We start from the raw sequence: 55,045 nt of genomic DNA, 5'->3' as shown, positions 1-55,045 counted from the left end.
ACGCCGCCGGCCTGCATCAGGATCTTGGCGGTGGCGAAGCCCGCCTGCCGGTTCTCGTAATTGATCAGCGGCAGCCAACGCTCATAGGCGGCGAGCGCCGCCTCGCGATTCCCCGCGACATAGGGGTCGATGATCTGCCGGATGCCGTCCGGGAAGCCGCCGCCGGTCATGGCGCCGGTCGCCCCCGCATCGAGATCGGCCATCAGCGTGATCGCCTCCTCGCCGTCCCACGGCCCCTCGATCGCCGCCCCGCCGGCCGCGATCAGCGCGCGGAGCTTGTTCGCCGCCTGCGGCACCTCGATCTTGAAATAGGCGAGGTTCTCGATCTCGCTCGCCATCTTCGCCAGGAACGGCACGGAGAGCGGCGTGCCGGCCACAGGGGCGTCCTGCACCATGATCGGGATCGAAATGGCGTCGGAGACGCCTTTGTAGAACTCGTAGACCTGCGCCTCCGGCACCCGGAAGGTGGCGCCGTGATAGGGCGGCATGATCATGACCATGGCCGCGCCGAGTTCCTGCGCGCGCTTCGAGCGCGCGGCGCAGATGGCGGTGGAGAAATGCGTGGTGGTGACGATCACCGGCACGCGGCCGGCGACATGCTCCAGCACGGTTCGGGCGACGATCTCGCGCTCGTCATCCGCCAGCACGAACTGCTCGGAGAAATTGGCGAGGATGCAGAGGCCGTGCGAGCCGGCGTCGATCATGAAGTCGATCGCCCGCTTCTGGCCGTCGAGGTCCAGCGTGCCGTCGGCATGGAACACCGTCGGCGCCACGGGGAAGACGCCGGAATAGCGGGGAGGGGAGGCCATGGAGGACACCTTGCGAACGGGATGGACGGACAAAGGGAGGGCGCGGCCGGCTCAGGCGGGCGGCCGGCTCAGGCGGCCGGCCGGAAATCCTCGGTGAGATAGGCGTCGAGGATGCCGGCGAAGCCGTCATCGCCGGTGAAGCCGAGCGCCAGGGCGCGCTGCGCCGTCAGGGCCTGCGGCCAGCCGCCGACCACGCGCGCCACCACCGGATCGGGCCGGCGGCGGATCAGCGCCACCGCGGCGTCACCCGCATGGGCGCGCAGCGCCTCGATCTGCTCGCCGATTCTGACGCAGACGCCGGGCATGTTGAGGCTGCGCCGCGCCCCGAGCGGGGCGGTGTCGATGCCGGCGGCGTGGAGGAGATAGCCCACCGCCGCGCGCGGCGAGGCGATCCAGACGCGCAGGCTCTCCTCCACCGGCAGCACCGCCTCGATCCCGTTCAGCGGCTCGCGGATGATGCCGGAGATGAAGCCGGACAGCGCGGCATTGGGCCGGCCGGGCCGCACGCAGATGGTCGGCAGCCGGATCGCCACCCCGTCGAGGAAGCCCTTGCGGGAATAGTCGGCCAGCAGCAGTTCGGCGATCACCTTCTGCGTGCCGTAGGAGGAGGCCGGCGCGGTGAGGAAATCATCGTCCACCACATCGGGGAAGGGCGCGCCGAACACGGCGAGCGAGGAGGTGTAGACGAGGCGCGGCGTGTAGTCCGCCGTCAGCCGGATCGCCTCGAACAGCGCACGGGTGCCGTCGAGATTGATCCGGTAGCCTTCCTCGAAGCGCGCTTCCGCCTCACCCGAGACGATGGAGGCGAGGTGGAAGATCACCGCGGGGCGGGCGGCGATCAGCCGATCGGCGACCCGCGGCGCGGCATAGTCGCCGGTCAGAACCTCGACCGGGAAGGGCAGGCCGGCCGGCGGCACGGTCTCCACCACATCGTGCAGCACGGCGCCGGTGACGGGCACGCCGTTCAGCACCGGCTGCGCGGCGAGGCGCTCCAGCAGCTTGCGGCCGAGCATGCCGGCCGCGCCGAGGATGAGGATCTTCATGAGGAGGAGGCTCCGGGCACTCAGGCGAGGGTGTAGGCGGTCTTCACCACGGTGTAGAATTCGCGAGCATAGCTGCCCTGTTCGCGCGGCCCGTAGGACGAGCCCTTGCGCCCGCCGAACGGCACGTGGAAGTCGACGCCGGCGGTGGGCAGGTTGACCATCACCATGCCGGCCTCGGCGTGGCGCCGGAAATGCGTCGCATGCTTCAGGCTGGTGGTGCAGATGCCGGCGGAAAGGCCGAACTCGGTGCCGTTGGCGACCGCGAGCGCCTCCTCGTAATCCTTCACGCGGATGACCGAGGCGACCGGGCCGAACACTTCCTCGCGGTTGATGCGCATCGCCGGTGTCGTTTCGGTGAACAGCGCCGGCTGGAGGTAGAAGCCGGGCTTGCCGCGGGAAAGCCGCTCGCCGCCGAAGGCACGCCGGCCGCCTTCCCTCTCGGCGATGGCGATATAGTCGAGGTCCTGCGTCAGCTGGCTCTCGTCGACCACCGGGCCGATCTGGGTCGCGGGGTCGAGCGCGTCGTCGACCTTGAGCCCGGCGAGGCGCTCGCTCACCGCCGCGACGAAGCGGTCGTGGATGGCATCGGTGACGATGAGCCGGCTCGAGGCCGTGCAGCGCTGGCCGGTGGAGAAGAAGGCGCCGTTGACGGCGCAGTCGACAGCGACCGCGAGGTCGGCGTCGTCCAGCACCACCAGCGGGTTCTTGCCGCCCATCTCGAGCTGCACCCGGGCGAAGCGCGCCGCGCCGGCCGCGGCGACGCGCCGGCCGGTCGCGACCGAGCCGGTGAAGGAGATGCCGGCGATGTCGGCATGATCGAGCATGGCCTGCCCGACCTTCGAGCCCGAGCCCATCACCAGGTTGAACACGCCGGCCGGCACGCCGGCGCGGGCGATGATATCGGAGAGCGCCCAGGCCGAGCCGGGCACCAGCTCGGCCGGCTTGAAGATGACGCAGTTTCCATAGGCCAGCGCCGGGGCGATCTTCCAGGCGGGGATGGCGATGGGGAAGTTCCACGGCGTGATGAGGCCGATGATGCCGAGCGGCTCGCGCGTCACCTCCACCCCGACGCCGGGGCGCACGGAGGCGAGCGTCTCGCCGGCCAGGCGCAGGCATTCGCCGGCGAAGAAGGAGAAGATCTGCCCGGCGCGGGCGACCTCGCCGATGCCCTCGGCCAGCGTCTTGCCTTCCTCGCGCGCCAGCAGCCGGCCGAGCTCGTCCTTACGGGCGAAGATCTCGTCGGAAATCTTCTTCAGGATCTCGTGCCGCGCATAGGGCACGCTGCGCGACCAGGCCGGGAAGGCGGCCTTCGCCGCCGCCACCGCGTCATTGAGCCCGGCGGCGTCGGTACGGGCATAGTGGCCGATCACGTCGCCGGTATCGGACGGGTTGATGTTGGCGAGGGTCTCGACGCCCTCGACCCATTCGCCGCCGATGAAGTTGCGGAAGACAGTGCTCATGGTCGGACTCTCCGGTTCGGCCTCGTCGTCGGCACGGGCGCGGGGTCAGTAGAGGAAGCGCGCGGGCACCAGCACCAGCGCGGGGAACAAAGTGAGCAGCGCCAGAACGATGAGCTGTGCCACCAGGAAGGGCCAGACCCCCTTGATGGCGAGGCCGAGATCGACCTTGCCCACCGCCGAGACGACGTTCAGCACCGTGCCGACGGGCGGGGTGATGAGGCCGATGGCGTTGTTCATCACGAACAATACGCCGAAATAGACCGGATCGATGCCCGAGGATTTCACCAGCGGCATCAGCACCGGGGTCAGGATCAGGATGGTGGGGATGAAGTCGAGCGCGGTGCCGATGATGACGACGAGCAGCATGATCACGATCATCAGCTCGATCGGGTTGTCGCGGAACGGCTCCAGCAGCGCCGTCACCTCGGCGGGGATGTTGGCGATGGCGATGAGATAGGCCGAGACCGAGGCCGCCGCGACGAGGAACATCACCGCCGCCGTCGTGCGCACCGCCATCAGCATGGCGTGGTAGAGCTTGGCGGGGGTGAGCTCGCGATAGACGAAGGTGCCGACCACCACCGCATAGACCGCCGCCACCACCGCCGCCTCGGTCGGCGTGAAGATGCCGCCCTTGAGGCCGCCGACGATGATCACCGGCAGGCCCAGCGCCAGCAGCGCGTCGAGGAAGGCGCGGCCCGCCTCGCCCCAGCTGCGCCGCGGCAGGATCGCCACCTTGTCGCGCTGGGAGACGATCCACCACGCCACCGCCAGCGACAGGCCGAGCAGCAGCCCCGGCACGATGCCGGTGAGGAACAGCCGGGTGATCGACACGCCGCCGATCACGCCGAACACGATGTAGCCGATCGAGGGCGACAGCACCGGGGCGATGATGCCGCCCGAGGCGATGAGGCCGGAGGAGCGGCCGAGATCATAGCCCGCCTGCCGCATCACCGGCAGCAGCATGGAGGCGAGCGCCGCCGTGTCGGCGATGGCCGAGCCGGACATGGAGGCGAGCAGGATGGCGGTGATGATCGCGACATAGCCGAGGCCGCCGCGCAGATGGCCGACCAGAGCGAGGCCGAGATCGACCAGCCGGCGTGAGAGACCGCCCGCGTTCATCGCCTCGCCGGCCAGCAGGAAGAAGGGGATGGCGAGCAGCGGGAAACTGTCCGCCCCGTTCACCATCTGCAGCGCGATGAGCTGCCAGTCGAAGGCGCCCAGATGCCACATCAGCGCGCCGGCGGTGATGATCAGCGCGAAGGCGATGGGCATGCCGAGGAAGATGGAGCCGAGCAGGACGAGCGAGAAGATCGCGACGGTCACGACACGCCCTCCACCACATTGACGTCGATGGCCGCCCCGCCGGGGCCGCCGCGGACGAGCTCGATCAGGTCGCCGAGGATCAGCACGGTGAGCCCGACCCCGGAGGCGAAGGCGGCGGCGTAGACATAGGCGGTGGAGAGCTCGGACACCGGCAGCAGGTTGCCGAGGTTCAGCAGCGTCTGGTCCCATGCGCCCACCGCCAGCAGCACGGCACAGCCGAGCGAGAGCACGTCGGAGACGATGCGGCACAGCCAGCGCCCCGTGCGCGGCAGCGCCAGCACGAACATGTCGACCCCGAGATGGCCCTTCTGGCGCATCACCGTGATGGCACCGAGGAAGGTGACCCAGACGAACAGCAGGCGCGACATCTCGTCGGCGATGGTGATGCCGCTGTCGAAGACGTAGCGCATGACCACATTGCCGAAGACCAGCACGACCATCACGCCGAGCAGGCCGACCAGCAGCACCTCGATGCCGCGGAAACCGAGATCGATCGCGCGCCCGAGCGGGCCCGGCGGGGGAGGGGGCATCTCAGACATCGAGACCCTCGATCGCGTAGATGCGCGCGGGGGCGCCGTCGGCATCGGGAATGAGCAGCGGCGCGGCGCTGAGCAGCACGCGCGGCGCGCGCAGCTCCGCGGTGTTCACGACATATTCGATCAGGGTGACGCCGGCCCGCAGCAGCACGTCGTGGGTGACGTGCTCGGGGGAGGGGACATGCTCGCCCTTCAGCAGCAGGCGGATCGGGTAGTCCTGCGGGAAGTCGAAGGCGACCGCGCTGGGACGGCGGGCGAGCAGCCATTGCGCCGCCTCCCGCGTCAGCCAGGGCGCCTCAGTCCAGAACTCCGGCGTGCGGTAGTCGCGCCTTGCGCTCCAGCGCGCGGCGAGGAGGAGGATCTCGCCCTCCGCCCCGCCGGGATCGGCGCTCGCCAGCGCCTCCGGCCCGATCGGCGCATCGTCCGGGCAGGCCGAGAGGTCCAGCACCCGGCAGGCCCCGACCACGCGATCGAGCGGGGTCGCCTCGATGGTCGGGGCGTGGGCGACGAAATGCGCCGGCGCATCGACATGGGAGAAGCCGTGGCAGGTGGTGGCGAGGCGGGTGACCCGGAACTGGTCGCCCGCCGCGATGTCGCCCTTCACCAGCACTTCCGGCTTCCACCGGAAATGCTCCGCCACGGGCATGCTGAGATCGACGATGCGCATCGGACCGGCCTTCCGTCAGCTCGCCGCGGCGGCGATCTGCTCGGGCAGGGTCGGCCCGAACTTGGCGATGAAGTCCGCCTTCACCTTGTCGGCGACGATCGCGCGGAAGGCGGGGATGTCGACGTTCTCGACCACCTTCATGCCGTGCTCCTTGAGCGCGGCGAGGCTGGTGCCCTCGGCGTCGACGTTCATCTGCCGCTGGATGATCGCCGCCTCGGCGGCGGCGGCGAGGATGGCGGTGCGCTGCGCCTCGGGGAGGGCGTCGAACTTCGCCTTGTTCATCACCAGCGGGGCGGTGGTGAAGGCGTGCTTGGTCAGCGACAGGTTCTTCTGCACCTCGAAGAACTTGGCGTTGAGGATCAGCGTCACCGGGTTCTCCTGCCCGTCGATCGAACCCATCTCCAGCGCGGTGAACAGCTCGGTGAAGGCCATCGGGGTCGGCACCGCGCCGAGTAGCTTGAAGGCCTCGATATGGGCCGGGTTCGGCGTGGTGCGGATCTTCAGGCCCTTCATGTCGGCGGGCACGGTCACCGCGCGGCGGTTGTTGGTGACGTTGCGCCAGCCCACCTCCCAGGTGGAGAGCGCCTTGAGGCCGGAGGTTTCGAGCTGGGCGCGCAGGCCGTCGCCGATCGGCCCGTCCAGCACCCGCGCGACATGGGCGCGGTCATGGAACAGATAGGGCAGGTCGAGCACGTTGAGCTGCGGCGCGAGGCCGGTGAAGAACGGGTTGCCGGTCAGGCACATGTCGAGCGTGCCGCCGCGCGTCGCCGCGATCATGGTCTGGTCGTTGCCGAGCGCGCCGTTGGCGTAGACCTCGACGATGACCGCGCCGCCGGTCTTCTCCTTGACCAGCTCGGCGAAGCGCAGGCCGGCGCGGTGCCAGGCATCGACTTCCGGGTGGGGATGGCCGAAGCGCAGCTTGACGGGCGCATCGGCAAAGGCGCGGGAGGAGGCGCCGGCGGCAAGAGCCGCGGCACCGGCGGCGAGGAAGGAACGGCGGTCGAGACGGAGCATGTGGCGTTTCCCTGGATGATGATTGGGGCGCGCCGTCGCGGGGCGCGCCCATGGGACGGGCGGACAGCCCGTCACTCGATGATGTTGAAGTCCTTGAGGTGGTCGTCGGACAGCTCGATGCCGAGGCCGGGCAGGTTGTCGTCGAGCTGGAGGAAGCCGTTCTCGGGCTGCGGGTCGCCCTTGAAGATGTAGTAGAACAGCTCGTTGCCGACCTCGACGTCGTGGACGGGGAAGAACTCCGCCATGGGCGAGGCGAGCGTCGACATGGTCAGGTGGTAGTTGTGCATCTGGCCGGCATGCGGGATCACCGGGATCGAATAGGCCTCGGCCAGCGCGTTGATCTTCTGCGCCGCGGTGATGCCGCCGACCCGGTTGGTGTCGTACTGGATGACGTCCACCGCGCGCTGGTCGACCAGCTGCTGGAAGCCGGCCAGTGTAAACTCGTGCTCGCCGCCGGAGATCGGCACCACGCCGAGCTTGCGCAGCTCCTTGTAGCCCTCGATGTCGTCGGCGATCACCGGCTCTTCCAGCCAGCGGATGTTGAAGGGCTCCAGCAGCCGCAGCATCCGCTTGGCGTATTCGAAGGTCCAGCCCATGTAGCATTCGCACATCAGGTCCCGGTCGGGGCCGATCACCTCGCGCACGGTGCGCACCAGGTCGAGGTTCTTCTTCATGCCCTCCGGCCCGTCCTTGGGGCCCCAGCCGAAGCGCATCTTCACCGACTGGAAGCCTTGGTCGACATAGGACTGCGCCTCGCGGGCGAGCTCGTCGAGCGGCTGGCCGTAGAGCTTGGAGGCGTAGCAGCGGATCCTGTCCTTGGTGCGCCCGCCGAGCAGCTTGAAGACCGGCTTGCCGACCTCCTTGCCCATCAGGTCCCAGATGGCGATGTCGACCGCGCTCATCGCGGTCATGCCGATGCCCTTGCGGCCCCAGGCATGGGTGCGGCGGTACATCTTCTGCCAGATATATTCGTTGTCGAACGGGTCCTCGCCGATGACGATCGGCGCGTAATACTCGTCGATCGCCGCCTTGGTGACGCGCGGGGCGAGCGCCGCGTTGCCGATGCCGACCGTGCCGTCCTCGGTCTCGATCTCGCAGACCAGCCAGCCGTGGAAGCGGAAGCTGCCCATGGCGTCGCCGCGCTCGAACAGCTGATCGGCGGCGTTGGTGCAGAAATTGCGCGCGGGCGGGACGACCTTGCCCTTCCATTCGAAGACGCGGGTGCGGACGTTCTTGATCTTCATGGGTCACACAGGGGTGTTGGCGGACGGGAGGGGCCGGGTTCAGGCCGCGAGGTCGGAGCCGCGGCGCGAGAGCGCCATGGCACAGAGGATGTCGAAGGCCGCCTGGGTGGCGCCGACATTGGCCTTGCCCTCGCCATAGATGTCGAAGGCGGTGCCGTGGGCCGGGGTGGCGATCGGGATCGGCAGGCCGCCATGGACCGTGACGCCGCGCGAGAAGCCCATCAGCTTCATCGCGATCTGGCCCTGGTCGTGGTACATGGTGACGATGGCGTCGACCTCCTTCGCGCGCAGGAAGATGGTGTCGGCCGGGTACATGCCGACCACCGGATAGCCTTGCGCGCGCGCCGCCTCGACGGCGGGGCCGATCACGTCGATCTCCTCGCGCCCGAAGCTGCCATTGTCGCCATTGTGCGGGTTGAGGCCGCACACCGCGATGCGCGGCTCAGTGATGCCGGCCTTGGCGAGGGTGGTGCTGGCGAGGCGGATGGCGCCGAGGATCCTCTCCTGCGTGATCAGGTCCGACACCTCCTTCAGCGGCACATGGCTGGTGACGCGGCTGGTCCACAGCCCGTCGAGCGCGTTCAGCTCGCCGAACGGGCCGTTGGGCTGCAGCAGCTCGGCGAACCAGTGCGTCTCGTCGGCATGGGCGAGGCCGGCGAGGTGCATGGAATGCTTGTTCAGCGGCGCGAAGCACACCGCCTCGGTGACGCCGGCGACGGTGAGCTCGATCGCCCGCTGCAGCGTGTCGAGCGCGTAGCGTCCGCCATTGGCGGTGGCCACCGCCCGCTCGAAGGGCGGGGTGGCGGCGCCGCGATAATCCCACAGCAGCGGCGTTCCCGAGCGGAAATCGGCGCGGGCGGGGTCCGCCACCTTCGCGTAGTCGAAGCGCGTGCCGGCGATGCGCAGGCCTTCCTCCAGCTCGTCGCGGTCGGCGATGATCAGGAAATCGGCCCGCGCGCGGTTGGCCGGATCGCCGATCAGGCGGGCGACGAGTTCGGGGCCGATGCCGGCGGGATCGCCGAGGACGACGGCAAGGCGAGGCTTCATCGGGGTCTCCATCAGGCAGTGACGCGGCGGGCGGCGAGCCACGCGATCAGGCGCGCGGCGACCGGCCAGAGGACGAGGGCGAAGGCGAGGGTGGTCAGCGTGCCGGCGATCGAGGTGCTCCAGAACACGCCGAGCGAACCGTTCGACAGGATCATCGACTGGCGGAACGCATCCTCCGCCTTGTCGCCGAGCACCATGGCGAGCACCAGCGGCGCCACCGGATAGTCGAGCTTCTTGAAGACGTAGCCGATGACGCCGAAGACCAGCGCCAGCACCACGTCGAACATGCTATTCGAGACGGTGTAGGCGCCGGTGAGGCACACCACCACGATCAGCGGCCCGATGATCGAGAACGGGATGCGCAGCACCGCCGAGAACAGCGGCACCGTCGCCAGCACCAGCACCACCGCGACGATGTTGGCGAGGTACATGGAGGCGATCAGGCCCCAGACGAAATCGTGCTGCTCGGTGAACAGCATCGGCCCGGGCTGGAGGCCCCAGATCATCAGCCCGCCCATCATCACCGCTGCCGTCGCCGAGCCCGGCACGCCGAGCGCCAGCATCGGCAGCAGCGCGGAGACGCCGGCCGAATGGTCGGCCGCCTCCGGCGCGACGATGCCCTCCGGCTCGCCGGTGCCGAAGCGCTCGGGGTGGCGCGAGAAGCGGCGGGCGACGCCGTAGGACATGAAGGACGCCGCCGTCGGCCCGCCCGGGGTGATGCCCATCCAGCAACCGATGACGGTGGAGCGGATCAGCGCCAGCCAGTGCCGCGGCATCGCGGCCATGGTGCGGAACACGGTGGCGAGGTCGACCTTGGCGCGGATGCCCTCGAACTTCAGGCCCTGCTCGACCGTGATCAGGATCTCGCCGATGCCGAACAGGCCGATCACCGCGACGAGGAAGGTGACGCCCTTCACCAGCTGGTCGCTGCCGAAGGTGAGGCGCATCTCGCCCGATACCGTGTCCATGCCGACCGCCGCCAGCGACAGGCCGATCAGCAGCGAGGCGGCGGTCTTCAGCGGATGGCCCCCGCCCATGCCGATGAAGCTGCAGAAGGCGAGCAGGTACACCGCGAAATATTCCGGCGAGGAGAAGCGCAGCGCGATGCCGGCGATGGAGTTGGCCAGCAGCGTCACCAGGATGACGCCGACCAGCGCGCCGAAGCCGGCGGCGCTGAAGGCGGTGGCGAGCGCCTCGGTCGGCTTGCCGGCCCGCGCCATCGGGTAGCCGTCGAAGGTGGTGGCGACGGAGGAGGGCTCGCCGGGGATGTTGAACAGGATCGAGGTGGTGGAGCCGCCGAACAGCGCCCCCCAGTACATGGAGGAGAGCAGGATGATCGCGCTCACCGGGTCCATCGAGAAGGTGAGCGGCAAGAGCAGCGAGACCCCGTTCGGCGCGCCGAGGCCGGGCAGCACGCCGACCAGGATGCCGAGCAGCACGCCCCCGACCATCAGCGCCACGTGGTAGGCGGTCAGCGCGGTCTGGAAGCCGGTGAGGAGCGAGGCGAAATCGGACATGGCGCGCCCTCTCAATAGATGCCGAGGGCGTTCTCGATCGGTCCCTTGGCCAGCGGCACCCGGAACCAGATCTCGAACACGAGGAAGAACACCGTCATCACCGCGCCCGACAGGAGCAGCGCGCGCGGCCAGCCGAACTCGCCGTGGCGGCGCATCATGAAGACGAGATAGGCGAAGGAGGTGACGTAGCAGCCGAGCCAGGGCATGGCGGCGACGAGCACGGCGGTGGGCACGAACACGGCGAGGCTGGAGCGCAGTTCCTCACCGGTGACGAAGCCCTCGCCGCCATCCATGCGCAGCGCCTGCAGGAAGATGCCGAGGCTGAGGACGATCAGCAGCAGCCCGATGCGGAACGGGAAATAGCCTGCGCCCGGCCCGGTATCGGCGCTCCAGCCGATGTCGTGGCCGAGGCTCTCCGTGGCGACGACGGCGCCGAATACGGCGATGGCCACGGCGGTGCCGAGTTCCATGGATCGGCGGGAGGCGAGCATGGGGATCGGGTCCTGGCGCGGTGTCGGGGATCGGCGCGGGCGACCGCGCGCGGCGAGCAAGGGGCGGACAAGAGGGGGTGCGGGCGCGCCGCACCCCCAAGTCACCGGCGCGGGAGGAAGCGCCGTCGATGGCCGGCGGACCGGCCGGCGATGCCGGGGAGCGGCGTCAGTTGACCAGCCAGCCGTCCTCGGCGAACTGCACGCGGTTCTTCGCCTCGTCCTGGGTGATCGACTCGGCGAAGGCGGCGCCGGTCACGAAGGCCTCGCTCTGCGAGGTCCGCTCCAGCCATTCCTTCCACTCGGGGGTCTGGCGCACCTTGTCGAGCACGCCGGCATAGAAGGCGACCTGCTCGTCGGTCGTGCCCTTGGGCAGCCATACCGTGCGCGGCATCTGGTAGCTTTCCAGCGGGATGCCGGCCTCGACGCAGGTGGGGATGTCGGCCCACGACTTGCCGTCCGCGACGACCTCCTTGTAGGCGAGGCGCTTGGGCGAGAACACGCAGAGCGGGCGGACCTTGCCGGCCTTCCACTGGCCGACATTCTCCTGCGGGTTATTGGTGTTGGCCTCGACATGGGCGCCGGCGAGCTGCACCGCCGCCTCGCCGCCCGACTTGAACGGCACATAGGTGAACTTGGTGCCGGTCGCCTTCTCGAGGCGACGGACCAGGATCTGGTCGGTGTCCTTCGACTGGCTGCCGGCGACCTTCATGCCGCCGTTCTGGGCGCGGGCCGCCTCGATGAACTCGCCGGCGGTCTTGTAGGGCGCCTCGGCGCTGGTCCACAGGATGAACTCGTCCACCGCCATCGAGCCGACCGGGCGCAGGTCGCTGCTCTGGTAGCCGACCTTGGTGACGAGCGGCAGCAGCCATTCGTTGTTGGTGCCGAACACCACCTTGGTGGCATCCCCGGCCGCGCCCTTGCCGTAGACGAAGGCCTCCGAGCCCGCGCCGCCGCCCTTGTTGGAGACGATGACCGGCACGCTCATCAGCTCGTGCTTCTGGATGATCGACTGCACGAGGCGCGCGAACTGGTCGGTGCCGCCGCCGGGGCCGGACGCCACGATGAACTCGACGGGGCGGTTGGGCTGCCAGTCGGCCGCCGCCGGGGCGAGCCCCGCAAGACTTGGCCCCGCGAGGCAGAGCGACACGGCGGCAAGCGCCGTCGCGATGGAAAAGCGCATCGCAGATCTCCTTGGGTTGTCGTCGTGGAGCGGTCTTGACGCCGTCTCACCGTCACTCTGGCGCCGGACGATCAGCTTGTCAACTGGACCGGTGACCAGTCCAGTAGACCAACCACGAAAAAAAGCTTAGGGTGCTGACACCGCACCGTGCGGGGCTAGTATCGGAACGGAAGCCGGCATACCGGCACCGCGCCAATGAGGGGGAAACGTCGCCGCATGCTGCAGGATCTGCCCAGCCTCAAGCAGCAACTGACCAAGCGGACCATGCGCGAGCAGATCGCCGAGCGGATCGCCCACATGATCCAGTCGGGGCTGCTGCGGGTCGGCGACGAGCTGCCGAGCGAGCGCGAGCTCGCCCAGATGCTCGACGTCAGCCGCGAGACCGTGCGCGGCGCGGTGCAGATGCTCGCCGCCATCGGCATGGTCGAGATCTCGCAGGGCGCGCGCACCCGCATCGTCGGCACCGAGGGCTTCGGCCGCTCCATGTATCCGGAGGCGACCGAGCTCTCGCGCTATGGCGCGCAGGAGGTCTACCAGGCGCGCCTTCTGGTCGAGGGCTTCGTGGTGCGCGAGGCCGCCCAGCGCATGGACGCCGAGACGCTGCAGCGGCTGCATGGCCTGGTCGAGGCGCAGGCGGGGATGACGGACGACCCGGTGCGCTTCCAGATCTCCGACGTCGAGTTCCACCAGGTGATCTACCGCGCCGGCGGCAACCGGCTGCTCGCGCATTTCCTCGGTGACGCCTATGGCTACGCGCTGGCCTATCGCCGCGTCGCGCTGCTGGTGCCGGGGGCGGTGCAGGGATCGGTGGACGATCACCGCGCCATCCTCGCGGCGCTGGAGGCGCACGACACCGACGCGGCGCAGGCGGCGATGGACCGCCACATCACCCGCGTGCACGAGACCACGCTGCAGGCGATGAACCTCTGACCGGCCGGCTGGCCGCGTGAGCGCCGGCCTCATCGCCGCGGGAAGCGCGCCTCGAGTTCGGCGATCTCAGCCGAATCGAGTTCGCGCACCTTCATGCCGCGGGTGATGAGGACGAGCCGCGCCGTCTCCTCCAGTTCCTCCGCCGCGAACACCGCCGCCTCGAGGCTTGGCCCCGCGACCACCGGGCCGTGATTGCCGAGCAGGATGGCGGCATGGTCGGGCGCTTTGGCGAGGATCAGCGGGCGCACCGCCGCGTCGCCCGGCGGGGTATAGGGCACCACCGGCACGCGCCCGACCCGCATCACCACATAGGGGGTGATCGGGGGAATGGCGTCCTCCGGGTCGGTGTCGGCGAGGCAGGACAGCGCGGTGGCGTAGGTCGAGTGCAGGTGCACCACGGCTCTCGCCTGCGGGCGCGCCTGATAGAAGGCGAGGTGCAGCGGGATCTCCTTGGTCGGCGCGTCGCCGTCCAGATGCCGGCCCGCCGCGTCGAGACGCGACAGCCGCGATTCCTCCAGGAAGCCGAGGCAGGCATTGGTGGGGGTGACGAGGAAGCCCTCGCCGAGCCGCACGCTGAGATTGCCCGAGGAGCCGGGGGTGAGGCCGCGCTCGAACAGCGAACGGCCCCAGCGGCACAGGGCGGCCCGAAGGCCCGCTTCCTCGCTCATGACAGCACGCTCCACGCCTTGAGGAAAAAGTCCGGCGCGCCGAAATTGCCGGATTTGAGCGCCAGCGCCAGCCCCTCGCTCGCGCCCGTGCCGGCCCGCACCCGCGTCCACGGCACGCCGGTGTCGATCTCCGGGCCGATGTCGAGCGCGCGCACGCCGAGCCCGGCCACCACCGCGCCCGAGGTCTCGCCACCGGCGACGAGCAGCCGGCTCACGCCCCGCTCGACCAGCCCGCGCGCCACGGCGGCGAGCGTATCCTCGACCAGCGTCGCCGCGCGCTCGCGCCCGAACTCGGCCTGCACCGCGGCGATCTCCGCCGGGTCGGCACTGGAATAGACGAGGATCGGCCGGTCCGCCGGCTGCGTCGCCGCCCAGCCGAGCACGGTTTCGGCGGTCTGGCGGCCGTCGACGAGTTCGCGCGTCTCCAGCCGCAGCGCCGGGATTCCGGCGGCGAGCGCGGCGGCGACCTGCTCGCGGGTGCGCGCCGAGCAGCTTCCCGCGAGGATCGCCGCGCGACCCGCGTGCGCGGTGAAGCCGCCCTCCTCGCTCCGGTCCGGCAGCAGCCCCTGCCGGCGGAAATTGGCGGGCAGGCCCAGCGCGATGCCGGAGGCGCCGGTGAGCAGGGGCAGGTCGGCGGAGGCGGCGGCGAGCGCTTCGAGATGGGCGTCGGTCAGCGCGTCGACCACCGCGAGCCGTACGCCCGCCTGCGCCAGCGCCTCGAGCCGCGCGCGGATGGCGGCAGCGCCCGCCGCCACCGTCTCGTAGCCGACGAGGTCGATCGCGAGCCCGGTCTGGCGGGCCAGCACGCGCCTGAGGTCCGCGTCGCGCATCGGCGTCAGCGGATGGTCGCGCATCGGGCTGTCCGACAGCAGCCGGTCGCCCACGAACAGGTGGCCGCGATAGACGGTGCGCCCGTTAGCGGGAAAGGCGGGGCACACGGTGGCGATGGCGCCGCCCAGCTCGGCGAGCAGCGCCTCGGCGACCGGGCCGATATTGCCGGCATCGGTCGAATCGAAGGTCGAGCAGTATTTGAAGATGATCTGCCGGGCGCCGGCCGCCCGGAGCGCGCGGGCCGATTGCAGCGACTGCGCCACCGCCTCCGCGGCCGGACTAGTGCGCGACTTCAGCGCCACCACCACCGCGTCGGCGTCGCGCGGCACCGCGTCCGGGTCCGGCACGCCGATCACCTGCACCGTGCGCATGCCGCCGCGGGCGAGCGTCAGCGCGATGTCGGTCGCGCCGGTGGAATCGTCGGCGATGCAGCCGATCAGCGGGCCCATCACGCCGGCTCCCGCACGCTGCCGGCCTCGACGCCGGCGCCGAAGAACAGCGCATCCTGCCGTTCGCGCAGCGCCAGCAGTTCGGAGCCGGCGGGCATGTCGAGATCACCGAACGCGATCGCCTGGCCGCGCGCCACGGGCCGGGCCAGCCGGCAATTGGCGGCGAGGTAGAAGGGCGCCGGCGCATCGGCGGTCAGCCGGCGGCCGGGAACCAGCTCCGCCGTCGTGCCCTCGATGGTGTGGTGATGGCCGCCCATGGCAAGGACCCGGCCCGCCGGAAGGTCGGCGGTGGCGCGGGCGACGAGGTCGAGATGGGGACGGGGATCCAGCCCGCCGCTGGAGGCGCCGAGCAGCGCCGCTTCCAGCACGCTGGTGGCCGCCTCGATGCCGAGCAGGTGGCGGGGGATGTAGACCATGCCGGTGGCGCCGGAGCGGCTGACCGGGTGGCCCTTCTCCGCCAGCATCTGCCAGCTCGCCGGATCGCTGCAGCGCACCAGCACGAACACGCCGCCGGCGAAGCTCGCCTCGTCCGGCCGGCGCAGGGCGTTGAACACGTCGAGCCGCCGCGTGCCGGCCAGCAGCCCGCCATCGGCCCGTTCCGCCAGCACGTCCGGCACTTCGGGAACGCGGGCGATCGGCGCGTGGAAATCGGGCCGGTCGGGCGTGAGGCCGGTGGCGTTGGCCACCACCAGCATCTCGCACAGGTCCGGCACCGCCCGCTGCGGCAGCGCGGCGGCGATCCGAGCCCGGGCCGCGACGATCTCCGCCACCGGCCGCTCGCCCAGCGACCAGACGGCGGCGAAGTCCGGCACGTCGATGGTGCTGCCGTTGCTGGTCAGCCGGCCGGAGGCCGGGTCGAACACGAAGTCGTATTCGCTCGACTTGCCGGCGGCGATGATCTCCAGCCCCAGCATCTCGGCCCAGCTGACGAGACCGATCAGCAGGCTCGGCTGGTCGCCGTCGACCGGCGTCACCACCCGCCCGCGCGCCGCGGCGAGGCGCGCGAGGCCGGGGCCGATCACGCTGTCGACCTCCTTGGAGACGAGCGCGAGATGGCGGTCGGCCTCGATGGCGAGGCGGGCATGGCGGGCGCCCGCTTCCGGGTGGCCGGTCGCCTCCACCACCACCTCGACCGGCAGATCGATGACGGTGGCGAGGTCGCCCGCCGCAATGAAGTCGCCCGCCGCGAACGCCGCCTTCGCCTCGGCAGCGCTGGCGCAGACGCGGATGCGGCGCGGCTCGACGCCCACCGCCTTCAGCGAGGCGGCGGCGATCTCCGCCTCGCGGTCGACGGCGACGCGGGCCCGCATCTTCGGCACCCGCAGGCCCTGCGCGAGGAAGCTGCGCCCGAACCCGCCGGTGCCGACGATGCAGGTCTCGACCGGGGCGCGGTCGGCGGGGAAGTAGCGATGGAAGTTCATGTCGGTTTCCGGTTGTCAGTCGTCGAGCGCGGCGGCGGCGGGCCGGACGCGGGCGGCCTGAAGCCGCGACCAGCCCCAGCGCAGCAGCGGCACCGACCAGACGATGATGGTGAAGGTTCCCAGCACCGCGGCGATGGGCCGGCCGAACAGGCCGAGCACGCTGCCATTGGTGCTGATCAGCGCCTGCATGAAGTTCTGCTCGACGATCTCGCCCAGCACGATGCCGAGCACCATGGGGGCGATCGGAAAGCCGTTCTCCTCCATGAGATAGGCGGTGGCGCCGAGGCCGAGCAGGATCCAGACGCCGAAGATGTCGTTGTCCATGGCGTAGGCGCCGGTCGCCGACAGCACCAGCAGCGCCGGCAGGATCAGGTCGCGCGGGATGCGCAGCACGACCTTGGCGATGCGCATGGCCAGCGAGCCGAGCGGGAACATCACCAGATTGGCGAGGATGAAGATGATGAAGACGGCGTAGAACAGCTCGCCATTGTTGATGAAGACGGTCGGCCCCGGATTGACGCCCTTCAGGTACAGCACGCCGATGCCGATGGCGGTGATGGTGTCGCCGGGGATGGCGAAGACGATGGCCGGGATCCAGGCGCCCGAAAGCGCGGCGTTATTGGCCGAGGAGCCCGCGACGATGCCCTCGATATGGCCCTTGCCCCATTTCTCCGGCTCCTTCGACATCTTCTTGCCGGCGGCGTAGCTGATCCAGGCCGCGGTATCCGCGCCCCCGCCCGGCAGCGCGCCGACGATGGTGCCGAGCACGCTGCCGCCGAGCGCCTGGCCCCAGTAGCGCTTGCCCGCCTCCCAGGTCTTGCGCCAGGCGTCGCGGGCGGTGACCTGCGCCACCGCGCCGACCGCCGCCGGGGAGAGCAGCGATCGCAGGATCTCCGGCAGCGCGAACATGCCGATGAGGCCGGGGATGAAGCTCACCCCCTCCAGCAGGTTCACATTGCCGAAGGTGAAGCGCGGGTGGCCGGTGGTGTAGTCCATGCCGACCGTGGCGATCAGCAGGCCGAGCATCAGCGAGGTCAGGCCCTTCACCAGATTGTCGCCGGCGACGAACACCGCGCAGGACAGCCCCAGCACGCCGAGCCAGAAGAACTCGAAGGCGCTGAAGTCGAGCGCGAAATCGGCCAGCGCCGGCGCCGCCGCGATCAGCACCACCGTGCCGAAGATGCCGCCGATCGCCGAGAAGGCGGCGTTCGAGGCGATGACGAGGCCGGCCTCGCCGCGCTTGGTCATCTCGTAGGAATCGTCGACATAGGCGGCCGAGGCCGGGGTGCCCGGCATGCGCAGCAGCGCGCCGGGAATGTCGCCGGCGAAGATCGCCATGGCCGAGGCGGCGACGATCGAAGTGATCGCCGCCACCGGGCTCATGAAGAAGGTCATCGGCACCAGCAGCGCCACCGCCATGGTGGCGGTGAGGCCGGGCAGGCAGCCGACCGCGAAGCCGAACAGGCTCGAGGCGACGAGGGTGATCAGCGTCTCCGGCTGGATGACGAGATCGAGAGCGGCGATGAACTTGTCCATGGCGCCCTCACCACAGGTTGGTCAGCGGGCCCGAGGGCACCGGGACATGCAGGACGAGGCGGAACAGCAGGTCGAGCGCGAGCGTCACCGCGAAGGCGACGCCGACCGCCATCGGGATCGAGCGCCCGAGCCAGAGATAGAAGGCGATCATCGCCGTGAAGCCGATGATCTGGAACCCGATTTCCTCGCCGAAGAAGATGAAGGCGAGCAGGGTGGCGAGCATCATCAGGCCGCTGACGGCGCCGCGCGGATTGCCGCGCCATGCCGCCGGATCGCACCGGAACGCGCCGGCCGGCGCGCGGCGCACGCCGCCGAGCAGCAGCACCGAGCCGCAGGCCAGCAGGCCGACCGCGATCACCCCGGGAAACAGCCCCGGCCCGTAGAAATGGCCGGGGATGATGGGAAAGCTGCGCACGTGCCAGAGGACGGCGACGCCGAGCGCGAGAATGAAGAGACCGAGCAGGCCGTCGCCGAACTTCATGGCCCGCCCCTATTGCTGCTTGGTCTTGGCGAGCTCGGCGAAGACCCGCTCCATCTCGGCGAGATCGCTCGCCATGTAGGCGCGGAACGCGGCCGGGTCGCGATAGACGAGGCGGAAGCCGCGCTCCTCGAGCGGCTTGCGGAAGGCCTCGCTGGTGGCGACCTTCTCGACCGCCGGGGCGAGCTTGGCCATTACGTCGTCCGGCAGGCCCTTGGGGCCGACCACGCCGTGCCACAGCGCGAAGGTCCAGTCGATGCCGAGCGATTCCTTCAGCGTCGGCACCTCCGGGAACAGCGACAGCCGCTCCTTCGCCATCACCGCGAGCGGGCGCAGCTTCTTCGCCTCGACCAGCGCGCGGGCCTCGGCGAGCGAGGCGGTGGAGAAGGTGGAATTGCCGGCGGCGACGTCGAGATGGCCGGCGGTGCCGCTCTGGGTGGGCACCCAGGTCACGCTTGCCGGATCGAGCCCGAGGCCGAGCATCATGCCCGAAAAGGCGATGTGCCAGCTGATGCCCGGGGCCGCCGCCGTGGCCTTGATGGTGCCGGGCTTGGCCTTGATGTCGGCCACCAGCTCCTGGATCGTCTTGTAGGGCGAGGATTCGATGACGGTGACGCCCGAGGCCAGCTCGTTGGTCTGCCCGATCGGGGTCATGTCCTCATAAGTGAGGTTGGCGAGGCCCTGGGGCTTGTAAACGCTGATGTCGGAGGCGATGACGCCGATGGTGTAGCCGTCCGGCTTGGCGTGGGCCACCGCGGTCTGGCCGGGAATGCCGCCGCCGCCCGCCTTGTTGATGACGTTGATCGGAACGCCGAGTTCCTTCTCCAGCAGCCCGGTGAGGGTGCGCGCCACGATGTCGGTGCCGCCGCCCGCCGGGTAGGGCACGATCACGGTGATCGGGCGGCTGGGATAGGTATCGGCCGCGGCCGGGGCCGCGCCGGGCAGGGCGAGCGTCGCGAACAGGGCGCCGGCCAGCACGACCGGCCCGAGCGTCTTAACGATGGGCATGGGTTTCCTCCCAGTGATGGAGCCGGTACACGGCCCTCGCATTGTCGTGGAACAGCGCGCGGCGATCGGCCGGCGGCAGCTCCGCGGTAATCGCCTTGAAGTCGGCGAAGATGCCCTCGAGCGACCGGAACAGGCCGTCGACGGGGTAGTTGCTGGCGAACATGCAGCGCTGCGCGCCGAACAGGGCGATGGTGTCGCGCACGACGCGGGCATTGGCCTCGATGGTCCAGGCCTGCCCCGGCACGCCGAGGCCGGAGATCTTCACGCTCACGTTCGGGCAGTCGGCGAGCGTCGCCATCGCCGCGTTCCAGCGCGCCAGCGTCTGCGGCCGGCGGTCGCCGGGCACGCCGGCGTGGTTGACGACGATCGGGATGTGCGGGAAGGCGCGGGCGAGGTCGGCGGCGTCCGGCAGATGCCAGAAGACCGTCTGCAGCTCGAAATGCAGGCCGTGATCGGCGAGGCGGGCATAGCCGGCGCGGAAGCGCGGGCACAGCATCGAGCCGGGCAGGCCGTGGCCGGGCCGCCAGTCCGAGGGGTCGGCGAAGTGCTTCGGCTTGTGGCGCACCGCCCGCACCAGCGGGAAGGCGGCCTGCGCCGCCAGCAGCGCGGGCGCATCCTCATGGTCCAGCCAGGCCTGCGCGACCATGGCGTGGGGCGTGCCCTCGCGCTCGGCGATTGCATGCACCCAGCGCGTCTCGCCGAGCGGGTCGGTCGGATCCCATTCGGCCTCGACATAGACATTGCCGACAATCCGCTGCCGCCCCGCCGCCCGCCGATAGTCCGCCGGCAGGAAGGTAGTGCTGATGGCGCTGTAATCGCCATAACGGTGGTTGGGGATGGGCTCGCCCGCGAGCCAGGGATGCTTGCCGAGCGCGAGGTCCCAGTAATGATGATGGGCGTCGACGATGGGCAGATCGTCGTCGGCGCAACCGGCTGTCCTGGTGTGGTTTTCCGTGTCGCGCACGGCGTCCGTCGCGGCGTCGCTCATGGCGCGCCCGCCCGTCCGCCCGGACACGCCGCAGCGCCCGCGCCCCTCATGGCTCAGCCTTTCCTTGACGTTTCCCGCAGCACCCGGCGCCGCGGCTTGGCGGCGCTTCTCGTTCGGTACGGCACTATTGCATGCAACTTGGTACCCGCGTCAAGGCTCTGGACGCAGATTTCCGAATGTGAGAGCATTCTTGCATGCAATTAGTCGAACTCGATCCCGCCGATTCCGAACCGGCACCCTCCCTGTCCGGCCCGCGCGGCCGGCGCGCCAGCTTCGTCGCCGAGCGCATCCGCGACATGATCATCGCCGGCGAGCTGCCGGCCGGCGGGCGCATCTCCGAGCGCATGCTGACCGAGGGGCTCGGCGTCACCCGCACGCCACTGCGCGAGGCGTTCAAGATCCTCGAGGCCGAAGGGCTGGTGCGCATCGTCCCCAACCGCGGGGCGGAGGTGATGACGCTGTCGCTGGCGGAGGTGGACGCCGCCATCGAGGTGCTGATCGGGCTCGAATCGGTCGCCGCCGAATTCGCCTGCGTGCGCGGCACGCCGGCCGAGTTCGCCGCCATCGGCGAGCTGCACCGGCGCATGGTCGAATGCCAGCGCGCCGGCGACCTGATGGGCTATTTCCGCCTCAACCAGGAGATCCACCAGCATATCGTGGACTGCGCCCACAACGCGCCGCTGTCGCGGGTGTACCGCACCGAGAGCGCGCGCATCCGCCGCTACCGTTTCGCCGGCAACCGCTCCCCGCAACGCTGGGCGCGGGCGGTGGCGGAGCACGAGCAGATCCTCGACGCGCTGCAGCAGCGCGAGGGGACGCTGCTGCGCGAGATCCTGCGCGCGCACCATCTCAAGGGCTGGAAGGTGACCCGGCAGGTGCTGGAACGCGACCTCGAGGCGGCGGAAGAGGCCGCCTCCTGACGTCCGTTCACGCGAAGCGGATACCGGTTCGCGTCAGGGCGAGGCGTTGAAACCGAGTACCCCGGGGTGCCGCGCGAAAGCCGCAGCGGGGGCCACGCCACGGCGGGCGGCGATCGCAGCAGCCCCGCCGCCGCGCGAGGCGACCGACGCGGCCGCCCGTCGCCTCAGCCCGCGAAGCCGCGCAGCATCAGCCGCGCCAGCCGCTCGGCGAAGGCCTTGGCATCGGCCGGCCGCTCGCCGTCCAGCACGCGGGCGCTGTCGAGCAGCAGATGCGCGATGTCGGCACGGGTAGCCGCATCGCCGGTGCCGGCAAGCCCCGTAATGGTCGGGTGGGTCGGGTTCACCTCGAGAATGGGCTTGGCGGCACCGCCGATCCGTCCGGCGGCGGCGAGGAAGCGCTCATACTGCCGGTCCGGCCCGCTCTCGCCCGCGACAAGGCACACGGCACTGTCGGTGAGGCGGTCGGAGGCGCGCACATCCGCCACCTCGTCCGCGAGAACCTCCTTCATCGCCGCGATGAGGGCGGCGACCTCGGCGCTCGCCTCGGCCGGGGGCTGCGCCGTATCGTCGAGCGGCGGGATCAGGCCGAGATCGGCGCTGCCCTGCGTGATCGACTTGAAGGGCTTGCCCTCGTAGTCGAGCCCGCTCGCCGTCCAGAACGCATCCACCGGATCGGCCAGCAGCAGCACCTCTATGCCGCGGGCGCGGAAGCCTTCGAGATGCGGCGAGGTGGCGATGCGGGCGGCATCGTCGCCGGCGATGTAGTAGATCGCCGTCTGGTTCTCGCGCAGGCCCGCGACATAGTCCTTGAGGCTGCGCGTGCCCTCGCCCGACGCCGTCGTCCTGAAGCGGGCGAGGTTGAGGAGCTGCTCGCGGCGCTCGAAATCCTCGTAGAGGCCTTCCTTGATCACCACGCCGAAATTGTCCCAGACCTTGCCGAAGGCCTCGGCGTCCGCCTCGGCCAGCTTCGCCAACTCCGAAACGATGCGGTTGGTGACGCCCTTGCGGATCGCGCCCAGCAGCGGGCTGTCCTGGATCATCTCGCGCGAGACGTTGAGCGGCAGGTCGGCGCTGTCCACCACGCCGCGCACGAAGCGCAGGTAGCGCGGCAGCAGCTCGGCGTCGTCGGTGATGAAGACGCGCTTCACATAGAGCTTGATGCGGCCCTTGCGGTCGGGGTCGAACAGGTCGAACGGCCGCGCACCCGGCACGAAGGCGAGCACGGTGTATTCGTGGCGGCCCTCGGCGCGGAAATGCACGGTGAGCGCGGGCTCGTCATACTGGCCGGCGACGCTGCGGTAGAAATCGGCATAGTCCTGCGCGGTGACGTCGGATTTCGCGCGCGTCCACAGCGCCGCGCCGTCGGAGAGCGGCTTCGCCGCCTCGCCGGGCTTTTCGATGAAGCGGATCGGCACCGGCACGTGGCCGGACTGCTCCTTGACGATGCGCTCCAGCGTCCAGCGCTCGGCATAGGTCGCGGCGTCCTCGGTGAGATGGAGCGTCACGCGGGTGCCGCGCGCGGGGGCCTCCTCCGGCGCGACCGGGGAGACGGTGAACGCACCCTTGCCGTCGGACGACCACAGCCAGGCCTCGTCCGCGCCGGCCCGGCGGCTGACGACGTCGACCTTCGAGGCCACCATGAAGGCGGAATAGAAGCCGACGCCGAACTGGCCGATGAGCTGGGCGCCTTCCTTGCCTTCCGCCGCACCGATGCGCTCCAGGAAGCTGCGCGTGCCGGACCGGGCGATGGTGCCGAGCGCCTCGATCATCTCGTCGCGGCTCATGCCGATGCCGTTGTCGGCGATGGTCAGCAGCCGCGCCGCCGGATCGGCGGAAAGGGTGATGGCGAGATCGGGATCCTCGCCCAGCAGGCCCGGCGTGGTGATCGCCTCGTAGCGCAGTTTCTCGCAGGCATCCGCCGCGTTGGAGACCAGTTCGCGCAGGAACACGTCGCGGTCGGAATAGACCGAATGCACCATCATGTGCAGCAGGCGCGAAACATCCGCCTCGAAGGAGCGGCTCTCGGTGGCGCCGGTCGTTGCGCTTTCGGTGGTCGTGTTCTCGGTGGTCATGGCAATCACGTCGCTGGCAATGAAACCCGGCGCGACAGATGGGCGAAACGGCGCGGCGTTTCAAGACGCTCGGTGCCCCGCCCGGACGGCGAGGCGCCGGCTGCGCCGCCCGCCCGGTAGTCGAAGCCGTGGCGCTAGCGGCGGGAAAACACCGCGCGCGGCGTGCTGGTGCGATAGGCGGGAGCGGTGAAGTCCCGGGCCTCACGCGCCGCGCAGTGTCGCCATGTTCGACAGCAATTCGTTGCGGGCGTCGGCGATGTGGCGGCGCATCAGCAACTCGGCGACGGTCGCGTCGCGGTTGATGATCGCCTCGGCGATCCGCCGGTGCTCCAGGTGCACATGCGCCGGCCGGTGGAAGATCGAGTTGTATTTCCGCCGGTAGAACATCAGCAGCTTGTAATAGTCGACGCACAGCAGCTTGAAGAGCATCTCGTTGCGCGACACTTTCGCGATGAAGATGTGAAAATCGGGCGTTCGCGGCTCGCCGCCCTCGGCATAGGCCGATGGGGACGGCTCATCGAGCAGGTGGCGCAACTGCACGGCCTCGTCCGGCTCGATGTGCCGCGCCGCCTCGGCCGCCGCCACGCCTTCCAGCGCCTCGCGCAATGTGAACAGTTCCAGCAGCGCCTTCTCCGAGGGCAGGATCACCCGCGCGCCCTGCTGGGGCGTGCGCACCACGAGGTATTTCTCCTCGAGCCGCCGGACCGCCTCGCGCACGGGGCCGCGGCTGATCGCCAGCAGCCGGGCGATCTTCGGCTCGTTCAGCTTTTCGCCGGGGGCAAACTCGCCCCGGATGATGGCATCGCTGAGCCAGTCGAACACCTTGTCCGACGTATCGCCCGGAACTTTCAGCACGGATCCTCACCCACGGTTGTCCTGTCGCGGTCTGCCCTTGTTTGGGCCGGAACGGGGCCTGTTGGCAAGCACCGGCATTCCGGCCCCCTCGAAACGAAGCCGCGCTCATATGTCGACATTGCCCGTGGTGAACGCCATGACGGGAGGTGTTTCCTGTCAACATGGCAAAAAATGTTGACATTTTATCCGTCGCACCGATCATGCCGGCGATTGACGGTTTGGGGACTGAAGCATGCGAGACCACGAGGTGCGGGCCTATAAGAGCGCCGAGAACCTGCCGCGCGAGGACCAGCTCGCCTGGAAGATCGCCGAGGTCGCCGCCGATCCGGTGGCGGTCGAGCCCGAGGTCGAGGCGATGATCGTCAACCGCATCATCGACAATTCCAGCGTCGCCGTCGCCGGCACCGCCCGCCGCCCGGTCGCCAACGCCCGCGCCCAGGCGATGGCGCATCCGCGCGCCGGCGGGGCCACGGTCTACGGCCTGCTGCGCGGCCAGCGCTTCTCCTGCGAATGGGCGGCGTGGGCGAACGGCACGGCGGTGCGCGAGCTCGACTTCCACGACACCTTCCTCGCCGCCGACGGCAACCACCCCGGCGACATGCTGCCCGCGCTGATCGCGGTCGGCCAGCAGGCGGGGCTCGGTGGCCGGGACCTGATCCGCGGCGCCGCCACCGCCTATGAGGTATGTGTCGGGCTGACCAAGGGAATCTGCCTCAACGAGCATCGCATCGACCACCTCACCCATCTCGGCGCCGGCATGGCGGCGGGGCTCGGCACGATGCTGAAATTGCCGGTGGAAACCATCTTCCAGGCGGTCAACCACGCCGTCCACGTCACCGTGACGACGCGGCAGTCGCGCAAGGGGCAGATCTCCAGCTGGAAGGCGGTCGCGCCCGCCCATGCCGGCAAGCTCGCCGTCGAGGCGGTCGACCGGGCCATGCGCGGGGAGACCTCGCCGGTGCCGATCTATGAGGGCGAGGACAGCATCATCGCCTGGCTGCTGGACGGCCCGGAGGGGCGCTACAGCGTGCCGCTGCCGCAGGCGGGCGAGCCCAAGCGCGGGATTCTCGAAACCTATACAAAGGCTTATTCCGCCGAGATCCAGTCCCAGCCCTGGATCGACCTCGCCTTCCGGCTGCGCGCGCGCATCGGCGATCTCTCGAAGATCCGCGAGATCGTCATGCACACCAGCCGGCACACCCACTGGATCATCGGTTCCGGCTCGGGCGACCCGGAAAAATACCAGCCCAAGGCCAGCCGCGAGACGCTCGACCACAGCGTCATGTACATCTTCGCGGTGGCGCTGGAGGATGGGCGCTGGCACCATGTCGACAGCTATCTGCCTGAAAGGGCTCAACGTTCCTCCACCGTCCGGCTGTGGCAGGCGACCCGCACGGTCGAGGATCCGGAGTGGACCCGGCGCTATCACGAGCGCGATCCGAACAAGCGCGCCTTCGGGGGGCGCGCCGTCATCACCCTCGACGATGGCACGGTGATCGAGGACAGCATCGACGTCGCCGACGCCCATCCGCTCGGGGCAAAGCCCTATGGCCGCGACGATTATGTCGGCAAGTTCAAGACCTTGGCTGCCGGCATCGCCGAGGATGCGGAGATCGCGCGGTTCCTCGATCAGGCGTTGCGCACCGGCGCGCTGGCGCCCGGCCAGCTCACCGAGCTGAGCGTCGAGGTGCCGGCGGCGCGGCGCGATATGCTGGTGCTGCAGCCGGGCATCTTCGAGCGCTCGGCGGCGTGAGACGGCGGCCGGAACCGCCCCGGGGAGGGTGACCGGTCGGTGCAGTCAGGTGGACGATCAGGACGATCGGTGCGGTCAGGACGATCCGTACGATCGGACCGGTGGCAGTGGAGAGTGAGAGCGATGGCGCAGGTCGGGGTGCGGGCGGTGTTCATGCGGGGCGGCACCAGCCGCGCGCTGTTCTTCCATCGGGACGACCTGCCGCCGGCGACGGCGCCGGACTACCGCCCCTGGGAACCCGCCCTGCTCGCCGCCATGGGCAGCCCCGATCCGAACGGGCGCCAGCTCGACGGCATGGGCGGGGGCATCTCCTCGCTGTCGAAGGTCGCGATCATCGCCCGCTCCGCCCGCAACGACGCCGATGTCGACTACACCTTCGGCCAGGTCGCCATCGACGCGCCGCGCATCGGCTGGGGCGGCAATTGCGGCAACATCTCCGCGGCCGTCGGCCCCTTCGCGCTCGACGAGGGGCTGGTCGCCGCCGACGGCGGGGAGGCGCTGGTGCGCATCCACAACACCAACACCGGCAAGCTGATCCATGCCCGCTTCGGCGTCGAGGACGGCAAGGCGCGGGTGGACGGCCCCTTCACCCTCGACGGCGTGGCCGGCACCGGCGCGCCGATCCGCCTCGCCTTCCTCGAGCCGGGCGGCGCCACCACCGGCCGGCTGCTGCCGACCGGCAATGCGCGCGACGTCCTCGCCCTGCCGGGCCATGGCGAGGTGGAGGTCTCGCTGGTCGACGCCTCCAACCCGCTGGTCTTCGTCGCCGCCGCCGCGATCGGCCTCACCGGGGTCGAGCTGCCGGCCGACATCGACGCCGACCCGGGCCAGATCGCCCGCCTCGAGGCGATCCGCGTCGCCGCCGCCGTGGCGATGGGGCTGGTGCCCGATGCCGAGACGGCGCGCACCAAGGTCACCAACCTTCCCTTCGTCGCCATCGTCGCCGCGCCGCGCCGCGCGCCGCTGCTGAGCGGCGCCACGCTGGAGCCGGACGCGATCGACGTGCTGGCCCGCGCCATCTCCTCCGGTCAGCCGCACCGGGCGTTCCCGGCGACCGGGGCGATGTGCCTCGCGGTCGCCGCCCGCATCCCCGGCAGCGTCGTCGCCGAGGCGGTGCGCCCGGACTGGGACGGGGGCGACCTGCGCCTCGGCCATCCCTCCGGCATCCTGCCGGTCGCGGCCTCGGTCAGCCTGCGCGAGGGCCGGCCCCACGCCGAGGAAGCGGTGGTCTACCGCACCGCCCGCCGCCTGATGGAAGGCACCGTGCTGGTGCCGCGGAGGGCCCTGCAACCGGCCTGACGACATAATAAAAAAACGACAATAAATCAAATATATAGGAGGAAACGACGATGTCACGCGCCCTGTGTGCCGCCCTTGTGCTGGCGGCCTCGATCGGCTGCGGCGGAAACCTCGCCGCGCAGGAATTCTCGATCATCGCCCCGGCCGCCCCGGGCGGGGGCTGGGACCAGACCGCCCGCGCCATGCAGGCGGCGCTGCAGGCCAACGGCATCGCCAAGAACGTGCAGGTGATGAACATCCCCGGCGCCGGCGGCACGGTCGGCCTCGCCCAGTTCGTCGCCCAGTCGACCGGCAACCCGAACGCCTTCATCCTCGGCGGCTACGGCATGGTCGCCCCGATCATCGCCAACAAGACCGCCGTGTCGCTCAAGGACGTCACCCCGATCGCCCGGCTGACCGGCGAGAACGAGGTGATCGTGGTGCCGCCCTCCTCGCCCTTCAAGACGCTGGCGGACCTCGTCGCGGCGCTGAAGGAGAACCCCGGCGCGGTGTCGTGGGCGGGCGGTTCGGCCGGCGGCATCGATCATGTCGCGGCGAGCCTCATCGCCAAGGCGGTCGGGGTCGACCCGACCAAGGTCAACTATGTCGCCTTCTCCGGCGGCGGCGAGGCGCTCTCGGCCATTCTCGGCGGGCAGGTCAGCGTCGGCATCTCCGGCACCGGCGAGTTCGAGGCGCTGATCCGCGCCGGCAAGCTGCGCGCGCTCGGCGTCACCGCCGCCACCCGCATCCCGACCGTCGACGCCCCGACGCTGAAGGAGCAGGGCGTCGACGTCGATTTCCAGAACTGGCGCATGGTCGCGGCGGCGCCGGGCCTGACCCCCGCGCAGAAGCTCGCGGTCACCGAGGCGATGACCCGGATGGTGCAGTCCGAGGACTGGAAGAAGACGCTGGCCGCCAAGGGCTGGCAGGATACCTTCCTCGCCGGCGAGGCCTTCGACAGGTTCCTCGCCGCCGAGATCGCGCAGACCGAAACCGTGCTCAAGGACCTGGGTCTGGCCAAGTGAGCGTCGAGGCAGGCCGCCGCGCGGACGGCGGCACGGACGAGCGCGCCGCGCCGGGGCGGGCGCCGCCCCGGCGGCGGGACTGGCCGGCGCTGGCGATCGCCGGCGGCTTCCTGCTGCTCGCCGGCATCGTGCTGGTCGACGCGCGCCACATCGCCGGCATGAGCAGCTATGCCCGCGTCGGCCCCACCGCCTTCCCCTACGCCATCGCCGCCTGCCTCGCGGCCGCCTCGGCCGGGCTCGCCCGAGAGGCGCTGCGCGGCGCCTTCCTGCCGCGCGAGCCGCTGGAATGGCCGCCGGTGCTGTGGATCGTCGGCGGCCTCGCCGCGCAGATGCTGCTGATCGGCCATGTCGGCTTCTCGATCGCCAGCGGCCTCGTCTTCGCCGGCGCGGCGCGCGCCTTCGGGCGCAGCCCGCTCTGGCTGACGCTGCCGGTCGGCATCGCCCTGTCCTTCGCCGTCTACGTGCTGTTCGCCAAGGGCCTGCAGCTCAGCCTGCCGGCCGGCCCGCTCGAACGGCTGATCTGAGGGGCGCCATGGTCGAGACCCTGTCGATGCTGGGCCATGGCCTGCTGGTCGCCCTCGAGCCGATGAACCTGGTCTTCGCGGCGATCGGCGTCATCCTCGGCACGGCGGTCGGCGTGCTGCCCGGCATCAGCCCGGCGCTGACCGTGGCGCTGCTGCTGCCGGTGACGATGAGGCTCGACCCGACCGGCTCGCTGATCATGTTCGCCGGCATCTATTATGGCGGCATGTATGGCGGCTCGACCTCCTCGATCCTGCTCAACACGCCGGGCGAGAGCTCCTCGATGATCACCGCGCTGGAGGGCAACCAGATGGCGCGGGCCGGGCGCGGCGGGCCGGCGCTGGCCACCGCCGCCATCGGCTCCTTCGTCGCCGGCACCATCGCCACGCTCGGCCTCGCGCTGCTGGCGCCGGTGATCGTCGACCTGGCGCTCGCCTTCGGGCCGGCGGAATATTTCGCGCTGATGCTGCTCGCCTTCACCGCTGTTTCCGCGGCCTTCGGCGAATCGGTGCTGCGCGGCCTCTCCAGCCTCGCCTTCGGCCTGCTGCTGGGGCTGGTCGGCATCGACCTGCAGACCGGACAGGCGCGATTGTCCTTCGGCGTGCCGCAGCTGCTCGACGGCATCGAGGTGACCACCGCCGCGGTCGGGCTGTTCGCCCTCGGCGAGACGCTGTACCTCGCCTCGATGGGCGCGCGCCTGCCGGCGAGCATCGAGCCGGTGCGCGGCTCGATCTGGATGACGGTCGAGGACTGGCGGCGCTCGTGGAAGCCGTGGCTGCGCGGCACGCTGCTCGGCTTCCCGATCGGGGCGATGCCGGCGGGCGGGGCGGAGATCCCGACCTTCCTGTCCTATTCGCTGGAGAAGCGGCTGTCCCCCCATCCGGAGGAGTTCGGCCACGGCGCCATCGAGGGCGTCGCCGGGCCGGAGGCGGCCAACAACGCCTCGGCCGCCGGCACGCTGGTGCCGCTGCTGACGCTCGGCCTGCCGACCTCGGCGACGGCGGCGATCATGCTGGCCGGCTTCCAGCAATACGGGCTGCAGCCGGGGCCGCTCCTGTTCCTCACCAATGCCGACCTGGTCTGGGGGCTGATCGCCAGCCTGTTCGTCGCCAACCTCATCCTGCTGGTGCTGAACCTGCCGCTGGTCGGGCTGTGGGTGCGGCTGCTGGCCATCCCGCGGCCCTGGCTCTATGGCGGCATCCTGGTCTTCGCCACGCTCGGCACCATCGGCATCAATCCCTCGCCGGTCGAGCTCGGCGTGCTGCTGGGGCTGGGGCTGACCGGCTTCCTGATGCGGCGCTTCGGCTTCCCGATCGCGCCGGTGGTGGTGGGGCTGATCCTCGGCCCGCTGGCCGAGCAGCAATTGCGCCGGGCGCTGGCGATCAGCCAGGGCGATCCCGCCATCCTGGTGCATTCCTGGATCTCGACGGGGCTGCTCATGGCCTGCCTCGCCATCCTGGCCCTGCCGCTGGTCGCGGCGCTGGCGCGGCGGCGGGCACGCGCCAATATCTAGCGCGCCGCCATCGCGTCCTCCATGCCCTTGCGGGCGGCGGCGACATGCCGGCGCATCAGCGCCTCGGCGAGCTCCGCGTCGCGGTCGGCCAGCGCCTCGACGATGCGGCCGTGCTCGACGAAAGCCCGCCGCGCCCGCCCGGCGACGCTGCGGTGCTGCGACCGGTAGAGCCGGATCAGCTGGTAATACTGGCTGCACAGCAGCGAGATCAGCAGCTCGCTGCGGCTGAAGCGGGCGATCGCGAAGTGGAAGTCCTGGTCGGCGGATCCCTGCGAATAGGACGCGGTGTCCGATGTGGCGAATTGCGGGGCGTGCGAGCGCAGCAGCGCGCGCAGATAGTCCACCTCCTCCGGCTGGATGCGAAGGGCCGCCTCGCGCGCGGCGATGCCTTCCAGCGCCTCGCGGACGGTGAAGATCTCGGCCAGCGTGGCCGGCGACAGCGCCACCACGCGGGCGCCGACATGCGGCACGCGGGTGACCAGCCGGCGCTCCTGCAGCCGCCGGATCGCCTCGCGCAGCGGGCCCCGGCTCACCCCGTAGCGCCGGGCCAGCTCCGGCTCGCTGATCTTCGCCCCCGGCCGCAGCGCGCCGCCGATGATCGCCTCGCTCAGCACCGCGAACATGCGGTCCGCGAGCGTTTCCGCGGCCGGATCGGCGTGGTCCATGGCGGCGAGCGTTTCCATGATATGTCGACATATTTGGATGATGACGCCGCAAACACTTTCATGATCATCCGGCAACTGTCAAATATGTTGACATTATTCCGCCCCCCTCCTACCGTTCGAGCAACTCGAAAAAGACGGCACGGGAAGGAACGGCCATGCAGGAACACCGCGTCAGGGCATACCGCGCGTCGGAGAAGCTCGCCCGTGAGGATCAGCTGGCGTGGAAGCTGGCGGAGGTCGCGGCGGACCCGGCGCCGATCGATCCCGCGACGTCGGAAATGATCGTCAACCGCGTGCTGGACAATGCCGGCGTCGCCATCGCCGGCATCGCCCGGCGCCCCGTCGCCAATGCCCGCGCGCAGGCCCTGTGCTACCCGCGCCCGAACGGGGCGACGATCTTCGGCCTGCCGAACGCCGAGCGCTTCTCCTGCGAGTGGGCGGCCTACGCCAACGCCACCGCGGTGCGCGAGCTCGACTTCCACGACACCTTCCTGTCGGCCGACATGAACCACCCCGGCGACATGATCCCGGCGGTGATCGCCGCCGGCCAGCAATGCGGCGTCTCCGGCGCCGAGCTGATCGCCGGCATCGCCACCGCCTACGAGATCGACGTGATCCTCACCAAGGCGATCTGCCTGCACGAGCACCGCATCGACCACCTCACCCATCTGGCCGCCGGCATGGTGGCCGGCATCGGCGCCATGCTCCGCCTGCCGGTCGAGACCATCTACCAGGCGATCAACCAGGCGGTGCACACCAACGTCATGACCCGCCAGTCGCGCAAGGGCGAGATCTCCACCTGGAAGGCGACCGTGCCCGGCCACACCTGCAAGCTGGCGATCGAGGCGGTGGACCGGGCGATGCGCGGCGAGACCTCGCCCTCGCCGATCTACGAGGGCGACGACAGCATCATCGCCTGGCTGCTCAACGGCTTCGACGTCGAATACCGGCTGCTGCTGCCCGAGCCGGGCGAGGCCAAGCGCGGCATCCTCGAGACCTACACCAAGGCCCATTCCGCCGAAATCCAGGCGCAGGCCATCATCGACCTCGCCTTCCGCCTGCGCGGACGGATCCCGGACCTCGCGCAGATCGACAAGGTGGTGCTGCACACCAGCCACCACACCCACCGCATCATCGGTTCCGGCTCGGGCGATCCCGAGAAGTACGATCCGCAGGCCAGCCGCGAGACGCTCGACCACTCGGTCATGTACATCCTCGCGGTGGCGCTCGAGGATGGGCGCTGGCACCACATCGACAGCTACACCCCCGAGCGGGCGGCGCGGGCCTCGACGGTGAACCTCTGGCGCCGCGTCTCGACGGTGGAGGATGCCGGCTGGACGGCGCGCTACCACCACCCCGATCCCGCGCAGCGCGCCTTCGGCGGCCGCGTCGTCGTCACCCTGCGGGACGGCACGGTGATCGAGGACGAGCTGGGCGTCGCCGACGCCCACACCTCCGGCGCGAAGCCGTTCACCCGGCCGGACTATATCGGCAAGTTCCGCACCCTCGCCGCCGGCCTCGCCGAGCCCGCGGAGATCGACCGCTTCGTCGACCTCGCCCTCGCCTTGCCGGAAGTGCCCGCCGGCGGCCTCGCCGCGCTCAATGTCGAGGTGCCGGCCGCGCGCCGCGCGCCCGCGGACCCGCTGCGGCCCGGCCTGTTCGAGCGCGGCGCCGCCTGACATCCCGGCTCCGCCGGACGACGGGCGCCCTGCCCCAAGCCGCGCAGACGACGCGGCATCCCGAGAAAGAGCCGCGCAACCGACGCGGCGCTCAGGGCCGAAGCCGCGCGGATGACGCGGCGCGGCCGGTGAATTCAGGAGGAAACCATGCTCGTTCGCGCCAAGGGACTAGCTACAAACGGACTGCCCGTGAAGGGATGGATCGCGGCCGGCGCGCTGGCGCTGGCGGCGAGCACGCTGGCCGCACCGGCCGCCGCCCAGGTGCCCGCCTTCTATCCGGCCGACTATGCGAAGATCGTCGACGCCGCCAAGAAGGAAGGCCGGCTCATCATCTATTCGACCACCGACGCGGCGAGCGCGCAGCCGCTGCTGGCCGACTTCAAGGCGCTCTATCCCGAGATCACCGTCGACTATAACGACCTGAGCAGCGCCGAGCTCTACAACCGCATCATCAGCGAGAAGGCGGCCGGCCAGCCGAGCGCCGATTTCGCCTGGACCAGCGGCATGGACACCGGCGTGCGCCTCGCCGCCGACGGCTTCGCCGCCACCTACGCCTCGCCGGAAATCCCCAAGCTGCCGCAATGGGCGGTGTGGAAGAACGCCGCCTACGGCACCACCTTCGAGCCGCTGGTGTTCATGTACAACAAGCGGCTGATCCCCGAGGGTTCGGTGCCGCAGTCGCACGCCGAGCTGGTGAAGGTGGTCCAGGAGAAGCCGGACGTCTTCAAGGGCCGCGTCACCACCTACGACCCCTCGCGCACGCTCGGGCTGATGCTGAACGTGTATGACTCGGTCAACAATCCGAAGTTCTTCGACGATCTGCGCGCCCTCGGCGCCGCCGGCATGCGCATCGACGCCTCGTCCGGCTCGATGATGGAGAAGGTCGGCTCGGGCGAATATGTGCTCGCCTGGAACGTGATCGGCTCCTACGTGCCCCCGCGCATGGCCAAGAACCCGGCCATCGGCATGGTCTACCCGAAGGACTACACGCTGGTGCTCTCGCGCATCGCCTTCGTCTCGGAGACCGCGAAGAACCCGAACGCGGCGCGGCTGTTCCTCGACTACCTGCTGTCGCAGCGCGGCCAGGAGATCATCGCCGGCAAGGCCAACCTCTACTCGCTGCGCGACGACGTGAAGGGCGCCAACACCGCCTCTGCCGTGAAGGAGCAGATCGGCGCCAGCGTGATCCGCCCCATCCCGATCGGCCAGGACATGCTCGACCGGGTGATGGACACCGACAAGCGCGTCGCCTTCCTCAAGGAATTCCAGGAGGCCCTGCGTGCCAAGTGAGCGCGCCACGGGTGAGCGCGGCTCAGGTGGCTATACCGCGATGGGGAGCCTCCTGCTCCCCGTCGTCCGCCATCCGGTGCGGGTGCTCGGGGTGGTGCTGGTCGCCGTCTCGGTGCTCGCGCCGATCGGGCTCATCCTCTACCAGAGCGTTCTGAGCGGGCCGTTCTTCACCCCGGCCTCGAAGCTCAGCCTGTCGGCCTATGCCTATGTGCTGGGCGACCCCGAATTCTACTACGCGCTGCGCACCTCCCTCACCATTGCCATCGGCATGAGCGCGATCGCGCTGCCGCTCGGCGCCGCGCTCGCCTTCCTGATGACGCGCACCGACCTGCCCGGGCGGGCCTGGATCGAGCCGCTGCTGCTCTCCCCGGTGTTCCTGTCGCCGATCGTGCTGGCCTTCGGCTACGTGGTCTCGGTCGGCCCGGTCGGCTTCGTCTCGGTCTGGTTCCGGCAGCTGTTCGGCGTGGTGCCGTGGACCCTCTATTCGATCGAGAGCCTGATCCTGATTTCCGGGCTCACCCACGTCCCGCACGTCTATCTCTACACCTCCTCGGCGCTGCGCAGCCTCAACCCGGAGGTGGAGGAGGCCGCCCGCACCATGGGCGCCGGGGTGTGGCGGGTCGCGCTCACGGTGAGCCTGCCGCTGGTGGTGCCGGCGCTGGTGTTCAGCGGCGTGCTGGTGTTCCTGCTCGGCGTCGAGATGTTCGGCCTCGCGCTGATCCTCGGCGACCAGAGCGGCATCACCGTGCTGACCACCTATCTCTACAAGCTCACCAACCTGCTGGGCACGCCGAGCTACCACCTGATGGCGGTGATCGCGATCATCATCGTCGCCTTCACGCTGCCGCTGGTGTTCCTGCAGCGCTACCTGCTGCGCCATGGCGCGCTCTACGCCACCGTGCGCGGCAAGGGCATGTCGGGGCGGCCGCTGCCGCTCGGGCGCTGGCGCTGGGTCGCCGCCGGCCTCGTCGGGCTGTGGCTGTTCGCCACCGTGCTGCTGCCGCTGAGCGGCATCGTGCTGCGCTCCTTCGTGTCGACCTGGGGCGAGGGCATCAGCCTCAGTGAGGTGCTCACCCTGGCCAATTACCGGGAGCTGGCCGATTACCCGAACGTGGTGCGCGGCATCGTCAACACCGTGCTGCTGGCCTCGATCGGCGGCGCCGCGGCGGTGGCGGTCTATGCCGGCGTGGCGCTGATCGGCCATCGCTGGCCGAGCCGGCTCACCGGCGTGCTGGACTATCTGGTGATGGCGCCGCGCGCGCTGCCCGGCATCATCGCCGGTCTCGCCTTCCTCTGGCTGTTCCTGTTCGTGCCGTTCCTCACCCCGTTCCGCGCCACGCTGGTCAGCCTGTGGGTGGCCTATACGGTGGTGTGGCTGGCCTATGGCATGCGCCTCATCTCCTCGGCGCTCTACCAGGTTGGGCCGGAGCTGGAGGAGGCCGCCCGCGTCGCCGGCGCCGGGCAGGCGCGGGTCTACCGCGACGTGACGCTGCCGCTGGTGAAATACGGCCTGCTCGGCAGCTGGCTGCTGATCTTCATGACCTTCTGCCGCGAATACTCGACCGGCGTCTATTTGCTCGGCCCCAACACCGAGGTGATCGGCTCGCTGATCATCTCGCTGTTCGGCAGCGGCGGGCTGGATCTCATCTCGGCGCTGTCGGTCATCAATGTCCTGCTCATCAGCGTCGGCCTGCTCGTCGCGCTGCGTCTGGGAGTGCGCCTGCATGCATGAGCTCACCGTCGAGGCCATCGCCAAGGCGATCGGCGGCGTCGAGATCCTCAAGGGCGTGTCGCTGGCGCTCAAGGCCGGCGAGGTGGTGGCGCTGCTCGGCCAGTCCGGCAGCGGCAAGACCACCATACTGCGCTCGGTCGCGGGACTGGAGACGCCGGATTCGGGCCGTATCCTGCTCGGCGACACGGTCGTGTTCGACGGCGCCCGGCAGATCGCCCTGCCGCCGGAGAAGCGCGGCCTCGGCCTCGTGTTCCAGTCCTACGCGCTGTGGCCGAACAAGACCGTCGACGCGAATGTCGGCTACGGCCTGAAGCTGCGCAAGGCGGGCGAGGCGGAGACCAGGGCCAAGGTCGGCGAGGTGCTGGAACGGCTCGGCCTCTCCGCGCTCGGCGCGCGCTACCCGCACCAGCTCTCCGGCGGCCAGCAGCAGCGCGTCGCGCTCGCCCGCGCGCTGGTCTACCGCCCCTCGGTGCTGCTGCTCGACGAGCCGCTTTCCAACCTCGACGCCAAGCTGCGCGAGGAGGCCCGCGCCTGGATCCGCGAGCTGATCCTGCAGACCCGCATCAGCGCGCTCTACGTCACCCACGACCAGGTCGAGGCGATGGCGGTGGCCGACCGCATCATGCTGCTGCGCGGCGGCGAGGTGGAGCAGGAGGGCCGCCCGCAGGATGTCTACGAGCAGCCCAATTCGGCGCTGGTGGCCGATTTCATGGGCAGCAACAACCACCTCGCCGGCCGCCTCGTCGCGCGCGAGGCCGACACCGGCGTCATCGAGGTCGCCGGCCAGCGGCTGGAGGGCCGGGTGATGGCGGACCGCCGTCCCGGCGAGGCGGTGAAGGCCGTCATACGCATCGAGCGTGTCGCGCTCGGCACCGAGCCGGCGGCGAACACCCTGCCGCTCACCGTCGAGACGGCGCTCTATCTCGGCGAGCGCTGGGAATATGTGCTGGCCGGCGAGGGGGTCCGCGTCCGGGCCTGGGCCGCCGCCACACCCGCGCAGGAGCGCTATTGGGTGGGTTTCCCGAAAGACCGGCTCTGGCTGTTCTGAGCCGCCGCGGCCGAGGCGCGCCCCTCTCCGCTCCCACCTGCCCGCTCGCTCTCCCCTCGCCGGCGCCGGGGGCGGCGCGCCCGATTGACAGGCCGGCGGCACGGCGGCACCCTCGCCGCATTCACCAGGGGGGTCCCGGCAAGGGGCTGAGATACTGCTGGGTGCGGCCTTCGGGCCGTTGCGGCGCAGTGACCCGTTGAACCTGATCCAGTTCATACTGGCGTAGGGACGGTGCGGGTGCGTCGCGCGAGCGCGGCCGGATTCCCCATGGCGCGGGGAATCCTCCCAACATCTTCCTGTCAGAGCTGGGTCTCCATGCGTTTCGCGAGGAGCCTCGACCCATGACGACCGATACCTCCACCCCTGCCGTGAGCACCGGCCCGCTGCCGGCCTCGACCAAGGTGTTCCGACCCGGCAAGCTCTACCCCGACATCCGCGTGCCGATGCGCGAGATCGCCGTGCATCCGAGCGCCGGCGAGCCGCCGGTGACCGTCTACGATGCCTCAGGCCCCTACACGGATCCGGCCGCCCGCATCGCCATCGACGCGGGCCTGCCCCGCCTGCGCGCCGCATGGATCGCGGCGCGAGGCGACGTCGCGGCCGGGCCGGGGCGCGCGGTGAAGCCGGAGGATAACGGCTTCGTCTCGGCCGAACGGGCGACCCCGCCCTTCCCGATACGCCACCGGCCGCTTCGGGCGACCGGCGGACGGGCGGTGACGCAGCTCGCCTATGCCCGCGCCGGCATCATCACGCCGGAGATGGAATTCGTCGCCATCCGCGAAAATCTCGGCCGCGAGACGCGGCGCGCCGGCGCCGGCCGCGACGGCGAGGACTTCGGCGCGGCGATACCCGATATCGTCACGCCGGACTTCGTGCGCGAGGAGGTGGCGCGCGGGCGGGCGATCATTCCCGCCAACATCAACCACCCGGAAGCCGAGCCGATGGCGATCGGGCGCAACTTTCTCGTCAAGATCAACGCCAATATCGGCAATTCCGCCGTCACCTCCTCCATGGCCGAGGAGGTGGAGAAGATGGTGTGGGCGATCCGCTGGGGCGCCGACACGGTGATGGACCTCTCGACCGGGCGCAACATCCACACCATCCGCGACTGGATCCTGCGCAATGCGCCGGTGCCGATCGGCACCGTGCCGCTCTATCAGGCGCTGGAGAAGGTGGGCGGCATCGCCGAGGAGCTCAGCTGGGAGGTGTTCCGCGACACGCTGGTCGAGCAGGCCGAGCAGGGCGTCGACTATTTCACCATCCATGCCGGCGTGCGGCTCGCCCATATCCCGCTCACCGTCGAGCGGGTGACCGGCATCGTCTCGCGCGGCGGCTCGATCATGGCGAAGTGGTGCCTCGCCCATCACCGCGAAAGCTTCCTCTACACGCATTTCGAGGAGATCTGCGACATTTGCCGCGCCTATGACGTCTCGTTCTCGCTGGGCGACGGGCTGCGGCCCGGCTCGATCGCCGATGCCAATGACGCCGCCCAGTTCGCCGAGCTGGAGACATTGGGCGAACTGACGAAGATCGCCTGGGCGAAAGACTGCCAGGTGATGATCGAAGGGCCCGGCCATGTGCCGATGCACAAGATCAAGGCCAATATGGACAAGCAGCTGGCCGTCTGCGGCGAGGCGCCGTTCTACACGCTGGGTCCGCTCACCACCGACATCGCGCCGGGCTACGACCACATCACCTCCGGCATCGGCGCGGCGATGATCGGCTGGTTCGGCACGGCGATGCTCTGCTACGTCACCCCGAAGGAGCATCTCGGCCTGCCCGACCGCGACGACGTCAAGACCGGCGTGATCACCTACCGGATCGCCGCCCACGCCGCCGATCTCGCCAAGGGCCACCCCGCCGCCCGGATCCGCGACGACGCGCTCTCGCGCGCGCGGTTCGAATTCCGCTGGGAGGACCAGTTCAACCTGTCGCTCGACCCGGAAACCGCGCGCGCCTTCCACGACGAGACGCTGCCGAAGGAGGCGCACAAGGTCGCGCATTTCTGCTCGATGTGCGGGCCGAAATTCTGCTCGATGCGCATCTCGCACGACATCCGCGCCGAGGCGCAGAAGGAGGGGATGGCGGCGATGGCGGCCAAGTTCCGCGAGCACAGCCAGCTCTATCTGACGCCGGCGCCCGGGCCGGACGCCTGACGGCCGATCGTTTCGGGGCATCCCGGAACGGCGCGACGGGGTCGCGGGCCGGCACATGGCCCGCGGCCCCATCCCGGCGCTCAGCCGTCCTCGTCGCCCTCGTCGAGCCCGTCGCGATCGGCCTCGTCATCCCCCTCTCCGACCGGGAGCCCCGGCGGGATATCGCCCGCCAGCAGCCGGTCCGTGCCGAGCAGGCCGGCATCCTCCAGCGCCTCGAGGTCCGGCAGGTCGCGCAGCGTGTCGAGCCCGTAATGGGTGAGGAACGCCTTCGTCGTCACATAGGTGTGCGGGGCGCCCGGCTGCGGCGCGCGCGGGCCGGCGGCGATGAAGCCGAGCCGGCGCAGATGGCCGACGGTGTCGCGGCTGACCTCCCGGCCGAAGAACCGCCCCAGTTCGCCCCGGGTGATCGGCTGCAGGCAGGCGATGCCCATCAGGACCAGCGCATCGGCGTTCGACAGCGGCCGCGGATCCCGCCCGCCCTGCCCGGTCGCGACCCGGATCGCCTCGGCGAAGCCCTTGCGGGTGCGGTGCTGCCAGCCGCCGGCGACCGCCACCAGCTCATAGGGCCGGCCCTTCAGCTCGGCGCGGATGTCGTCGATCAGCAGGTCGAGATTGCAGGCAGGGCCGACCACCCGCGCCAGCACCTCGCGGGAAACAGGTTCGGCCGCGGCGAAGATCACCGCCTCCACCCGGCCCATCCATTCGCGCCAGCGCAGCGCGGGCGGCAGGGCGGCGAGATCGGCATCGAAGCTCAACGGGGGGGTCGGGCGCCGGGCCATGTCTCACAGCCCGTAGAGCCGGAACGCTGAGCGGCCGGTGAGTTCGCGCACCGCGCCGAGCGTCTCCAGCCGCTCGAACAGGCGCCGCGCGCCCCAGCGCGAGAGCGTTGCCGTCGTCCGCGTGCCCGGCACCGCGTCGTCGTCGAGCAGAAGGGCGATCGCGTCCCCGGCCCCCTTGGCGCGCAGCTTCGGCGCGACCTGCTGCAGCCGGGCGGCGCGGGGGGCGATCTCGGCGGCGCAGCGCAGGGCGCCCGCCGCGGCACGGGCGAGGGCGACGCAGATGGCGGCGTCGAAAGCCGCCTCGCCGGGCCGGACCCGCCCTCCCCCGCCCGGGCGCCGGAAGGCCGCGCCGTGCAGCTCGGCCATCAGCAGCGGCACCGGCAGCGGCCAGCGCAGGGCGCGGGCGAGGACGTGATCGGCCAGCCACCAGCCGAGCAGCCCCGCGCCGGGATCCGCCGCCTCGACCAGGCGCACCACGGCGGCCGCCGCCAGCGGGGCCGGCCGGCGCACGGCGAGCTCACGCGCGACACCGTCCGGCAGGTCCGCCAGCGGCGCGCTCCAGGCGATACCGAGCCGGTCGCAGACGGACGCCAGGGCGTCGCCATCGATGGCCGAGGCGCGGGCGCCGAGCCGCCGCCAGGCCGCGAGCAGGCGCCCGGCGGGGCCGGGATCGGCATCGGGCGGCCGCAGGAACCAGGCATCGCGCAATCCCGCCTCGCCTTCCGGCCGACCGGCCGCGCGCGCCGCACCGACGGCGCAGGCGAGCGCCAGCCGCGCCCGCCACGCACCGGCCCAACCGGGCTCGCTGCGCACGAGAGTGTCGAGGGAATTCAAGGCGGCGCCGGCGAGGAAGGCGGCTTCCAGCGGATCCGCCACCGGGCCGCGCGGCAGCGCCCAGCCGGGAATGGCGGGGATGGCCGGGGCCTGCGTGGGGGCGGGAATCAGCGCGGCATCCATGGCCCAGCCTAGCGCGCCTGTGCGCTTCTGACCATGATAGGGGCTCGAAACCGCCCGCTATGTATGGCGCTCATAACATCCGATAATGTTGCATTATCGGTCGTTTTATTCCGTATATAGAGAATGGTCGAAAACACGGCGCAAACCGACGCAGATCGCCCTCCGGAGCGCGCCGCGGCGCCTAACGAGATAGGCGCACCCGTCGTTGGTTCCGGCGCCGCGCCGTCGGCCGAGGGTACCGCCCCCTCCGCTCTCCCTCAGAACGAAAGTGCCCCACTTCCGGGAGAGCCCCCTGCCCTGCCCGCGCATCTCGAGCGCCTCGCCGGCCGGGCGCGCGATTATGTCGAGGCCTCGAGCTCCGCCAACACGCGGCGCGCCTATGCGAGCGATTGGCAGCACTTCGCGTCCTGGTGCCGGCGGCAGGGGCTCGAGCTGCTGCCGCCCTCCCCTCAGCTGGTCGGGCTCTACATCACCGCCTGCGCCTCCGGCGCCGCGATCCCCGGCGGCAGGGCGAACACCGTCGCCACCATCGAGCGGCGGCTCTCCGCCATCGGCTGGAACTACGCCCAGCGCGGCGCCCCGCTCGCGCGCCAGGACCGGCACATCGCCACCGTGCTCGCCGGCATCCGCAACACCCATGCCGCCCCGCCCCGGCAGAAGGAGGCCATCCTGCCCGAGGATCTCCGCGCCATGCTGGAGGTGCTGGAGCGCGGCACGCTGCGCGGCCTGCGCGACCGCGCCATGCTGCTGCTCGGCTTCGCCGGGGGCCTGCGTCGGTCGGAAATCGTCGGGCTCGATGTCGGCCGCGAGCAGACCGAGGACGGGCGCGGCTGGGTGGAAATCCTCGACAAGGGCCTGCTGGTGACGCTGCGCGGCAAGACCGGCTGGCGCGAGGTGGAAATCGGGCGCGGCTCGTCGCCGGCCACCTGCCCGGTCCACGCGCTCGCCACCTGGCTGACGCTGGCGCGGATCGGCCATGGCCCGCTGTTCCGGCGCGTCACCGGCCGCGGCAAGGATGTCGGCGCGGACCGCCTCAACGACCGCGAGGTCGCCCGCCTGGTCAAGCGCACCGCGCTCGCCGCCGGGGTGCGCCGCGATCTCCGCGAAGGCGAACGGGCGTCGCGCTTCTCGGGCCATTCGCTGCGCGCCGGCCTCGCCTCCTCCGCGGAAGTCGACGAGCGCCATGTGCAGAAACAGCTCGGCCACGCCTCCGCCGAGATGACCCGCCGCTACCAGCGCCGGCGCGACCGGTTCCGGGTCAACCTCACCAAGGCCGCGGGGCTCTGATGGCCGAACCCTTTGCATGCTCCGGAGAAGGGCCGCTCACCGCCGGGATAAGTGTCAACGCCAGGACAATTGATCTTTCGGCAGCCGACCGCTCGGGTCGAACACGGTCACCTTGTGCGGCAGCTCCGGACCCCATCTCCAGAGCACCAGGTTGGTGTCGTCCGCTTCAGCGCCGGGCGCGAAGCTCGGCACGCGCAGGCCCGCCATGCCCCGCGCCTTGAGCCGATCATAGACCGACCACGAGGCCGGACGATCGCCGTCGGCAAGGGCCGAGGCCCATGCACACGCCATGTCGTCGAACGCGATCGCGTGCGCTCCCCTCCCCTCCTCGGTCGTCAGATCGGCAATGTCCGCGCAGTCGACGTCGTAGGTGCACAGCACGCAGGGATCGATCCGATGCGCAAATCCCTGATTGGCCTCCTTGACCGCCGTCAGGATGCTCAAACCGAGATAGAGCGCCGGGATGCCCTTCGGATTGAAGCGGGCGCCCCGGATCGCCGCGCCATCCCCGGACAACGGCCGGAACGCCCATCGCGGATCATGCGCCCGGTAGCCGGTCCCGACGAACCTCACGCAAATCCGCCGACGGCCATGTGGTCGAGATAGTCGCGAACGGCTGCGGCCTTGCCATCCTTGACCAGCGCCTCGGCAGTCCGCCCCCCGAACGCCGGCAGCGGTTGAGCCCGATACCAGGCCATGGCCTGCTCCTTGCCCCCGGCCCAATCCGCGACACGGCTGATGATTTCGAGCATCTCGCGGAGCCGCCCCTGCGCCTTCTGCGCGCGGCTGCGCTCCGTGCGATAGAGCGTCTCCCGGGCGAGGCCGGCCGTTTCGGCAAGCTGGGTCTTGGACATGCCGAAACCGTCCGCGAGCTCGTTCACCGCGATCCGGCCGGTTCGGTCCATATAGGTCAGGACCAAGGATTGCGCCTCGATCGGAGCTTTCGCCGCCTGGACCATCATCGCCTCCCCGCCATAGCTGTATCCCTATTTTCATGACATCATATATGGCAAACCCGACCGACTTCAACGCGCCGCCGTGACCCGGTGCGGACAGCCGCCGGCCGAAACCGCCTTGTTTCCGGAAATTCAGCCGCTTGCCCCCACGGGGTCGCCACCTATATAGCTAGACAGTCTAGCCAGGAGACCGCCGAGATGGAATGGCCGCTGCAGGACGCCAAGAACCAGTTCTCCAAGGTGGTGCAGAAAGCCCGCGCCGAGGGGCCGCAGATCGTCACCCTGCGCGGCGAGCGCACCGCCGTGGTGCTATCCGTGGCCGATTATGACGCGCTGCGGGCCGGCCGGCCGAGCCTGGTCGATGATCTGCTCGCCGGCCCCGCCTGGGGCGCCGATTTCGCCGCCGCCGTCGACCAGCGCGACAGCGCCCCGAGCCGGGACGTCGCGCTCTGATGTACCTGGTCGACACCAACATCGTCTCGGAAGCCCGGCGCGGCTCGCCGCAGGCGACCGCCTGGCTGCGCGGCGTGGATCCGCTGGGCGTCTATCTCAGCACCCTCACCCTCGGCGAGATCATGCGCGGCATCGCGCTGAAGCAGAAGAGCGATCCGAAGACGGCCGGGCATCTCGCCGAGTGGCTGCGCAAGATCCGCCACGATCATGCCGACCGCATCCTGCCGGTGACCGACCCGATTTCGGTCGAGTGGGGACGGATCGCCGCCATCCGGCCGCGCGGGGACATCGACGGACTGATCGCGGCAACCGCCATCGTCCACGACCTCATCCTGGTCACCCGCAATGTCGCGGATTTCGACGACACCGGCGCGTCGGTGATCAATCCGTGGGAGGCGAGCCCCTGACATCCGGCCCTCCGACGGCGCATCCCGGATGACCGATGACAACGCGCCGGCGCAGCTGGCGGGACAGAGACGGACGTCACCGGGATCCCCTGCCCCTCGGAGGTCACGGTCGTGCGCAGCGGGCCGCCTCGCGTCATGACGCCGACGCTAAGACGTATTGCACGGCTCTGCCGCGTCCACGGTATCGCCGCCGCTAGGCCCGCCTCTTCTCCCCCTTCCGCTTGCCGAGCAGCGCCATCAGCATCGGGCCGACCGAGAAGGCGCCCGCTTCGGCCTTGCGCGTGAGATCGCGCATATAGCCGCCGGCGCTGCTGATCGCCGGGCCGCGCTGGAGAATCGCCGCCACGACCAGCGCGGCCGGCACCTCGCCCATCGCCGCCTGCGCCGCCTCCCAGGCACTCGGGCTGATGCCGAGCATCGGCCGCACGATCGACACCGTCGCCATGAAGTCCCGCCAGCTGGCGATGCCACCTCTCGCGTAATCGACGAGATCGGGACAGGCGTCGAGCACCATGCCCAGCGGATAGGCTGGTTCCGGCCGGCGCGGCGCCGGCGATACGGGCTCTGTCCCCGCCCCCCGGCTTTCTCGAAAGCGAGGTTCAGATTCAACAGGAGAGTCTGGGTTTGAATTCTGTTTGTGGCGCTCGCTTTGGGATTCACTGGCGCTCGAATTAGACGTTTCAGCGTGTCTTTCCAGCAGGCTGAGGATCTCGTCGGCCAGCAGCGACATCTCCTCCGCCACCGGCTCCAGCTCCGCGCGAGACGCGTTGCGCGGAAGGCGCTCGACCATCGAGCGGAACAGCGCATGGAGTTCCATCCACGCATCCGCGGTTCCGCGCGCGCGCCCGGGCACGGGAACGCCCTCGTCGATCCCCGTCGCGATCATCTTGGCGATGTCGCGCCGGCACAGCGAGATGCGCTCGCGCACCAGGCGCAGCGCCCGCTCCTCGGATCGCACCTCTTCCGCCCAGGCCTCGAACTGCTCCGCCCGCACCACCAGCGGCGACAGGTCGAAGCCGAAGGCGAGCGCGATCTCCCCGTCCCGGCCCTTGCGGGCATAACGCTTGCCGTTGGGGCTGTCGCGCCGCACGATCAGCCCGGCCTCGACCAGCATGGCGAGATGACGGCGCAGGGTCGCCGGCGCCATGCCGTGCGCCCGCAGCGCCAGCTGCTGGTTCGAGGGAAAGACGATCAGCCCCTCGCCCGTGAGCGCCGTTTCCGGGTGGAAGGACAACAGGGCGTCCAGCACCGCCAGCGCCCGCTCGGAGACGCCGATGCGCGCCTTTGCGGTGCAGATCGCCCGGAACACGGTCCATTTGTGCACCGCCTTGTCGCGCGGGCGCGCCTTCGCGCCGGCCTGGCTCGCCACATGGGCAAGCGACAGCGGCCGCCGCCCGAAAGGCGTCGTGGGGGTATGCGTCTGCATTTTCCTTCACCTTGATCTGGGCAAGGAAAAACGCGCGCCGAAACGGCGTTGAGGCCTCGGGAGAGGCTTGACGGTGATTCCGGGAAGTGCGATTCTCAAACTCGCCAAAGATCGAGAAGGGCTTCCGGAATTCGTTTCGGGGGCCTTTTTCTTTGCGGCTGCGGCCTGGGTTCCTGCCGGCTAGCGCTCAGTCATCCGCGCTCCTTTCCCTCGTGTAGAGATCATAGAGATCGGGCAGCTTCTGCTGCACGAAGTCGGCGAATCCGTCGGCACCGTTGCGATCGATGACGAGGCGAAGCTCTTTCTTGGTGCGCACCGACCGCGCGAGATCGACCCCGTCGCGGCTGCGGATCACGACTTCCCCGCCCCCGCCGCCCGGCGCCGCCGCCGGCGCCCGCAGGGCCAGCACCAGATCGAACCTCTCGTCGCTCGCCCGCTCCCGAACATCCGGCCCGGCCAGCAGCGCGCGCGCGCGGGCCACGCTCGCCTCGTTCGCCAACAGCGCGGCGAGCGCCTGCCAGCGGCCGCGGCCGATCTTCGGCGCCCGCCCGATCGCGGCGACGATGTCCGCCGGGATCGACCGGGCGACCGCCGCCAGCTTCGAGGCTTCCGCCCGGTCGATGGACAGCGCCGACTGCACCACCGCGCGCGGAAAGCCGGCCTCTTCCAGCCGGAACGCGAACAGCGCCCGCTCGATGAAGCTGAGATCCTCGCGCGCCGAATTCTCGATGCCCTGCGCGACGACGAGGTCCTCGTCGGTCAGCTCGCGCACATACGCTTTCACGCGCCGCCCGAGATCGCGGATCGCCCGCACGCGGCGATGGCCATAGGCGCTCTGGTAGCGGCCGGGCGCGGTGGGGTGCGGGCGCACGAGGATCGGGATTTCCTGTCCGCGCTCGGCGATGGATCGCTTCAGCGCGTCGAAGCTTTCCGCGTCCTGCTCGGGAAACCGGTCGGCGAAAGGCGAGGGATCGACCAGCGCCGGCTCGAGCTCGACCCCGACGGCGCCGCTGGCCAGCCGCTCGCGCAGCGCCTGGTAGTCGCGCTCGACATCGGTGAAGGTTTCCTTCAGCGAGCGGACGGCGCCGGCGGTGGAGCGGGGGAGGGCGGGCTTGTTGTCCGCGGACAACGCCTCCTCGCTTCGCCCGGCGAACATCGACCGTATCGACTGGGTGCGCTTGCTCATCTCGCCTCGCTTGCCGTCCCGACGGAACGCCGCACGCCCATTCTACCGCAGCACGCGTTGTCTGCGGACAACGGACCCGCGGGAAATCCTCTGCGAGGGCGGATGCGGCTCATGGACCCCGCCCCCACACCCGCGCGATCTGCCCGATCACCTCGCGGTTGACCGCGTTGACGGATTCCATCGCCCGGTCATAGACCGAGCGCCCGACCGCGCCGCGCGACAGCTCGTAGAGCGACTGCTTGGTGAGACCGGCATTGGCGATCGCCGTCGACTTCCACGCCGTCGCGGCCAGCACGTCGCCGCCGAAGATGTCGCGCAGCAGCCCGACGATCTCCTGTTCCGGCACGTCGCGCGGGTCGTGGCGGGTAATCAGGAATTTCAGGAAATCGAATTCCAGCGCGCCGCCCGCCTCCTCGATGACCGTCAGCAGGTCGGAGGTCATCAGCAGGAACTGGCTCATCGAGGCGACGTCCACCATCTGCGGGTGGACGGTGACGATCATCCCCGTGGCGGCGTTCAGGGCGCCCATGGTGAGGAAGCCGAGCTGGGGCGGGCAGTCGATCACGACCACGTCGAATTCCGCCTCCACCTGCTGGATAGCCGCCGCGATCCGCCGGAAGAACAGGTCTTCCCCCGCCCCCCGGTGGTTCAGCATGTAGCGCGGCGTCTGGTGCTCGAACTCCATCAGCTCAAGATTGCCGGGCACGATGCTGATGCCGGAGAAATAGGTGGGCCGCACGACCTGCGTCATCGCCACCCGGCGCGCGTCATAGCGGATCGCGCCATAGAGCGTGGCGTTCTCCGGGATGTCGAATTCGGGCTGGTAGCCGAACATGGAGGAGAGCGAGGCCTGCGGGTCGAGATCGATGGCCAGCACCCGGAAACCCTGCAGCGCGAGACCCTCGGCGAGATAGAGCGACGTCGTCGTTTTCGCCGAACCGCCCTTGAAGTTGGCGACGGCGAGGACCTGCAGCTTGTCGCCCGCGCGCCGGCGCGGCCAGAACTTGAGCGCCTCCTTCGGCCGGCTCGCCGCCAGATATTCGCGCAGTTCGTTGATCTGGCCGAGCGTGTAGGAGCGCCGGCCGCTCGGGCCGATATCGGGGGCGGGCCCGAGCCCGTCGAGCGACAATTGCCGCAGATAGCCGTCCGAGACGCCCACGATCTCCGCCACCTCGCCGGAGGTGAACGAGCGCAGCGCCTTCTCCGCCGACGGGGGAAAGGCGAGTTCGCCCACCGCGCGCAGGCGGGCCGACAGCGCCTCCGCGCGCTGGGTAATCCACGCGGCGGTCGACCCGTTCTGGAACCCGGTTCTCGCAGGCGACGTCATGTGTTTCATTCTCAGACGGTTTCAGAGCGTCAGACGCTCCCTTTCCGTCTCAAGATAGCGCACGATTCTGACGCTTCGGCAAGGAGATATGGGTTAATGAAAGGTTAACCCGGCCGCTCCCGAGCGCGGTGCCGAGGCCCGGTCCGCCCGCGTTTCCCGTGCGGTTCCGGGAACTTCCGAGCCGCCGCGGCAAAAACCCCGCCACTCATTGGCCGGCTAATGACACGGGCGCGCCGATTCGTTTCCCGGCGCGAAGCGCCATCGACGCCACATTCGACGAATCGACGCACACGCCCGGCCGCCACCGAACCACGGGGCGCCTGCGATCGCCAGCGCCGGCCGGGAGGGGAGCGACGCGCACCCGCGCACGGCGGCCCGCCTCACATCTGTGTCAGACCGCGGAACCATGCGCCGGCTCGGTCGTCAACGTCGGGAGTTCCAACCAGAATGGCCGATCTCATGACGCATGATCCTGTCGCCTACCCCCGATCCCGGACGATAGACCTGGTGCGCGCCACGTTTCTTGCCTTCCCGGTGGCGTGCTTTTCTTTGACGGTACTGACCGACCTCGCCTATGTGCAGACGCTCAACCTGCTGTGGCTCCATTTTTCCGAATGGTTGCTGTTCGCCGGGCTGATCTTCGGCACGCTGGCGGCGCTCGTCGTCCTCGTCGATGCCGCCACGCGCCGCGTCCGTACCCCCTGGCCGGGGGTGCTCGCGGGCCTCGTCGTGCTGCTGCTCGCGACCCTCAACAGCTTCATCCACACCGCCGATGGCTGGACCGCCGTCATGCCCTACGGCCTCGCCGTCTCGGTGCTGACGGTGCTCGCCATGATCGTCACCGCGTGGCTGGCCCGGCCGGGACTGCGCCATGTGCCGGGAGTGCGCCATGTCTAGAGTTTCGTCCCTTCCCCTCGTCGCCCTCGCCGGCGGCTGCCTCGTCCTCGCCGGATGCAGCGACGACAATTTCGATATCGCGCAGCAATACGGGCCAACGCCGGTGCTGCCGGCGCCCACCAACAGCCTGGTGCCGGATCTCAAGGTCGCCGAGGTGGTGGGCTGGCAGGACGGGCAGACGCCCAGCGTGCCGGACGGGCTGACCGTCACCGCCTATGCGCGCGACCTCGCCAACCCCCGCACCGTCCACACGCTGCCCAATGGCGATGTTCTGGTGGTGCAGTCCAAGGCCCCGCCCGGCAAGCCGCTCAACCGCCCCAAGGACATCATCCGCGGCTTCATCATGTCGATGGCCGCGGGCGATGCCGGCGGGAAGGAGACCAACCTGATCACGCTGCTGCGCGACACCGATCGCGACGGCGTGGTCGATGAGCGCGTCGACCTGCTGACCGGGCTCACCTCGCCCTTCGGCGTCGCCTGGCACGCCGATACGCTCTATGTCGCGGCGGCCGACGCCATCCTCGCCTATCCCTACCGGCTGGGAGAGACGGCGATCGAGGCGGAACCGCGGGTGCTGACGCCGCTGCCGGGCGGGCCGATCAACCACCACTGGACCAAGGATCTCGCGCTGAGCCCCGACGGCCGGTTCCTCTACGCCTCGGTCGGGTCCAACTCGAACGCCGGCGAGCGCGGGCTGGAGGCCGAGAAGGGCCGTGCCGCGATCTGGCAGGTCGACCGGGAGACCGGCGCCGCCCGGGTCTTCGCCTCCGGGCTGCGCAACCCCAACGGGCTGAACATCCATCCCGAGACCGGCGCGCTCTGGACGGTGGTGAACGAGCGCGACGAGCTCGGCCCGAACCTCGTGCCGGACTATCTCACCTCGGTGCGCGAGGGCGGTTTCTATGGCTGGCCATGGAGCTATTTCGGCCAGAACGTCGACGCGCGCGTGGTGCCGCCGCGTCCCGACCTGGTGGAGAAGGCGATTTCGCCCGATTACGCGCTGACCAGCCACGTCGCCGCGCTGGGCCTCGCCTTCACGCAGGGTTCGGCGATGCCGGAGGAATACCGCAACGGCGCCTTCGTCGGCAATCGCGGCAGCTGGAACCGCAAGGCCTTCAACGGCTACAAGGTGATCTACATCCCGTTCGAGGGCGGGCGCCCGGCCGGCTCGCCACGGGATGTGGTCACCGGCTTCCTCAACGGCGAGGAGGCGCGCGGCCGGCCGGTCGGCCTGGCCATCGACGGCACCGGCGCGCTGCTGATCGCCGACGATGCCGGCAACACGGTCTGGCGCGTCGCCGCCGCCGACGGCTCGGTGACGCCGCAGCCGATCCCGACCGACCGCGTGTCGGCCGAGGCCGGTGCCGCCGCCCCGGCACCGCCGGCCGCCGGTGCGCCGCAACCGGCGGGGGAGGGCACTGGTGCGCCGCCGCAGACCGACATCGCGCCCGCCATCGGCCCGGAGGACGGCGCCGGGGCGCGGTGAGCGCGGGCGCCGTGCGGCGGCAGTGTCGGCGCGCGCCTGCCGCAACCGCCGGGAGGGGAGGGGCATCGCCCTCTCCCCGTTCGCCCCTCAACTCACGAAGAGCGAGCGACTGCCGGGAAGCTCGGCGGTCTTGAACAGGCCGTTGACGATGCTCTCCCGCCACATGGCGCACAGGCCGTCCGGGCCGCGGAACTGCTGGGTCTCGTAATAGACCTTGGCCCGGCATCCGCCGCCGCAGATGTAGCGCACCATGCAGCTCGAGCAGCCGAGCGCCGAATCGGCATCCACCGTGCCGCCCCGCAGCTCGCTCCACACCGGCTGGGCGAGAAGGTCGGCGACGCCGCCGGCGCGCACATTTCCCGCGCTCATCTCGCGCGAGATCAGGATCTGGCAGGGAAAGATGTTGCCGCGCTCGTCCACCGACAGCGTCGTGGTCGAGGCGCCGCAATGCCCGCGCGGCGCGCGGCGCGAATGCTCGATGAAGCTCGGATCCTCGAAGAAGCCGACGGCGCCGGCGTCGCGGATGGTCTTCACATAATCGGTGTTGCCGAGGCGGGGGAAATCCTTGCTGCGGGCGCGCCCGGTGTTCAGCACCCCGCCGGTGCGCAGCCGCGGGCCGAACTCGGCGACGAGGTCGGCCATCTCGGCGCGGTTGTCCGCCGTGATGGTCGCCGAGGCGTAGTACTCCACCCCCGCCGCCTCGAGATGGCGCAGCCCCGCCCGCGCGCGCCCCCAGGCGCCGCGGCCGCGGTTCCTGTCATGGGTCGCTTCCGTGCCGTCGAGGCTGATCTGGACGGTGTCGAAGACCTGCCCCAGCCGCCGTGCGCTCGCCTCGTCGCGGATCAGCCCGCCATTGGTGATGAGCCCGGTGCCGAAGCCCTGCGCCCTGGCGAAGCGGGCGAGCTCCTCCAGATCCCGGCGGATCATCGGCTCGCCTCCCGTGAAGGTCATACGGCTGCCGGGGCGGGCGATGGCGGCGAATTCGGTGATGAGCGCCTTCCATTCGTCGGTATCGAGTTCGCCCGCGCCCTTCTCGGGGCCGCTGGAGGCATAGCAATAGGCGCATTCGAGGTCGCACCGGTTGGTGATCTTGAGGTAGATCGAGCCCAGCGTCTGGGCGCGCAGGGCGGCGCGGGCGGGCGCGGCCGCGCCGAGCGCGAGGATGCCGCGGTCGCGGGCGAAAGCCGCCAGCGCCGCGACACCGGCCTCGTCGACGGTGCTGCCCAGTGCCGCGAGTCCCCCCGCGACCTCGCGCACCGTGCGCTCACCGTCGAACCGGCTCAACGCATAGGCGGCGTTCGCGCTGACGACGATCCAGTCGGGCAGCGCGGTGTTGAAGAACAGGTGGCGCTCCTCGCGGGCGAAATACGCCACCGCAGGGTCCAGGCGCGGACGCTCGTCCAGCAGATCGATCATCGTGGTCCTTCCCGAAAGGTCGTGTCGAACGGGCGTCGGCGCGATGGATCCCCCGCGCCGGATCAGCAGACGCAGCCGGTGCCGGAGCCCGACTTGTTGTCGCTGCACGCGGCCGAGGCCTTGGGCATCTCGACGCTGACGCTGACGCTGTTCAGCGACAGGTCCTTGGTCGGATCGAACGAGACCTTGATCGAGGGTCCGAGCACCACCGTGCCGAGGACGGCGAGACCGACCGCCGCGTCGATGGCTTTGGATTTGTCCATGAGCTTGCTCCCAGTGAAGACGGCGCCGCGTACCGGGCGCGGCCGAGCCGGCATCCGTAACGTTACGGATGTGGAATCGGATGTTAGGAGCGGCCGGACGGGCCGCATGACCCAACTGGGCTATGACATGCGCCGCCGCGGCCCCGGCAGAACGCCCGGCACGGACAGGCTTGCGCTGGGGAAGGCGAAAGTTAAAGTCGTGACCTGAACGGGGGCGTTCGGTCACATGAGCTGGAGTGGGTCGGCGGACGACCTTACGGACCGTATCTACGAGGCCGCAGTCCTTCCGGATATGTGGCCGGGGGTTCTGGGCGACATCTGCGCGGTGGCGACCGCCCGCGAAGGCGTGCTGATCTCGCTGCGCGACGACACCGCCAAGTGGATCGCCTCGTCGCCGTTCATGGATGGCCTCACGCGCGAGTACTACACTTATGAGGGGGCGCAGGAGCGGCTGATGCGCCTGCTCGCGGTCCGCCGCGCCGGCTTCGTCACCGACGAGGACGTGTTCAGCCCGGCCGAGATCGCGGCGCTGCCGGTCTTCGCCGACTTCCTCATGCCGCGCGGCTATGGCCGCGGCGTCGCGACCGTGGTGAACATCCCGGACGGCTCGCAGATCGTGTTCCACGCGGAGGGCGACCATCGACGGGGACCCCTCCCGTCCGCGACCATCGCCAGCCTCGATGCGCTGCGCCCGCACCTGGCGCGCGCGGCGCTGCTGTCGACGCGCCTCGACTTCGAGCGGGCGCGCACGGCCGTCGAGACGCTCGCGGCGATCGGCATGCCCGCCTGCGCGGTGGCGCGGCGCGGCACGGTGATCGTCGCCAACCGCCTGTTCGATCAGTCCGCCGACTACTGGACGACGCGGGGCGGCGACGAGATCGCGCTGGCGGACCGGCGCTCGAACGAGGGGCTCAGGGAGGCGCTGGCCCGGCTCGAGACGATGGCCGCCGTATTGTCGCTGCCGATGGTGGTGACGCCGGAGGTGTCGCCCGCCGTGCTGCATGTCATCCCGGTGCGCCGCGCCGCGAGCGACCTGTTCAGCCGGGCCATGGCCATCCTCGTCCTCTCCGTCGCCGGGGCGCGCTCGCACGGCCCGGCCTCGCTGATCCAGTCGCTGTTCGATCTCACCCCGGCCGAAGCCAATGTCGCCACCCGCATCGCCGACGGCCGGACGGCGGAAGAGATCGCGCAGGCCGACCAGAAGAGCGTCGACACGGTGCGCAACCAGCTGAAGGCGGTGCTGCAGAAGACCGGCTGCCACCGGCAATCCGACCTCGTCCGGCTGCTCGGCCAGCTGGTGATCGGCTGACCGCCGTCCCCGGCCAGCAGAGGGCGCGCCGGCCGGGACGGCGATGCGCCGGGGTTTCGCCGAGCGGGCTCCGACTTCACCCGGATGAATCGATCCCGCGCGATCGATTCACAAGTGTTGTTGGACGCGGTGACCGGGCAGGGCGATGCTGGCGGCATGGCTCAACTGTATCACATCTATGTCGAGCGCCGGGATTGCGCGCGCAACATGGCCCGTTTCTACGCCATGTCGATCGAGACGACCTTGTTCGGCCACGCCTGCGTGACCCGGCGGTGGGGGCGGATCGGCGCGTGCGGGCAGAGCGTGCAGCATTCCTTCGACCGCGAGGACGAGGCGGTGCGGCTGTTCCTCGACCTGCTGGGCCGCAAGCGGCGGAAGGGCTACCGGCCCCCGGCAAGCGGCCCGGCGGGCATGCCGCGCCGCGCATAACGGGTCCGGAACGGCGCCCGGCCCCGCCGCAGCCACGCCCCCGTGCCATTCGGCAAGGATGTCCCCGAGCGGTCGGCAGCCTCCGCAAACCGTGACCGGACAGCCACTTGGCGCGGCGCCTCGGCCGCTGGCCTGTCGCCATCGCACGGCATGGCGGAAACCAAGGCTTTTACGTCCTCCCGCAGCGGTTCGACTGGTTTCAGATCACGTCATCTGCAACGGGAACCTATTCACATGCACATGATGGACTGGAACGCCTATCGCGATCAGGTACTCGCCGGCGTCGGCACGATCGGCACGCTCAGCCCCGATACGGTGCGCGGCTATGTTCAGCTCGGCGCCGCCGGCGGCAAGACCGATCATCTGGGCGCCAAGACGCGCGAACTGATCGCGCTGGCCTGCGCCGTGACGCTGCGCTGCGACGGCTGCATCACCGTCCATGGGGCGGCCGCGCTCAAGCTCGGCGCCACCCGCGAGGAGATCGCCGAAGCGCTCGGCGTCGCCGTCGCGCTCAATGCCGGCGCCGCCCTGGTCTATTCCACCCGCACGCTGGACGCGGTCGCCGCCGCCGGCGAGATCTGAGGTTGGTCATGGTTCCGCTTTATCGCCAGGCCCTGGCCATCCTCGCCGCGCCCTTGTCCTTCCGCCTCGGCATCGCCGGCATGAAGATCGCGATCGCCATCATCTTCCTGTGGATCGGCGCGCTCAAATTCGTGCCCTACGAGGCCGACAGCATCACGCCCTTCGTCGCCAACAGCCCGTTCATGTCGTTCTTCTACACCGAGCCGGCGGGCTACAAGGCGCATCTCACCCGTGAGGGCGAGCTCGATCCCGCCAAGCGCAGCTGGGAGACGGGGAACAACACCTATGGCTTCTCGCGCGGCCTGGGCACGGTCGAGCTGGCGATCGGGGGGCTGACACTGGCCGGGCTGTGGAGCCGCAAGCTCGGCCTCGTCGGCACCGCGCTGGCCTTCGCGACGCCCTTCGTCACCCTCTCCTTCCTCCTCACCACGCCGGAGGCCTGGGTGCCGGCCCTCGGCGATGGGGAGCACGGTTTTCCCTATCTCTCCGGCGCCGGGCGGCTGGTGCTGAAGGATGTCGCGCTGCTCGCCGGCGCCTGGCTGGTTCTCGTCGCCACCGCGCGCGAGCTGCTGGCCGATGGCGGCTGACCGCGAGGGGTCGGCGGGCCTCGCAGCCGCCCATCTCCGCCCGCGTGGGGGGCGTTCACCCGGCAGGGTTCAGCGCCCTCACCTGCCCCATGTGAGCACCATGGGGTCGAGCCGGCGGGCGAGTTCGAGGAGGCCGGCGCGGGTGGCGGG

Annotated in this window: 51 protein-coding genes, 1 pseudogene and 1 riboswitch; of the genes and pseudogenes, 21 read left to right on the top strand and 31 right to left on the bottom strand. The window is 70.3% G+C overall.

Annotated features, from left to right (window positions below):
* From ACEUEL_RS21960 to ACEUEL_RS21905, 12 genes are all read right to left on the bottom strand, one after another.
* Positions 1–809, bottom strand: an 809-nt coding sequence (locus ACEUEL_RS21960) for a dihydrodipicolinate synthase family protein (protein WP_405710387.1), incomplete at its 3' end; no start/stop codon positions are given.
* Between the two features lie 68 nt (positions 810–877).
* Positions 878–1,852 (bottom strand): D-erythronate dehydrogenase, encoded by a 975-nt coding sequence (denD, locus tag ACEUEL_RS21955; RefSeq protein WP_405710384.1) that lies wholly within the window; start codon positions 1,850–1,852, stop codon positions 878–880.
* 20 nt (positions 1,853–1,872) lie between these two features.
* Entirely contained in the window at positions 1,873–3,312 is a 1,440-nt protein-coding gene (locus ACEUEL_RS21950; protein WP_405710381.1) for an aldehyde dehydrogenase family protein, read from the bottom strand.
* Positions 3,313–3,357: 45 nt separating this feature from the next.
* A complete protein-coding gene (locus ACEUEL_RS21945) occupies positions 3,358–4,635 on the bottom strand; it encodes a TRAP transporter large permease (protein WP_405710378.1) in 1,278 nt (425 codons plus the stop codon).
* Positions 4,632–5,174 carry a TRAP transporter small permease gene (locus ACEUEL_RS21940; RefSeq protein WP_405710375.1) on the bottom strand — a complete coding sequence of 181 codons (543 nt, stop codon included), beginning with the start codon at positions 5,172–5,174 and terminating at the stop codon, positions 4,632–4,634. The genes ACEUEL_RS21945 and ACEUEL_RS21940 overlap by 4 nt, the downstream gene beginning before the upstream one ends.
* Positions 5,167–5,838: a cyclase family protein gene (locus ACEUEL_RS21935; protein WP_405710372.1), complete on the bottom strand. Its 672-nt coding sequence runs from the start codon at positions 5,836–5,838 to the stop codon at positions 5,167–5,169. Before ACEUEL_RS21935 ends, ACEUEL_RS21940 begins: the two co-directional genes overlap by 8 nt.
* Before the next feature lie 15 nt (positions 5,839–5,853).
* Positions 5,854–6,852 carry a TRAP transporter substrate-binding protein gene (locus ACEUEL_RS21930; RefSeq protein ID WP_405710369.1) on the bottom strand — a complete coding sequence of 333 codons (999 nt, stop codon included), beginning with the start codon at positions 6,850–6,852 and terminating at the stop codon, positions 5,854–5,856.
* Positions 6,853–6,923: 71 nt separating this feature from the next.
* Entirely contained in the window at positions 6,924–8,096 is a 1,173-nt protein-coding gene (locus ACEUEL_RS21925) for an L-rhamnonate dehydratase (RefSeq protein ID WP_405710367.1), read from the bottom strand.
* Between the two features lie 39 nt (positions 8,097–8,135).
* Entirely contained in the window at positions 8,136–9,143 is a 1,008-nt protein-coding gene (locus ACEUEL_RS21920) for a 4-hydroxythreonine-4-phosphate dehydrogenase PdxA (protein ID WP_405710364.1), read from the bottom strand.
* Positions 9,144–9,154: 11 nt separating this feature from the next.
* Positions 9,155–10,660, bottom strand: a complete 1,506-nt coding sequence (locus ACEUEL_RS21915; RefSeq protein WP_405710361.1) for a tripartite tricarboxylate transporter permease — start codon at positions 10,658–10,660, stop codon at positions 9,155–9,157.
* An 11-nt stretch (positions 10,661–10,671) separates the two neighbouring features.
* On the bottom strand, positions 10,672–11,151 hold the full coding sequence (locus tag ACEUEL_RS21910) for a tripartite tricarboxylate transporter TctB family protein (RefSeq protein WP_405710359.1): 480 nt from the start codon (positions 11,149–11,151) through the stop codon (positions 10,672–10,674).
* 166 nt (positions 11,152–11,317) lie between these two features.
* The gene (locus ACEUEL_RS21905) at positions 11,318–12,331 is read right to left on the bottom strand and encodes a Bug family tripartite tricarboxylate transporter substrate binding protein (RefSeq protein WP_405710356.1); all 1,014 of its coding nucleotides are present in this window, start codon (positions 12,329–12,331) and stop codon (positions 11,318–11,320) included.
* Between the two features lie 216 nt (positions 12,332–12,547).
* Here ACEUEL_RS21905 and ACEUEL_RS21900 point away from each other — a divergent pair, with 216 nt between their 5' ends.
* The gene (locus ACEUEL_RS21900) at positions 12,548–13,261 is read left to right on the top strand and encodes a FadR/GntR family transcriptional regulator (RefSeq protein WP_405710353.1); all 714 of its coding nucleotides are present in this window, start codon (positions 12,548–12,550) and stop codon (positions 13,259–13,261) included.
* Between the two features lie 29 nt (positions 13,262–13,290).
* Here ACEUEL_RS21900 and otnC read toward each other — a convergent pair whose 3' ends face one another.
* From otnC to ACEUEL_RS21865, 7 genes are read right to left on the bottom strand one after another with little or no spacing between them, the layout of a single operon-like run.
* Positions 13,291–13,929 (bottom strand): 3-oxo-tetronate 4-phosphate decarboxylase, encoded by a 639-nt coding sequence (gene otnC, locus ACEUEL_RS21895; protein ID WP_405710350.1) that lies wholly within the window; start codon positions 13,927–13,929, stop codon positions 13,291–13,293.
* Positions 13,926–15,209, bottom strand: coding sequence for a 3-oxo-tetronate kinase (otnK, locus tag ACEUEL_RS21890; protein ID WP_405710347.1), 1,284 nt, complete (start codon positions 15,207–15,209; stop codon positions 13,926–13,928). Before otnK ends, otnC begins: the two co-directional genes overlap by 4 nt.
* A complete protein-coding gene (locus ACEUEL_RS21885) occupies positions 15,209–16,630 on the bottom strand; it encodes an NAD(P)H-dependent oxidoreductase (protein ID WP_405710344.1) in 1,422 nt (473 codons plus the stop codon). The genes otnK and ACEUEL_RS21885 overlap by 1 nt, the downstream gene beginning before the upstream one ends.
* Before the next feature lie 15 nt (positions 16,631–16,645).
* A complete protein-coding gene (locus tag ACEUEL_RS21880; RefSeq protein WP_405710341.1) occupies positions 16,646–18,166 on the bottom strand; it encodes a tripartite tricarboxylate transporter permease in 1,521 nt (506 codons plus the stop codon).
* Between the two features lie 7 nt (positions 18,167–18,173).
* Positions 18,174–18,647 (bottom strand): tripartite tricarboxylate transporter TctB family protein, encoded by a 474-nt coding sequence (locus tag ACEUEL_RS21875; RefSeq protein ID WP_405710338.1) that lies wholly within the window; start codon positions 18,645–18,647, stop codon positions 18,174–18,176.
* A gap of 9 nt (positions 18,648–18,656) precedes the next feature.
* Positions 18,657–19,652, bottom strand: coding sequence for a tripartite tricarboxylate transporter substrate binding protein (locus ACEUEL_RS21870; RefSeq protein WP_405710335.1), 996 nt, complete (start codon positions 19,650–19,652; stop codon positions 18,657–18,659).
* Complete coding sequence (locus tag ACEUEL_RS21865; protein ID WP_405710332.1) at positions 19,639–20,640, bottom strand: amidohydrolase family protein; 1,002 nt, start codon at positions 20,638–20,640, stop codon at positions 19,639–19,641. Before ACEUEL_RS21865 ends, ACEUEL_RS21870 begins: the two co-directional genes overlap by 14 nt.
* Before the next feature lie 194 nt (positions 20,641–20,834).
* Between ACEUEL_RS21865 and ACEUEL_RS21860 the strand changes: the two genes are divergently transcribed.
* Positions 20,835–21,560 (top strand): GntR family transcriptional regulator, encoded by a 726-nt coding sequence (locus tag ACEUEL_RS21860; protein WP_405710329.1) that lies wholly within the window; start codon positions 20,835–20,837, stop codon positions 21,558–21,560.
* Positions 21,561–21,724: 164 nt separating this feature from the next.
* Here the strand turns inward: ACEUEL_RS21860 and htpG are convergent, their stop codons facing one another.
* Positions 21,725–23,632 carry a molecular chaperone HtpG gene (htpG, locus tag ACEUEL_RS21855; RefSeq protein ID WP_405710327.1) on the bottom strand — a complete coding sequence of 636 codons (1,908 nt, stop codon included), beginning with the start codon at positions 23,630–23,632 and terminating at the stop codon, positions 21,725–21,727.
* A 201-nt stretch (positions 23,633–23,833) separates the two neighbouring features.
* The gene (locus ACEUEL_RS21850) at positions 23,834–24,487 is read right to left on the bottom strand and encodes a GntR family transcriptional regulator (protein WP_405710324.1); all 654 of its coding nucleotides are present in this window, start codon (positions 24,485–24,487) and stop codon (positions 23,834–23,836) included.
* Positions 24,488–24,719: 232 nt separating this feature from the next.
* On the opposite strand from ACEUEL_RS21850, the gene ACEUEL_RS21845 reads away from it, so the two are divergent.
* The 5 genes and pseudogenes from ACEUEL_RS21845 to ACEUEL_RS21825 form a co-directional block, all read left to right on the top strand.
* Positions 24,720–26,240 (top strand): MmgE/PrpD family protein, encoded by a 1,521-nt coding sequence (locus tag ACEUEL_RS21845; protein ID WP_405710321.1) that lies wholly within the window; start codon positions 24,720–24,722, stop codon positions 26,238–26,240.
* 123 nt (positions 26,241–26,363) lie between these two features.
* Complete coding sequence (locus ACEUEL_RS21840) at positions 26,364–27,539, top strand: 2-methylaconitate cis-trans isomerase PrpF family protein (protein ID WP_405710319.1); 1,176 nt, start codon at positions 26,364–26,366, stop codon at positions 27,537–27,539.
* A 50-nt stretch (positions 27,540–27,589) separates the two neighbouring features.
* Positions 27,590–28,543, top strand: a complete 954-nt coding sequence (locus ACEUEL_RS21835) for a tripartite tricarboxylate transporter substrate binding protein (RefSeq protein WP_405710316.1) — start codon at positions 27,590–27,592, stop codon at positions 28,541–28,543.
* Positions 28,540–29,067 (top strand): tripartite tricarboxylate transporter TctB family protein, encoded by a 528-nt coding sequence (locus tag ACEUEL_RS21830; protein WP_405710313.1) that lies wholly within the window; start codon positions 28,540–28,542, stop codon positions 29,065–29,067. Before ACEUEL_RS21835 ends, ACEUEL_RS21830 begins: the two co-directional genes overlap by 4 nt.
* A gap of 8 nt (positions 29,068–29,075) precedes the next feature.
* Positions 29,076–30,332, top strand: a pseudogene (locus ACEUEL_RS21825) (tripartite tricarboxylate transporter permease); the annotation flags it as partial.
* A gap of 242 nt (positions 30,333–30,574) precedes the next feature.
* Here ACEUEL_RS21825 and ACEUEL_RS21820 read toward each other — a convergent pair.
* Entirely contained in the window at positions 30,575–31,261 is a 687-nt protein-coding gene (locus tag ACEUEL_RS21820; RefSeq protein WP_405710310.1) for a GntR family transcriptional regulator, read from the bottom strand.
* 137 nt (positions 31,262–31,398) lie between these two features.
* On the opposite strand from ACEUEL_RS21820, the gene ACEUEL_RS21815 reads away from it, so the two are divergent.
* From ACEUEL_RS21815 to thiC, 5 genes are all read left to right on the top strand, one after another.
* The gene (locus ACEUEL_RS21815; RefSeq protein WP_405710308.1) at positions 31,399–32,922 is read left to right on the top strand and encodes an MmgE/PrpD family protein; all 1,524 of its coding nucleotides are present in this window, start codon (positions 31,399–31,401) and stop codon (positions 32,920–32,922) included.
* Between the two features lie 189 nt (positions 32,923–33,111).
* Positions 33,112–34,212, top strand: coding sequence for an ABC transporter substrate-binding protein (locus tag ACEUEL_RS21810; RefSeq protein ID WP_405710305.1), 1,101 nt, complete (start codon positions 33,112–33,114; stop codon positions 34,210–34,212).
* 40 nt (positions 34,213–34,252) lie between these two features.
* Entirely contained in the window at positions 34,253–35,944 is a 1,692-nt protein-coding gene (locus ACEUEL_RS21805; protein WP_405710302.1) for an ABC transporter permease, read from the top strand.
* Positions 35,937–36,992: an ABC transporter ATP-binding protein gene (locus tag ACEUEL_RS21800; RefSeq protein WP_405710299.1), complete on the top strand. Its 1,056-nt coding sequence runs from the start codon at positions 35,937–35,939 to the stop codon at positions 36,990–36,992. Before ACEUEL_RS21805 ends, ACEUEL_RS21800 begins: the two co-directional genes overlap by 8 nt.
* 116 nt (positions 36,993–37,108) lie before the next feature.
* A riboswitch (TPP riboswitch) is annotated at positions 37,109–37,239 on the top strand.
* Positions 37,240–37,333: 94 nt separating this feature from the next.
* Positions 37,334–39,148: a phosphomethylpyrimidine synthase ThiC gene (gene thiC / locus ACEUEL_RS21795; RefSeq protein WP_405710296.1), complete on the top strand. Its 1,815-nt coding sequence runs from the start codon at positions 37,334–37,336 to the stop codon at positions 39,146–39,148.
* Positions 39,149–39,228: 80 nt separating this feature from the next.
* Here thiC and scpB read toward each other — a convergent pair whose 3' ends face one another.
* On the bottom strand, positions 39,229–39,927 hold the full coding sequence (gene scpB, locus ACEUEL_RS21790; protein ID WP_405710293.1) for an SMC-Scp complex subunit ScpB: 699 nt from the start codon (positions 39,925–39,927) through the stop codon (positions 39,229–39,231).
* A gap of 3 nt (positions 39,928–39,930) precedes the next feature.
* Positions 39,931–40,884 (bottom strand): DUF1403 family protein, encoded by a 954-nt coding sequence (locus tag ACEUEL_RS21785; protein ID WP_405710291.1) that lies wholly within the window; start codon positions 40,882–40,884, stop codon positions 39,931–39,933.
* Between the two features lie 123 nt (positions 40,885–41,007).
* Between ACEUEL_RS21785 and ACEUEL_RS21780 the strand changes: the two genes are divergently transcribed.
* Positions 41,008–42,171 (top strand): site-specific integrase, encoded by a 1,164-nt coding sequence (locus ACEUEL_RS21780; protein WP_405710288.1) that lies wholly within the window; start codon positions 41,008–41,010, stop codon positions 42,169–42,171.
* 54 nt (positions 42,172–42,225) lie between these two features.
* On the opposite strand, the gene ACEUEL_RS21775 is transcribed toward ACEUEL_RS21780, so the two are convergent.
* Both ACEUEL_RS21775 and ACEUEL_RS21770 read right to left on the bottom strand, forming a co-directional pair.
* Complete coding sequence (locus ACEUEL_RS21775; protein WP_405710286.1) at positions 42,226–42,744, bottom strand: RES family NAD+ phosphorylase; 519 nt, start codon at positions 42,742–42,744, stop codon at positions 42,226–42,228.
* Entirely contained in the window at positions 42,741–43,130 is a 390-nt protein-coding gene (locus tag ACEUEL_RS21770; protein ID WP_405710283.1) for an antitoxin Xre/MbcA/ParS toxin-binding domain-containing protein, read from the bottom strand. Before ACEUEL_RS21770 ends, ACEUEL_RS21775 begins: the two co-directional genes overlap by 4 nt.
* A 195-nt stretch (positions 43,131–43,325) precedes the next feature.
* Between ACEUEL_RS21770 and ACEUEL_RS21765 the strand changes: the two genes are divergently transcribed.
* Together ACEUEL_RS21765 and ACEUEL_RS21760 are read left to right on the top strand one after the other, a co-directional pair.
* On the top strand, positions 43,326–43,580 hold the full coding sequence (locus ACEUEL_RS21765; RefSeq protein WP_405710280.1) for a type II toxin-antitoxin system Phd/YefM family antitoxin: 255 nt from the start codon (positions 43,326–43,328) through the stop codon (positions 43,578–43,580).
* Positions 43,580–43,987, top strand: a complete 408-nt coding sequence (locus tag ACEUEL_RS21760; protein WP_405710277.1) for a type II toxin-antitoxin system VapC family toxin — start codon at positions 43,580–43,582, stop codon at positions 43,985–43,987. The genes ACEUEL_RS21765 and ACEUEL_RS21760 overlap by 1 nt, the downstream gene beginning before the upstream one ends.
* A 193-nt stretch (positions 43,988–44,180) precedes the next feature.
* Here ACEUEL_RS21760 and repC read toward each other — a convergent pair whose 3' ends face one another.
* From repC to repA, 3 genes are all read right to left on the bottom strand, one after another.
* Positions 44,181–45,413 (bottom strand): plasmid replication protein RepC, encoded by a 1,233-nt coding sequence (gene repC / locus ACEUEL_RS21755; protein ID WP_405710274.1) that lies wholly within the window; start codon positions 45,411–45,413, stop codon positions 44,181–44,183.
* A 187-nt stretch (positions 45,414–45,600) separates the two neighbouring features.
* The gene (gene repB, locus ACEUEL_RS21750; protein ID WP_405710271.1) at positions 45,601–46,599 is read right to left on the bottom strand and encodes a plasmid partitioning protein RepB; all 999 of its coding nucleotides are present in this window, start codon (positions 46,597–46,599) and stop codon (positions 45,601–45,603) included.
* 109 nt (positions 46,600–46,708) lie between these two features.
* Positions 46,709–47,926, bottom strand: coding sequence for a plasmid partitioning protein RepA (gene repA / locus ACEUEL_RS21745; RefSeq protein WP_405710269.1), 1,218 nt, complete (start codon positions 47,924–47,926; stop codon positions 46,709–46,711).
* Positions 47,927–48,433: 507 nt separating this feature from the next.
* Here repA and ACEUEL_RS21740 point away from each other — a divergent pair.
* Both ACEUEL_RS21740 and ACEUEL_RS21735 read left to right on the top strand, forming a co-directional pair.
* Positions 48,434–48,823, top strand: coding sequence for a DUF2231 domain-containing protein (locus tag ACEUEL_RS21740; RefSeq protein ID WP_405710266.1), 390 nt, complete (start codon positions 48,434–48,436; stop codon positions 48,821–48,823).
* On the top strand, positions 48,816–50,309 hold the full coding sequence (locus tag ACEUEL_RS21735; RefSeq protein WP_405710264.1) for a PQQ-dependent sugar dehydrogenase: 1,494 nt from the start codon (positions 48,816–48,818) through the stop codon (positions 50,307–50,309). The genes ACEUEL_RS21740 and ACEUEL_RS21735 overlap by 8 nt, the downstream gene beginning before the upstream one ends.
* An 87-nt stretch (positions 50,310–50,396) precedes the next feature.
* Here ACEUEL_RS21735 and ACEUEL_RS21730 read toward each other — a convergent pair whose 3' ends face one another.
* Positions 50,397–51,725, bottom strand: coding sequence for a radical SAM protein (locus ACEUEL_RS21730; protein WP_405710261.1), 1,329 nt, complete (start codon positions 51,723–51,725; stop codon positions 50,397–50,399).
* Between the two features lie 62 nt (positions 51,726–51,787).
* Positions 51,788–51,988 carry a hypothetical protein gene (locus ACEUEL_RS21725; RefSeq protein ID WP_405710258.1) on the bottom strand — a complete coding sequence of 67 codons (201 nt, stop codon included), beginning with the start codon at positions 51,986–51,988 and terminating at the stop codon, positions 51,788–51,790.
* Between the two features lie 226 nt (positions 51,989–52,214).
* On the opposite strand from ACEUEL_RS21725, the gene ACEUEL_RS21720 reads away from it, so the two are divergent.
* From ACEUEL_RS21720 to rclC, 4 genes are all read left to right on the top strand, one after another.
* Complete coding sequence (locus ACEUEL_RS21720) at positions 52,215–53,297, top strand: helix-turn-helix transcriptional regulator (protein ID WP_405710255.1); 1,083 nt, start codon at positions 52,215–52,217, stop codon at positions 53,295–53,297.
* Positions 53,298–53,453: 156 nt separating this feature from the next.
* Positions 53,454–53,726 (top strand): WGR domain-containing protein, encoded by a 273-nt coding sequence (locus ACEUEL_RS21715; RefSeq protein WP_405710253.1) that lies wholly within the window; start codon positions 53,454–53,456, stop codon positions 53,724–53,726.
* 234 nt (positions 53,727–53,960) lie between these two features.
* A complete protein-coding gene (locus ACEUEL_RS21710) occupies positions 53,961–54,308 on the top strand; it encodes a carboxymuconolactone decarboxylase family protein (RefSeq protein WP_405710250.1) in 348 nt (115 codons plus the stop codon).
* Positions 54,309–54,316: 8 nt separating this feature from the next.
* Positions 54,317–54,895 carry a reactive chlorine resistance membrane protein RclC gene (rclC, locus tag ACEUEL_RS21705; RefSeq protein WP_405710247.1) on the top strand — a complete coding sequence of 193 codons (579 nt, stop codon included), beginning with the start codon at positions 54,317–54,319 and terminating at the stop codon, positions 54,893–54,895.
* Positions 54,896–55,045 lie beyond the last annotated feature (150 nt).

It is taken from the genome of Ancylobacter terrae (assembly GCF_045108345.1).
Classification (GTDB): domain Bacteria; phylum Pseudomonadota; class Alphaproteobacteria; order Rhizobiales; family Xanthobacteraceae; genus Ancylobacter.
Note: the sequence above shows the minus strand (reverse complement) of the source record. Positions and strands in the feature narration are given on the sequence as shown.

Bases quoted from the DNA above. Each gene is read 5' to 3' on its own strand.
- thiC (WP_405710296.1), top strand. From the start codon at position 37,334: ATGACGACCGATACCTCCACCCCTGCCGTGAGCACCGGCCCGCTGCCG.
- ACEUEL_RS21920 (WP_405710364.1), bottom strand. From the start codon at position 9,143: ATGAAGCCTCGCCTTGCCGTCGTCCTCGGCGATCCCGCCGGCATCGGC.
- ACEUEL_RS21800 (WP_405710299.1), top strand. From the start codon at position 35,937: ATGCATGAGCTCACCGTCGAGGCCATCGCCAAGGCGATCGGCGGCGTC.
- ACEUEL_RS21935 (WP_405710372.1), bottom strand. From the start codon at position 5,838: ATGCGCATCGTCGATCTCAGCATGCCCGTGGCGGAGCATTTCCGGTGG.
- ACEUEL_RS21785 (WP_405710291.1), bottom strand. From the start codon at position 40,884: ATGGATGCCGCGCTGATTCCCGCCCCCACGCAGGCCCCGGCCATCCCC.
- ACEUEL_RS21720 (WP_405710255.1), top strand. From the start codon at position 52,215: ATGAGCTGGAGTGGGTCGGCGGACGACCTTACGGACCGTATCTACGAG.
- ACEUEL_RS21735 (WP_405710264.1), top strand. From the start codon at position 48,816: ATGTCTAGAGTTTCGTCCCTTCCCCTCGTCGCCCTCGCCGGCGGCTGC.
- ACEUEL_RS21770 (WP_405710283.1), bottom strand. From the start codon at position 43,130: ATGGTCCAGGCGGCGAAAGCTCCGATCGAGGCGCAATCCTTGGTCCTG.
- repB (WP_405710271.1), bottom strand. From the start codon at position 46,599: ATGAGCAAGCGCACCCAGTCGATACGGTCGATGTTCGCCGGGCGAAGC.
- ACEUEL_RS21930 (WP_405710369.1), bottom strand. From the start codon at position 6,852: ATGCTCCGTCTCGACCGCCGTTCCTTCCTCGCCGCCGGTGCCGCGGCT.
- ACEUEL_RS21870 (WP_405710335.1), bottom strand. From the start codon at position 19,652: ATGCCCATCGTTAAGACGCTCGGGCCGGTCGTGCTGGCCGGCGCCCTG.
- ACEUEL_RS21885 (WP_405710344.1), bottom strand. From the start codon at position 16,630: ATGAACTTCCATCGCTACTTCCCCGCCGACCGCGCCCCGGTCGAGACC.
- ACEUEL_RS21710 (WP_405710250.1), top strand. From the start codon at position 53,961: ATGCACATGATGGACTGGAACGCCTATCGCGATCAGGTACTCGCCGGC.
- ACEUEL_RS21915 (WP_405710361.1), bottom strand. From the start codon at position 10,660: ATGTCCGATTTCGCCTCGCTCCTCACCGGCTTCCAGACCGCGCTGACC.
- ACEUEL_RS21940 (WP_405710375.1), bottom strand. From the start codon at position 5,174: ATGTCTGAGATGCCCCCTCCCCCGCCGGGCCCGCTCGGGCGCGCGATC.
- ACEUEL_RS21880 (WP_405710341.1), bottom strand. From the start codon at position 18,166: ATGGACAAGTTCATCGCCGCTCTCGATCTCGTCATCCAGCCGGAGACG.
- ACEUEL_RS21820 (WP_405710310.1), bottom strand. From the start codon at position 31,261: ATGGAAACGCTCGCCGCCATGGACCACGCCGATCCGGCCGCGGAAACG.
- ACEUEL_RS21865 (WP_405710332.1), bottom strand. From the start codon at position 20,640: ATGAGCGACGCCGCGACGGACGCCGTGCGCGACACGGAAAACCACACC.
- ACEUEL_RS21835 (WP_405710316.1), top strand. From the start codon at position 27,590: ATGTCACGCGCCCTGTGTGCCGCCCTTGTGCTGGCGGCCTCGATCGGC.
- ACEUEL_RS21730 (WP_405710261.1), bottom strand. From the start codon at position 51,725: ATGATCGATCTGCTGGACGAGCGTCCGCGCCTGGACCCTGCGGTGGCG.
- ACEUEL_RS21905 (WP_405710356.1), bottom strand. From the start codon at position 12,331: ATGCGCTTTTCCATCGCGACGGCGCTTGCCGCCGTGTCGCTCTGCCTC.
- ACEUEL_RS21780 (WP_405710288.1), top strand. From the start codon at position 41,008: ATGGTCGAAAACACGGCGCAAACCGACGCAGATCGCCCTCCGGAGCGC.
- ACEUEL_RS21805 (WP_405710302.1), top strand. From the start codon at position 34,253: ATGGGGAGCCTCCTGCTCCCCGTCGTCCGCCATCCGGTGCGGGTGCTC.
- repA (WP_405710269.1), bottom strand. From the start codon at position 47,926: ATGACGTCGCCTGCGAGAACCGGGTTCCAGAACGGGTCGACCGCCGCG.
- scpB (WP_405710293.1), bottom strand. From the start codon at position 39,927: ATGGCCCGGCGCCCGACCCCCCCGTTGAGCTTCGATGCCGATCTCGCC.
- ACEUEL_RS21765 (WP_405710280.1), top strand. From the start codon at position 43,326: ATGGAATGGCCGCTGCAGGACGCCAAGAACCAGTTCTCCAAGGTGGTG.
- ACEUEL_RS21725 (WP_405710258.1), bottom strand. From the start codon at position 51,988: ATGGACAAATCCAAAGCCATCGACGCGGCGGTCGGTCTCGCCGTCCTC.
- ACEUEL_RS21840 (WP_405710319.1), top strand. From the start codon at position 26,364: ATGGCGCAGGTCGGGGTGCGGGCGGTGTTCATGCGGGGCGGCACCAGC.
- otnK (WP_405710347.1), bottom strand. From the start codon at position 15,209: ATGGGCCCGCTGATCGGCTGCATCGCCGACGATTCCACCGGCGCGACC.
- ACEUEL_RS21715 (WP_405710253.1), top strand. From the start codon at position 53,454: ATGGCTCAACTGTATCACATCTATGTCGAGCGCCGGGATTGCGCGCGC.
- ACEUEL_RS21900 (WP_405710353.1), top strand. From the start codon at position 12,548: ATGCTGCAGGATCTGCCCAGCCTCAAGCAGCAACTGACCAAGCGGACC.
- ACEUEL_RS21910 (WP_405710359.1), bottom strand. From the start codon at position 11,151: ATGCTCGCCTCCCGCCGATCCATGGAACTCGGCACCGCCGTGGCCATC.
- htpG (WP_405710327.1), bottom strand. From the start codon at position 23,632: ATGACCACCGAGAACACGACCACCGAAAGCGCAACGACCGGCGCCACC.
- ACEUEL_RS21950 (WP_405710381.1), bottom strand. From the start codon at position 3,312: ATGAGCACTGTCTTCCGCAACTTCATCGGCGGCGAATGGGTCGAGGGC.
- repC (WP_405710274.1), bottom strand. From the start codon at position 45,413: ATGCAGACGCATACCCCCACGACGCCTTTCGGGCGGCGGCCGCTGTCG.
- rclC (WP_405710247.1), top strand. From the start codon at position 54,317: ATGGTTCCGCTTTATCGCCAGGCCCTGGCCATCCTCGCCGCGCCCTTG.
- ACEUEL_RS21860 (WP_405710329.1), top strand. From the start codon at position 20,835: ATGCAATTAGTCGAACTCGATCCCGCCGATTCCGAACCGGCACCCTCC.
- ACEUEL_RS21875 (WP_405710338.1), bottom strand. From the start codon at position 18,647: ATGAAGTTCGGCGACGGCCTGCTCGGTCTCTTCATTCTCGCGCTCGGC.
- ACEUEL_RS21815 (WP_405710308.1), top strand. From the start codon at position 31,399: ATGCAGGAACACCGCGTCAGGGCATACCGCGCGTCGGAGAAGCTCGCC.
- denD (WP_405710384.1), bottom strand. From the start codon at position 1,852: ATGAAGATCCTCATCCTCGGCGCGGCCGGCATGCTCGGCCGCAAGCTG.
- ACEUEL_RS21925 (WP_405710367.1), bottom strand. From the start codon at position 8,096: ATGAAGATCAAGAACGTCCGCACCCGCGTCTTCGAATGGAAGGGCAAG.
- otnC (WP_405710350.1), bottom strand. From the start codon at position 13,929: ATGAGCGAGGAAGCGGGCCTTCGGGCCGCCCTGTGCCGCTGGGGCCGT.
- ACEUEL_RS21845 (WP_405710321.1), top strand. From the start codon at position 24,720: ATGCGAGACCACGAGGTGCGGGCCTATAAGAGCGCCGAGAACCTGCCG.
- ACEUEL_RS21760 (WP_405710277.1), top strand. From the start codon at position 43,580: ATGTACCTGGTCGACACCAACATCGTCTCGGAAGCCCGGCGCGGCTCG.